General features: G+C 61.7%; 46 protein-coding genes, 2 tRNA genes and 1 other RNA gene (2 of these 49 running past the window's edge). 21 read left to right on the top strand and 28 right to left on the bottom strand.

Annotation, left to right across the window (positions count from 1 at the left end):
- From V6093_RS21530 to V6093_RS21485, 10 genes are all read left to right on the top strand, one after another.
- Positions 1-2,790 carry the 3' portion of a sensor histidine kinase gene (locus V6093_RS21530; RefSeq protein ID WP_012053738.1) on the top strand. Its footprint begins 186 nt before the window's first position, so only the last 2,790 of its 2,976 coding nucleotides appear in the window; its start codon lies off the left edge, out of view; it ends in the stop codon at positions 2,788-2,790.
- Positions 2,791-2,794: 4 nt separating this feature from the next.
- Positions 2,795-4,237: a sigma-54 dependent transcriptional regulator gene (locus V6093_RS21525; protein WP_014754467.1), complete on the top strand. Its 1,443-nt coding sequence runs from the start codon at positions 2,795-2,797 to the stop codon at positions 4,235-4,237.
- Between the two features lie 968 nt (positions 4,238-5,205).
- Complete coding sequence (locus tag V6093_RS21520; protein WP_003249997.1) at positions 5,206-6,588, top strand: polynucleotide adenylyltransferase PcnB; 1,383 nt, start codon at positions 5,206-5,208, stop codon at positions 6,586-6,588.
- Positions 6,585-7,064: a 2-amino-4-hydroxy-6-hydroxymethyldihydropteridine diphosphokinase gene (gene folK, locus V6093_RS21515; protein WP_003249995.1), complete on the top strand. Its 480-nt coding sequence runs from the start codon at positions 6,585-6,587 to the stop codon at positions 7,062-7,064. Before V6093_RS21520 ends, folK begins: the two co-directional genes overlap by 4 nt.
- A gap of 262 nt (positions 7,065-7,326) precedes the next feature.
- Positions 7,327-8,127 carry a 3-methyl-2-oxobutanoate hydroxymethyltransferase gene (gene panB, locus V6093_RS21510; RefSeq protein WP_003249992.1) on the top strand — a complete coding sequence of 267 codons (801 nt, stop codon included), beginning with the start codon at positions 7,327-7,329 and terminating at the stop codon, positions 8,125-8,127.
- Positions 8,124-8,987, top strand: coding sequence for a pantoate--beta-alanine ligase (gene panC, locus V6093_RS21505; RefSeq protein ID WP_047603399.1), 864 nt, complete (start codon positions 8,124-8,126; stop codon positions 8,985-8,987). Before panB ends, panC begins: the two co-directional genes overlap by 4 nt.
- Before the next feature lie 208 nt (positions 8,988-9,195).
- Positions 9,196-10,860 carry a glucose-6-phosphate isomerase gene (pgi, locus tag V6093_RS21500; RefSeq protein ID WP_003249988.1) on the top strand — a complete coding sequence of 555 codons (1,665 nt, stop codon included), beginning with the start codon at positions 9,196-9,198 and terminating at the stop codon, positions 10,858-10,860.
- A 180-nt stretch (positions 10,861-11,040) separates the two neighbouring features.
- Positions 11,041-12,975 carry an acetate--CoA ligase gene (acs, locus tag V6093_RS21495; RefSeq protein WP_319902183.1) on the top strand — a complete coding sequence of 645 codons (1,935 nt, stop codon included), beginning with the start codon at positions 11,041-11,043 and terminating at the stop codon, positions 12,973-12,975.
- Positions 12,976-13,016: 41 nt separating this feature from the next.
- Positions 13,017-13,886: an oxygenase MpaB family protein gene (locus V6093_RS21490; protein ID WP_003249984.1), complete on the top strand. Its 870-nt coding sequence runs from the start codon at positions 13,017-13,019 to the stop codon at positions 13,884-13,886.
- A 78-nt stretch (positions 13,887-13,964) separates the two neighbouring features.
- Positions 13,965-16,901, top strand: a complete 2,937-nt coding sequence (locus tag V6093_RS21485; RefSeq protein ID WP_406669612.1) for a DUF748 domain-containing protein — start codon at positions 13,965-13,967, stop codon at positions 16,899-16,901.
- A 102-nt stretch (positions 16,902-17,003) separates the two neighbouring features.
- Here the strand turns inward: V6093_RS21485 and V6093_RS21480 are convergent, their stop codons facing one another.
- Positions 17,004-17,417 carry a VOC family protein gene (locus tag V6093_RS21480; protein ID WP_003249980.1) on the bottom strand — a complete coding sequence of 138 codons (414 nt, stop codon included), beginning with the start codon at positions 17,415-17,417 and terminating at the stop codon, positions 17,004-17,006.
- A gap of 60 nt (positions 17,418-17,477) precedes the next feature.
- Between V6093_RS21480 and V6093_RS21475 the strand changes: the two genes are divergently transcribed.
- On the top strand, positions 17,478-17,780 hold the full coding sequence (locus V6093_RS21475; protein ID WP_003249978.1) for a putative quinol monooxygenase: 303 nt from the start codon (positions 17,478-17,480) through the stop codon (positions 17,778-17,780).
- A 76-nt stretch (positions 17,781-17,856) separates the two neighbouring features.
- On the opposite strand, the gene V6093_RS21470 is transcribed toward V6093_RS21475, so the two are convergent.
- The 16 genes from V6093_RS21470 to rlmE form a co-directional block, all read right to left on the bottom strand.
- A complete protein-coding gene (locus V6093_RS21470; RefSeq protein ID WP_003249976.1) occupies positions 17,857-18,207 on the bottom strand; it encodes a BON domain-containing protein in 351 nt (116 codons plus the stop codon).
- Positions 18,208-18,468: 261 nt separating this feature from the next.
- A complete protein-coding gene (gene pnp, locus V6093_RS21465) occupies positions 18,469-20,574 on the bottom strand; it encodes a polyribonucleotide nucleotidyltransferase (protein ID WP_014859357.1) in 2,106 nt (701 codons plus the stop codon).
- A 250-nt stretch (positions 20,575-20,824) separates the two neighbouring features.
- Complete coding sequence (gene rpsO / locus V6093_RS21460; protein ID WP_003249971.1) at positions 20,825-21,094, bottom strand: 30S ribosomal protein S15; 270 nt, start codon at positions 21,092-21,094, stop codon at positions 20,825-20,827.
- Positions 21,095-21,241: 147 nt separating this feature from the next.
- Positions 21,242-22,159: a tRNA pseudouridine(55) synthase TruB gene (truB, locus tag V6093_RS21455; protein ID WP_003249968.1), complete on the bottom strand. Its 918-nt coding sequence runs from the start codon at positions 22,157-22,159 to the stop codon at positions 21,242-21,244.
- Between the two features lie 3 nt (positions 22,160-22,162).
- Entirely contained in the window at positions 22,163-22,561 is a 399-nt protein-coding gene (gene rbfA / locus V6093_RS21450) for a 30S ribosome-binding factor RbfA (protein WP_003249967.1), read from the bottom strand.
- Between the two features lie 116 nt (positions 22,562-22,677).
- A complete protein-coding gene (infB, locus tag V6093_RS21445) occupies positions 22,678-25,218 on the bottom strand; it encodes a translation initiation factor IF-2 (RefSeq protein WP_004575779.1) in 2,541 nt (846 codons plus the stop codon).
- Between the two features lie 27 nt (positions 25,219-25,245).
- On the bottom strand, positions 25,246-26,727 hold the full coding sequence (gene nusA / locus V6093_RS21440) for a transcription termination factor NusA (RefSeq protein ID WP_003249963.1): 1,482 nt from the start codon (positions 26,725-26,727) through the stop codon (positions 25,246-25,248).
- 59 nt (positions 26,728-26,786) lie between these two features.
- A complete protein-coding gene (rimP, locus tag V6093_RS21435; RefSeq protein ID WP_003249960.1) occupies positions 26,787-27,245 on the bottom strand; it encodes a ribosome maturation factor RimP in 459 nt (152 codons plus the stop codon).
- A 129-nt stretch (positions 27,246-27,374) separates the two neighbouring features.
- Positions 27,375-27,451: transfer RNA gene (locus V6093_RS21430), tRNA-Met, on the bottom strand.
- A gap of 100 nt (positions 27,452-27,551) precedes the next feature.
- Positions 27,552-27,637, bottom strand: a tRNA-Leu gene (locus V6093_RS21425).
- Between the two features lie 21 nt (positions 27,638-27,658).
- Positions 27,659-28,057, bottom strand: coding sequence for a preprotein translocase subunit SecG (gene secG, locus V6093_RS21420; RefSeq protein WP_003249958.1), 399 nt, complete (start codon positions 28,055-28,057; stop codon positions 27,659-27,661).
- A 4-nt stretch (positions 28,058-28,061) separates the two neighbouring features.
- On the bottom strand, positions 28,062-28,817 hold the full coding sequence (gene tpiA / locus V6093_RS21415) for a triose-phosphate isomerase (protein WP_003249956.1): 756 nt from the start codon (positions 28,815-28,817) through the stop codon (positions 28,062-28,064).
- A 65-nt stretch (positions 28,818-28,882) separates the two neighbouring features.
- Positions 28,883-30,223 carry a phosphoglucosamine mutase gene (gene glmM / locus V6093_RS21410; protein WP_274083730.1) on the bottom strand — a complete coding sequence of 447 codons (1,341 nt, stop codon included), beginning with the start codon at positions 30,221-30,223 and terminating at the stop codon, positions 28,883-28,885.
- Positions 30,224-30,239: 16 nt separating this feature from the next.
- Positions 30,240-31,091, bottom strand: coding sequence for a dihydropteroate synthase (gene folP / locus V6093_RS21405; protein WP_108078779.1), 852 nt, complete (start codon positions 31,089-31,091; stop codon positions 30,240-30,242).
- 8 nt (positions 31,092-31,099) lie between these two features.
- Positions 31,100-33,004 (bottom strand): ATP-dependent zinc metalloprotease FtsH, encoded by a 1,905-nt coding sequence (gene ftsH / locus V6093_RS21400; RefSeq protein WP_012053749.1) that lies wholly within the window; start codon positions 33,002-33,004, stop codon positions 31,100-31,102.
- A gap of 206 nt (positions 33,005-33,210) precedes the next feature.
- A complete protein-coding gene (rlmE, locus tag V6093_RS21395) occupies positions 33,211-33,834 on the bottom strand; it encodes a 23S rRNA (uridine(2552)-2'-O)-methyltransferase RlmE (RefSeq protein ID WP_003249947.1) in 624 nt (207 codons plus the stop codon).
- 102 nt (positions 33,835-33,936) lie between these two features.
- Here rlmE and yhbY point away from each other — a divergent pair, with 102 nt between their 5' ends.
- Positions 33,937-34,245 carry a ribosome assembly RNA-binding protein YhbY gene (gene yhbY / locus V6093_RS21390; RefSeq protein WP_003249945.1) on the top strand — a complete coding sequence of 103 codons (309 nt, stop codon included), beginning with the start codon at positions 33,937-33,939 and terminating at the stop codon, positions 34,243-34,245.
- A 12-nt stretch (positions 34,246-34,257) separates the two neighbouring features.
- On the opposite strand, the gene V6093_RS21385 is transcribed toward yhbY, so the two are convergent.
- From V6093_RS21385 to grpE, 8 genes are all read right to left on the bottom strand, one after another.
- On the bottom strand, positions 34,258-34,707 hold the full coding sequence (locus V6093_RS21385; protein ID WP_012053750.1) for a hypothetical protein: 450 nt from the start codon (positions 34,705-34,707) through the stop codon (positions 34,258-34,260).
- Positions 34,685-35,161, bottom strand: a complete 477-nt coding sequence (greA, locus tag V6093_RS21380; RefSeq protein WP_024717413.1) for a transcription elongation factor GreA — start codon at positions 35,159-35,161, stop codon at positions 34,685-34,687. The genes V6093_RS21385 and greA overlap by 23 nt, the downstream gene beginning before the upstream one ends.
- A gap of 2 nt (positions 35,162-35,163) precedes the next feature.
- Positions 35,164-38,385: a carbamoyl-phosphate synthase large subunit gene (carB, locus tag V6093_RS21375; protein WP_003249937.1), complete on the bottom strand. Its 3,222-nt coding sequence runs from the start codon at positions 38,383-38,385 to the stop codon at positions 35,164-35,166.
- 105 nt (positions 38,386-38,490) lie between these two features.
- Entirely contained in the window at positions 38,491-39,627 is a 1,137-nt protein-coding gene (gene carA / locus V6093_RS21370) for a glutamine-hydrolyzing carbamoyl-phosphate synthase small subunit (protein ID WP_003249935.1), read from the bottom strand.
- Between the two features lie 326 nt (positions 39,628-39,953).
- On the bottom strand, positions 39,954-40,757 hold the full coding sequence (gene dapB, locus V6093_RS21365; protein ID WP_003249933.1) for a 4-hydroxy-tetrahydrodipicolinate reductase: 804 nt from the start codon (positions 40,755-40,757) through the stop codon (positions 39,954-39,956).
- Between the two features lie 13 nt (positions 40,758-40,770).
- Positions 40,771-41,895 (bottom strand): molecular chaperone DnaJ, encoded by a 1,125-nt coding sequence (dnaJ, locus tag V6093_RS21360; protein WP_003249931.1) that lies wholly within the window; start codon positions 41,893-41,895, stop codon positions 40,771-40,773.
- A 197-nt stretch (positions 41,896-42,092) separates the two neighbouring features.
- Entirely contained in the window at positions 42,093-44,018 is a 1,926-nt protein-coding gene (gene dnaK, locus V6093_RS21355; protein ID WP_003249929.1) for a molecular chaperone DnaK, read from the bottom strand.
- A gap of 101 nt (positions 44,019-44,119) precedes the next feature.
- On the bottom strand, positions 44,120-44,677 hold the full coding sequence (gene grpE / locus V6093_RS21350) for a nucleotide exchange factor GrpE (protein WP_003249927.1): 558 nt from the start codon (positions 44,675-44,677) through the stop codon (positions 44,120-44,122).
- Between the two features lie 192 nt (positions 44,678-44,869).
- Between grpE and recN the strand changes: the two genes are divergently transcribed.
- Positions 44,870-46,543 carry a DNA repair protein RecN gene (gene recN / locus V6093_RS21345; RefSeq protein WP_003249924.1) on the top strand — a complete coding sequence of 558 codons (1,674 nt, stop codon included), beginning with the start codon at positions 44,870-44,872 and terminating at the stop codon, positions 46,541-46,543.
- Between the two features lie 271 nt (positions 46,544-46,814).
- On the opposite strand, the gene fur is transcribed toward recN, so the two are convergent.
- Positions 46,815-47,219 (bottom strand): ferric iron uptake transcriptional regulator, encoded by a 405-nt coding sequence (gene fur / locus V6093_RS21340; protein ID WP_003249922.1) that lies wholly within the window; start codon positions 47,217-47,219, stop codon positions 46,815-46,817.
- Positions 47,220-47,316: 97 nt separating this feature from the next.
- On the opposite strand from fur, the gene V6093_RS21335 reads away from it, so the two are divergent.
- Entirely contained in the window at positions 47,317-47,853 is a 537-nt protein-coding gene (locus tag V6093_RS21335) for an outer membrane protein assembly factor BamE (RefSeq protein ID WP_003249918.1), read from the top strand.
- 63 nt (positions 47,854-47,916) lie between these two features.
- On the opposite strand, the gene V6093_RS21330 is transcribed toward V6093_RS21335, so the two are convergent.
- Entirely contained in the window at positions 47,917-48,351 is a 435-nt protein-coding gene (locus V6093_RS21330; protein WP_003249916.1) for a type II toxin-antitoxin system RatA family toxin, read from the bottom strand.
- Between the two features lie 163 nt (positions 48,352-48,514).
- Between V6093_RS21330 and smpB the strand changes: the two genes are divergently transcribed.
- Positions 48,515-48,997, top strand: a complete 483-nt coding sequence (smpB, locus tag V6093_RS21325; RefSeq protein WP_003249914.1) for an SsrA-binding protein SmpB — start codon at positions 48,515-48,517, stop codon at positions 48,995-48,997.
- Between the two features lie 163 nt (positions 48,998-49,160).
- On the opposite strand, the gene V6093_RS21320 is transcribed toward smpB, so the two are convergent.
- On the bottom strand, positions 49,161-49,928 hold the full coding sequence (locus V6093_RS21320; RefSeq protein WP_003249911.1) for an FCD domain-containing protein: 768 nt from the start codon (positions 49,926-49,928) through the stop codon (positions 49,161-49,163).
- A 256-nt stretch (positions 49,929-50,184) separates the two neighbouring features.
- On the opposite strand from V6093_RS21320, the gene V6093_RS21315 reads away from it, so the two are divergent.
- The 6 genes from V6093_RS21315 to V6093_RS21290 form a co-directional block, all read left to right on the top strand.
- A complete protein-coding gene (locus tag V6093_RS21315; RefSeq protein ID WP_003249910.1) occupies positions 50,185-51,855 on the top strand; it encodes a lactate permease LctP family transporter in 1,671 nt (556 codons plus the stop codon).
- A gap of 62 nt (positions 51,856-51,917) precedes the next feature.
- The gene (lldD, locus tag V6093_RS21310; protein WP_014754483.1) at positions 51,918-53,063 is read left to right on the top strand and encodes an FMN-dependent L-lactate dehydrogenase LldD; all 1,146 of its coding nucleotides are present in this window, start codon (positions 51,918-51,920) and stop codon (positions 53,061-53,063) included.
- Positions 53,064-53,138: 75 nt separating this feature from the next.
- Complete coding sequence (locus V6093_RS21305; RefSeq protein WP_003249904.1) at positions 53,139-55,949, top strand: FAD-binding and (Fe-S)-binding domain-containing protein; 2,811 nt, start codon at positions 53,139-53,141, stop codon at positions 55,947-55,949.
- A 473-nt stretch (positions 55,950-56,422) separates the two neighbouring features.
- The gene (locus V6093_RS21300) at positions 56,423-56,713 is read left to right on the top strand and encodes a hypothetical protein (RefSeq protein WP_004576166.1); all 291 of its coding nucleotides are present in this window, start codon (positions 56,423-56,425) and stop codon (positions 56,711-56,713) included.
- A gap of 99 nt (positions 56,714-56,812) precedes the next feature.
- Positions 56,813-57,211: a transfer-messenger RNA gene (gene ssrA / locus V6093_RS21295) on the top strand.
- A gap of 360 nt (positions 57,212-57,571) precedes the next feature.
- A protein-coding gene (locus tag V6093_RS21290; protein ID WP_003249899.1) for a hypothetical protein crosses the window boundary here: on the top strand, positions 57,572-57,671 show its start. The gene runs 143 nt beyond the window's last position; 100 of the gene's 243 nt are visible here — the first part of the coding sequence; the start codon lies at positions 57,572-57,574; the stop codon falls past the right edge of the window.

The following is a 57,671-nucleotide window of genomic DNA, read 5'->3' as shown; positions in this document are numbered from 1 at the left end:
CTGGCCTACCAGTACGGCTACGGTTTCCTTGCCTGTTACCTGGGGGTGTCTGGCGCATTCCTGCTGGCGCCGGTGCTGCTCTACCCGATCCTCAAGATCACCCGCACCTATCAGCTGTCATCGCTGGCCGACCTGCTGGCCTTCCGCTTCCGCAGTACCTGGGCCGGGGCCTTGACCACCATCATCATGCTGATTGGCGTGCTGCCATTGCTGGCCTTGCAGATCCAGGCGGTGGCCGATTCGATCAGCATCCTTACCGGTGAACCGGTCAAGGCCCGGGTGGCCTTTGCCTTTTGCACGCTGATCATTCTGTTCACCATCTTCTTCGGCTCGCGGCACATCGCCACGCGCGAGAAACATGAGGGGTTGGTATTCGCCATCGCCTTCGAGTCGGTGATCAAGCTGCTGGCCCTGGGCGGTATCGGCCTGTATGCCTTGTATGGCGTATTCGGCGGCCCGCACGAGCTGGAAGTCTGGCTGCTGCAGAACCAGACCGCCCTCGCCGCCCTGCACACACCCCTGCAGGAAGGCCCATGGCGCACCCTGCTGCTGGTGTTCTTCGCCTCGGCCATCGTCATGCCGCACATGTACCACATGGCCTTTACCGAAAACCTCAACCCGCGCTCGCTGGTCAGCGCCAGCTGGGGCCTGCCGCTGTTCCTGCTGCTGATGAGCCTTGCCGTGCCGCTGGTGCTGTGGGCCGGCCTGCGCCTGGGCGCCAGCACCAACCCCGAGTACTTCACCCTGGGCCTGGGCATCGCCGCCAACAACCAGGCATTGGCACTGCTGGCCTACATTGGCGGCCTGTCGGCAGCCAGCGGCCTGATCATCGTCACCACCCTGGCGCTGTCGGGCATGGCCCTGAACCACCTGGTGCTGCCGCTTTACCAGCCGCCGGCCGAGGGCAACATCTACCGTTGGCTGAAGTGGACCCGCCGTGCACTGATCGTCGCCATCATCACCGCCGGCTTCATGTTCTACCTGAGCCAGAACTACCACCAGAGCCTGGCCAACCTGGGTATCGTCGCGTTCGTCGCCACCTTGCAGTTCCTGCCTGGGGTGCTGTCGGTGCTCTACTGGCCAACCGCCAACCGCCGCGGTTTCATCGCCGGGCTGCTGGCCGGCACCCTGGTGTGGATGGTGACCATGCTGCTGCCGCTTCTCGGCAACTTGCAGGGCTTCTACATCCCGCTGCTGGACATGATCTATGTGCTGGACGACACCAGCTGGCACATGGCAGCCATCGCCTCGTTGGCGGCCAACGTGCTGCTGTTCACCCTGATCTCACTGTTCACCAACGCCAGCACCGAAGAGGTCAGCGCGGCCGAAGCCTGTGCCGTGGATAACGTGCGCCGCCCGCAGCGCCGCGAGCTGCACGCCGCCTCGCCGCAGGAATTCGCCACCCAGCTGGCCAAGCCGCTGGGCGCCAAGGCCGCGCAAAAGGAAGTCGAGCAAGCACTGCGCGACCTCTACCTGCCGTTCGACGAACGCCGCCCCTATGCCCTGCGCCGCCTGCGCGACCGCATCGAAGCCAACTTGTCCGGCCTGATGGGGCCGAGCGTCGCCCAGGACATGGTCGAGACTTTCCTGCCGTACAAGTCCGGTAACGAAAACTACGTGACCGAAGACATCCACTTCATCGAAAGCCGCCTGGAAGACTACCACTCGCGCCTGACCGGGCTGGCCGCCGAACTCGATGCCTTGCGCCGCTACCATCGCCAGACCCTGCAGGAATTGCCCATGGGCGTCTGCTCACTGGCCAAGGACCAGGAAATCCTGATGTGGAACAAGGCCATGGAAGAGCTCACCGGCATCGCCGCCAAGCATGTGGTCGGCTCGCGCCTGGTCACCATCGACGAGCCTTGGCGCGGCCTGCTGCAAGGCTTCATCAACGTGCCCGACGAGCACCTGCACAAGCAGCGCCTGGCGCTGGACGGCCAGCCGCGCTGGCTGAACCTGCACAAGGCAGCCATCGACGAGCCACTGGCCCCCGGTAACAGCGGGCTGGTATTGCTGGTGGAGGACCTTACCGAAACCCAGGCACTGGAAGACAAACTGGTGCACTCCGAGCGCCTGGCCAGCATCGGCCGCCTGGCCGCCGGCGTGGCCCACGAGATCGGCAACCCGATCACCGGCATCGCCTGCCTGGCGCAAAACCTGCGCGAGGAACGCGAAGGCGATGGCGAAATCATCGAGTTGTCCAGCCAGATCCTTGACCAGACCAAGCGCGTATCGCGCATCGTCCAGTCGCTGATGAGCTTCGCCCATGCTGGCGGCAGCCACCAGAACAGCGAGGAACCGGTGTGCCTGGCCGAAGTGGCACAAGACGCCATCGGTCTGCTGGCGTTGAACCGGCGCAATTTCGAAGTACAGTTCTTCAACCTTTGCGACCCGGACCATTGGGCCGAAGGTGACCCGCAGCGCCTGGCCCAGGTGCTGATCAACCTGCTCTCCAACGCCCGCGATGCCTCGCCGCCCGGCAGCGCCGTGCGCGTGCGCAGCGAGGTTAACGAGCACACCGTCGACCTGATCGTCGAAGACGAAGGCAGCGGGATTCCGAAGAACATCATGGACCGCCTGTTCGAACCCTTCTTCACCACCAAGGACCCGGGCGAAGGAACCGGACTGGGGCTCGCTCTGGTCTATTCCATCGTGGAAGAGCATTATGGGCAAATCACCATCGACAGCCCGGCCGATATCGAACGGCAACGTGGCACCCGGATCCGCGTGACCCTGCCCCGGCATGTCGTAGCGACGTCCCCTGAAATTCGAGACCGTCGAGAGAATTGAATCAATGCCGCACATTCTGATCGTCGAAGACGAAACCATCATCCGCTCGGCCCTGCGTCGCCTGCTTGAGCGGAACCAGTACCAGGTCAGCGAGGCCGGCTCGGTGCAGGAAGCCCAGGAACGCTTCAGCATTGCCACTTTCGACCTCATCGTCAGCGACCTGCGCCTGCCAGGCGCGCCCGGCACCGAGCTGATCAAGCTCGGCCAGGGCACCCCGGTGCTGATCATGACCAGTTACGCCAGCCTGCGCTCAGCGGTGGACTCGATGAAAATGGGCGCGGTGGACTACATCGCCAAGCCCTTCGACCATGACGAGATGCTGCAGGCCGTAGCGCGTATTCTGCGTGACCGGCAGAACGCCCCCGCTGCTGCACCGCCTGCCGAGCCACGCGCCAGCAATGGCAAGGCTACAGCGCCCGACAAAGGCAGCGCGGCAACGGCCAATGGCGAAATCGGCATCATCGGCTCGTGCCAGCCCATGCAGGACATGTACAGCAAGATCCGCAAAGTCGCGCCTACCGACTCCAATGTGCTGATCCAGGGCGAGTCCGGCACCGGTAAAGAGCTGGTGGCCCGCGCCCTGCACAACCTGTCTCGCCGGGCCAAGGCACCGATGATCTCGGTGAACTGCGCGGCCATCCCCGAAACGCTGATCGAATCCGAGCTGTTCGGCCACGAAAAAGGCGCGTTCACCGGCGCCAGCGCCGGGCGCGCCGGCTTGGTGGAGGCCGCCGATGGCGGTACGCTGTTCCTCGATGAAATTGGCGAACTGCCGCTCGAAGCCCAGGCTCGCCTGCTGCGTGTGCTGCAGGAAGGCGAGATACGCCGGGTAGGTTCGGTGCAGTCGCAAAAGGTCGATGTGCGCCTGATCGCCGCGACCCACCGTGACCTGAAGAACCTGGCCAAGGCCGGCCAGTTCCGTGAAGACTTGTATTACCGACTGCACGTCATCGCCCTGAAGCTGCCGGCTCTGCGCGAGCGTGGTAGCGACGTCAACGAGATCGCCAACGTCTTCCTCGCCCGCCAAAGCGCTCGCATCGGCCGCGACGACCTGCACTTCTCGGCCGAGGCCGAGCAAGCCATTCGTCACTACAGCTGGCCCGGTAACGTGCGTGAACTGGAAAACGCCGTGGAGCGCGCGGTGATTCTCAGCGAGAGCGCAGAAATTTCCGCCGAGCTGCTGGGCATCGACATCGAGCTGAGCGACCTGGAAGAGGATGACCTCCTCGACAATGCCCTGGTGGTGGCCAACGCGGGCAATGCCAGCCACGAGCCGACCGAAGACCTGTCGCTGGAAGACTATTTCCAGCACTTCGTGCTTGAACACCAGGACCACATGACCGAGACCGAACTGGCACGCAAGCTCGGCGTCAGCCGCAAGTGCCTGTGGGAACGCCGCCAGCGCCTGGGCATCCCACGGCGCAAGAGCAACGCTACCAGCGAATAACCGACCTGCGCACCGTACGCCGCAGCCTATGCGGCGTCGGTGAGATCGAGCGCCGCCCGCGCGGCGCTTCGCGGCTAAAGCCGCTCCTACATTTGTTTCGGGCCAGTCCCTCCTGTGCCACGCGCGCGCGACCGCCTTGTTGTACGACGCAATCTCGAGCCATGCGCCAAGGCGTTCGCGCGCAAATCCCACAGAAAAAATTGGCCCGAACACATGTAGGAGCAGCTTTAGCCGCGAAGCGCCGCGCGGGCGGCGCTCGGTCTCACAGGCGCTGAACGTGTCACGGCGAACACCCCAGGTAACACCTCACCTCCCGTAAAAATCTGTTACCCAAGCTTTCCGCCGTAACAGTCCCCGAGGCGTACGGTAACGAAATTGCGACATTTTCGACCTGCCAAAAATTGCAGAACCCGCTCAACCCCTTGATTTTACTGAGTTTTGAAAAGTTGGCACGGCACCTGCTATATGTTTGGTACAAGAACAATAACAAGCACTGCAACTCAGAATAAGAACAAGACGAAACGGCTCACGCACAATAAAAACAAGATGGCGGAGGCGCAGCTAACTGATTCTTTTGGAGAGGATGCGTGTTTGGGGCTTGCCCCACAACCAGGCAGAGAACAACAAAAACTGCACTAAAAGCAGCGCCTGAACTGGTTGGATCGACAGATCAACGTGTCATCAGCGGCCAAAGCAATCCGTTTGCTCTTTACCCCCGGTTTGGGGGTCGTCCACAAGCTTCGAGATTTGTGGACAGGGCACTCAACAAAAACAAGAAGCCCAGCAAAAAAACAATAAGAGCACGCAACGACTTCTTGGGGAGCTTAGGCTCCCCTTGTCGTTTCTACCCTTCTGGCAGGCATCCTGCTACCCGCCTACACCATTCCCCGAGTAAATGCTAGAATCCCCGCCCATCATGCGGCCATTCTCCTATTCTTGGCCGAACATTCCTTCACACAGTGCATCCCATGCTGAAGAAGCTGTTCCAGTCTTTCCGCCCGCCCGTACCGGGCCCGCACCACAGGCGCACCACGCCCGAGGTGATCAACAAGAGCCAGCACTCGCTGCAGCGCCACCAGTTCAGCCGTCATGCGGTGAACATCGTGGAGCGCCTGCAAAGCGCCGGCTACCAGGCTTACCTGGTCGGTGGCTGTGTCCGCGACCTGATGCTGGGCATCACGCCGAAGGACTTCGACGTCGCCACCAGCGCCACCCCCGAACAGGTCCGTGCCGAGTTCCGCAACGCCCGCATCATTGGTCGTCGCTTCAAATTGGTCCATGTGCATTTCGGCCGTGAGATCATTGAAGTCGCCACCTTCCGCGCCCACCACTCCGAGGACGACCAGGGCGATGCCCACCGTTCGTCGCATAACGCCAGTGGCCGCATTCTGCGAGACAACGTGTACGGCACCCTGGAAGAGGACGCGCAACGCCGCGACTTCACCATCAACGCCCTGTACTACGATCCGGTCAGCGAGCGCATTCTCGATTACGCCAACGGTGTGCACGACGTGCGCAATCGCCTGCTGCGGCTGATCGGGGACCCGACCCACCGCTACCAGGAAGACCCGGTGCGCATGCTGCGCGCGGTGCGCTTTGCCGCCAAGCTCGACTTTGGCATCGAAAAGCACACCTACCTGCCAATTCGCGGCCTGGCCCCGATGCTGCGCGAAATTCCACCCGCGCGCCTGTTCGAGGAATGCCTCAAGCTGTTCCTCAGCGGCCAAGGTGCCATCGCCTTCGAAATGCTGGTTGACCTGGAGTTGTTCGAACCGCTGTTCCCGGCCAGTGCCCACGCGCTGGATGAGCGGCCGACCTACACCCACACGCTGATCAGCCAGGCACTGAACAACACCGACCTGCGCGTGAAGCAGGGCAAGCCGGTGACGCCAGCCTTCCTGTTTGCTGCTCTGCTCTGGCCAGCTCTGCCGGCCCGTGTGCTGCACCTGCAGAATCAGGGCGTGCCGCCGATCCCGGCCATGAACGGTGCAGCCCACGACCTCATCGCCGAGCAGTGCGCGCGCATTGCCATCCCCAAGCGTTTCACCCTGCCGATCCGCGAGATCTGGGACATGCAGGAGCGCCTGCCGCGCCGCAGCGGCAAGCGCGCCGACATGCTGCTGGACAACCCGCGTTTCCGCGCCGGTTACGACTTCCTGCTGCTGCGTGAAAGCGCCGGGGAAGAAACCGACGACCTGGGCCAGTGGTGGACCGATTACCAGGAGGCAAACGACAGCGAGCGCCGCGAGATGATCCGCGAGCTTGGTAGCCGTGACGACAGTGCCGGCCCGCGCAAGCGCAAGCGCAGCGGCAGCAAACGCAAGCGCAGTGGCGACGAGGCGTTCGAGTGACCATTCGCGCCTACGTAGGTCTGGGCAGCAACCTGGACGCACCTGCCGAGCAGTTGCGTAGCGCCTTGCAGGCGCTGGACCAGGTCGAAGCCACGCGCCTGGTAGCCGCCTCGGCCCTGTACACCAGTGATTCGCTGCTGCCCGGCCAACCGCGCTACACCAACGCTGTCGCCGCCCTGGACACCACCCTGGCGCCACTGGCATTGCTCGATGCGTTGCAGGCCATCGAAAACGACCAGGGCCGCGTGCGCAAGGAACGCTGGGGCCCACGTACGCTGGACCTGGACATCTTACTGTTCGGTGACCAGGTGCTCGACCAGCCACGCCTGAAAGTGCCGCATTACCACATGCATGCCCGCCCCTTCGTGCTGTATCCGTTGGCCGAGCTGGTACCGGGCGATTTCCGCCTGGCCGATGGTCGTGCCCTCGCGCAACTGCTCGACGAATGCCCATTCGTCGGCCTGGAACGCCTGTAGACCGGGCGTTCCAGCCTGCATTACCACCTCGGTAACGCCAGTAACACCCTGATCGTAACAATGCGGTAACAGGGTGATTGACTTCCCCCACCTCGCTCACGACTATAGGCGTCCCGTGTGGCACCAAAGTGCCGCATACCCGTATTTAGGCCCGGACGGACCTGTGCCCGAACATCACGCGCGATGATGTGCCGCTCCGGAAGATGACTACACGCGTTGAATGCAGTCGTTTTTTACAGCGCCTGAACGAGGAATTTCCTACATGCCTGAAGTAACCCTTACCACCCTTAACGGCCTCAAGGCCAAGGGTGAAAAAATCACCATGCTGACCTGCTACGACGCGACCTTCGCCAAGGCCGCCAGCCAGGCCGGCGTTGAAGTGTTGCTGGTGGGCGACTCGCTGGGGATGGTCCTGCAGGGCCACGACAGCACCTTGCCGGTCACCACGGCGGAGATGGCCTACCACACCGCCAGCGTCAAACGCGGCAACGACGGCGCGCTGATCCTCACCGACCTGCCGTTCATGGCCCACGCCACGCCGGAGCAGGCCTTTGCCAACAGCGCCACACTGATGCAGGCCGGCGCCCACATGGTAAAAATCGAAGGCGCAGCCTGGCTGGCCGAAACCATCCGCTTGCTGGCCGAGCGTGGTGTGCCGGTGTGCGCGCACATGGGCCTGACCCCGCAAACCGTCAACGTGCTGGGCGGCTACAAAGTGCAGGGCCGCCAGGAGGCCCAGGCCCGGCAGATGCGCGCCGACGCCATTGCCCTGGAACAGGCCGGTGCGGCCATGCTGCTGCTCGAGTGCGTACCCAGCGAGCTGGCAGCGGAAATCACCAATGCCGTTGGCATCCCGGTAATCGGCATTGGCGCCGGCAGCGCCACCGATGGCCAGGTACTGGTACTGCACGACATGCTCGGCCTGTCGCTGAGCGGCCGGGTACCGAAGTTCGTGAAGAACTTCATGCAGGGCCAACCGGATATCCATAGCGCCCTCGTCGCTTACGTTGAGGCGGTCAAGCAAGTCAGTTTCCCAGGCAGCGAACACGGGTTCAGTGCATGAATACAGTCAAGACCGTCCGCGAACTGCGCGCGGCAGTGGCCCGCGCGCGCGGTGAGGGCAAACGCATCGGTTTCGTGCCGACCATGGGCAACCTGCACAGCGGCCATGCAGCCTTGGTGACCAAGGCTGCCCAGCGCGCCGACTTCGTGGTCGCCAGTATCTTCGTCAACCCGCTGCAGTTCGGCGCCAACGAAGACCTCGACAAATACCCACGCACCCTGGCAGCCGACCAGGAGCGCCTGGTGCAGGCCGGCTGCAACCTGCTGTTCGCGCCCACCGTGGAAGAGATGTACCCCGACGGCATGAGCGTGCAGACACGCGTCAGCGTGCCGCAGCTTTCCGAAGGCCTGTGCGGCGCCAGCCGGCCTGGGCATTTCGAGGGCGTGGCCACCGTGGTCAACAAGCTGTTCAACATGGTCCAGCCAGACCTTGCCGTGTTCGGCGAGAAGGACTATCAGCAGTTGGCGGTGATCCGCGCCATGGTGCGCGACCTGAACATGCCGATCCAGATCATCGGCGAACCCACCGTGCGTGCCGAAGACGGCTTGGCGCTGTCGTCGCGCAATGGCTACCTCACGCCAGAGCAGCTTACTGTTGCGCCAGCGCTGTACCGCACACTGCAGCACATTGCAGCGGGCATCGGTCATGGCCAGCGAGATTTTGCCGCGCTGGTCGCTGAAGGCCAGGCGCAACTGAGCGCAGCGGGTTTCCGCCCGGATTACCTGGAAGTACGCCATGCCGTAAGCTTGCGCCCGGCAGTGATCGATGATCGAGACCTGGTGGTGATTGCGGCGGCTTACCTGGGTAACACACGCTTGATCGACAACCTCTACCTGCATGTGGAAGAGAAGACCGCATAACGGTCTTGGGCTGCCTTGCAGCCCATTCGCGGGCAAGCCCGCTCCTGCACGTTTACCTGTAGGGGCGGGCTTGCTTGCAATGCCCCACCAAAATCCCCCTGCCATACCCATTCCCAGCACGTGGCCTTTGCCTATAATGGTGCCAGCCTGAACCCGGCAACGACTGCCGTGTCCAAGCCCTCACCACGCACCAAGGGAACCCCGCGCAATGGCGTATTACCGTACACCCCACGATGTGACGGCCCTGCCCGCCTGGCAGGCGCTTCAGAAACACCGCGACGCCATGCAAAGCTTCAGCATGCGCGAAGCCTTCGCCGCCGATGCCAAACGCTTCGACCAGTTTTCCCTTAGCGCTTGCGGCCTGTTCCTCGACTACTCAAAAAACCTGATCACCGAGCAAAGCCGCGAGCTGCTGGTCAGCCTGGCCAATGAAGTGGGCCTGCAAGACGCCATCAAGTCGATGTTCAGCGGTGAGATCATCAACGCCTCCGAAGGCCGCCCGGTGCTTCACACCGCCTTGCGCCGGCCCGTAGGTGACAAACTCAGCGTCAACGGCGTGAACGTCATGCCGGAAGTGCACAAGGTGCTCAACCAGATTACCGAACTGGTCGGCCGCATTCACGATGGCCTGTGGCGCGGCTACAGCGAAAAACCGATCACCGACGTGGTCAACATTGGCATTGGCGGTTCGTTCCTCGGCCCCGAGCTGGTGTCCGAAGCGCTGCTACCCTACGCCCAGCGCGGCGTGCGCTGCCACTACCTGGCCAATATCGACGGCAGCGAGTTCCACGAGCTGTCGGCCAACCTGCGCGCCGAAACCACCCTGTTCATCGTCTCGTCGAAGTCGTTCAACACCCTCGAGACGCTGAAAAACGCCATGGCCGCGCGTACCTGGTACCTGGCCCAAGGCGGCTCGGAAGCCGAGCTGTACCGCCACTTCATTGCAGTGTCCAGCAACAAGGCCGCTGCTGTAGCGTTCGGTATCCGCGAAGAAAACATCTTCCCGATGTGGGACTGGGTGGGCGGGCGCTACTCGCTGTGGTCGGCCATCGGCCTGCCGATCGCCCTGGCCATCGGCACTGCCAACTTCAAGGAACTGCTGTCCGGCGCCTACACCATGGACCAGCACTTCCAGACCGCACCGTTCGACAAGAACATGCCGGTGCTACTGGCCCTGCTGGGCGTGTGGTATGGCAACTTCTGGGACGCAAACAGCCACGCGATCCTGCCGTACGACCACTACCTGCGCAACATCACCAAGCACTTGCAGCAGCTGGACATGGAATCCAACGGCAAGAGCGTGCTGCAAGACGGTACCCCGGTGAAGACCGACACCGGGCCGGTGATCTGGGGCGGCGTGGGCTGCAACGGCCAGCATGCCTACCACCAGTTGCTGCACCAGGGCACCCAGTTGATTCCGGCCGATTTCATCGTGCCGGTGGTGAGCTTCAACCCGGTGGCCGACCACCACCAGTGGCTGTACGCCAACTGCCTGTCGCAGAGCCAGGCGCTGATGCTGGGCAAAACCCGCGAGGAAGCCGAAGCCGAATTGCGCGCTAAAGGCCTCAACGAAGCAGACATCGAAAAGCTGGCCCCGCACAAGGTAATCCCGGGTAACCGCCCGAGCAACACGTTGGTGGTCGAGCGCATCAGCCCGCGCCGCCTGGGCGCGTTGGTGGCGATGTACGAGCACAAGGTGTTTGTACAGAGCGTTATCTGGGGTATCAACGCCTTCGACCAGTGGGGCGTCGAGCTGGGCAAGGAACTGGGCAAGGGCGTTTACCAGCGCTTGGTCGGCAGCCTGGAAGACAGCGCCGAAGACGGTTCCACCCAAGGCCTGATCAACTACTTCCGCGGCCGTCACCGCGGTTGATCCGAAGCCTGTACCGGCCTCTTCGCGGGTAAACCCGCTCCTACCAGGCAACGCGTTACCTCGTAGGAGCGGGTTTACCCGCGAAGAGGCCGGCCCAGGTTGAACACCGCTCCCAGCTACACTGTCCTATCGAATAGCCGTTGCAGTCCATCGCCCCTTACAAGAGCAGGACCACCCGCCATGTTCGATATCCGCAAATACCCCCAGGCCCTGGCCGTCAGCCAGTCCGCCGCCCTCACCCCCGAAGACTACCGCCGCCTCTACCGCCAGTCGGTCGAAGACCCAGACACCTTCTGGGCCGAACAGGCCAAACGCCTGGACTGGATCAAACCGTGGTCAAGCGTGCAGCAATGCGACCTGCATACCGGCAAGGCCCGCTGGTTCGACGGCGCTCAACTCAACGTCAGCTTCAACTGCATCGACCGCCACCTGGCCCAGCGCGGCGAGCAAACGGCCCTGCTGTGGGAAGGCGACGATCCCAAGGACTCCAAGGCCATCACCTACCGCGAACTGCACCGTCAGGTCTGCCGCCTGGCCAATGCAATGAAAGCGCGCGGTGTGAAGAAAGGCGACCGGGTGTGCATCTACATGCCAATGATTCCCGAGGCCGCGTTCGCCATGCTCGCCTGCACCCGCATCGGCGCCATCCACTCGGTGGTGTTTGGCGGTTTCTCCCCCGATGCCTTGCGAGACCGTATTCTCGATGCCGACTGCCGCACCGTGATCACCGCCGATGAAGGCGTGCGTGGCGGTAAACGCATCCCACTGAAACAGAACGTCGACAAAGCCTTGGCCAGTTGCCCAGCGGTCAGTAGCGTATTGGTGGTGCGCCGCACTGGCGGCGATGTTGCCTGGGCCGAGGGCCGCGACCTCTGGTATCACGAAGCGACGAAAGAGGCCGGCGACGACTGCCCCCCTGAACCGATGGAGGCCGAAGACCCGCTGTTCATCCTCTACACCTCCGGCAGCACTGGCAAACCCAAAGGGGTGCTGCATACCACCGGCGGCTACCTGCTGCAGGCAACGATGACCTTCAAGGTGGTGTTCGATTATCGTGACGGCGAGGTGTTCTGGTGCACCGCCGATGTCGGCTGGGTGACTGGCCACAGCTACATCGTCTACGGCCCGCTGGCCAATGGCGCAATCTCGCTGATGTTCGAAGGCGTGCCCAACTACCCAGACACCTCGCGCTTCTGGCAGGTGGTGGACAAACACCAGGTGAACATCTTCTACACCGCCCCGACCGCCCTGCGCGCACTGATGCGCGAGGGCTCTGCGCCACTGAAGAGCACCTCACGCAAAAGCCTGCGTCTGCTGGGCAGCGTCGGCGAGCCGATCAACCCGGAAGCCTGGGAATGGTATTTCGAAGAGGTCGGGCAGAAGCGCTGCCCGATTGTGGATACCTGGTGGCAGACCGAAACCGGCGGCATCATGCTCACCCCACTGCCCGGCACACAGTCACTCAAACCCGGCTGCGCCACCCAGCCAATGTTCGGCGTGCAACCGGTGCTCCTGGACGAAAAAGGCAAACTGATCGAAGGCCCAGGCGCCGGCGTGCTGGCGATCAAAGCCAGCTGGCCCGGGCAGATCCGCAGCGTCTACGGCGACCACCAGCGGATGGTCGACACCTACTTCAAGCCCTTGCCCGGCTACTACTTCACTGGCGACGGTGCCCGCCGCGATGCCGATGGCGACTACTGGATCACCGGGCGCATCGACGATGTGATCAACGTGTCCGGGCACCGCATCGGCACCGCTGAAGTGGAAAGCGCACTGGTGCTGCATGACAGCGTGGCCGAAGCCGCGGTGGTCGGGTACCCCCACGACCTCAAGGGCCAAGGCGTCTACGCCTTCGTCACGACCATGAATGGCGTGACACCAGATGACACGCTGAAGGCCGAGCTGCTGGCCCTGGTCAGCAAGGAAATCGGCAGCTTCGCCAAGCCTGAGCTGATTCAGTGGGCGCCAGCGCTACCCAAGACGCGCTCAGGCAAGATCATGCGGCGTATACTGCGCAAAATCGCCTGCAATGAGCTGGAAAACCTGGGCGATACCTCGACCCTGGCCGACCCAAGCGTGGTACAGGGCCTGATCGACAAACGCCTCAACCAGTAACCGGCGGCCGCAAATCTGGCCGCCCTGTACAGCAGGTCGCCATGGAAGCCCTTCGTCGCCGTATCGAAACCCAGGTCATGAGCCTCACTGGGCTGGCCCTCGGCCAGCTCGACCTGGAATCGCCCAAGGGCGACCCCGGCCTGTTCGGCCCGCACAGTATTAGCTGGCGGGTACATGGCGACTTCCCGAGCATGCTGGTCGGTGGCATCAGCGCGCTGATGCTGCAGTTGTTGCATCCCCTGGCCTTGGCCGGTGTGTGGGACCACTCCAATTTTCGTGAAGACCTGCTCGGCCGCTTGCGCCGCACCAGCCAGTTCATTTCCGGCACCACCTTCGGCGCCACTGGCGATGCCGAGTGGCTGATCGACAAAGTGCGCACCATTCACCTGCAGGTCACCGGCACTGCACCCGATGGCCGCCCTTATGCGGCCAGCGACCCGGATCTGTTGACCTGGGTGCATGTAGCGGAGGTCAGCCGTTTCCTCGCCGCCCACCTGCGTTACCGCAACCCACACCTGCCACGCGCCGAGCAGGATGCCTATTACAACGAAATCGCCCTGATCGCCGAGCGCCTCGGTGCCCGTGACGTGCCGCGCTCGTGCCAGCAAGTTGAAGACTATCTGCAACACATACGCCCACAGCTGCACTGTGATACGCGCAGCCATGAGGTCATGCGAATCCTGCTCGACGCCCCTGCACCCAGCCGCCTGGCACAGCCGGTTGGCAAACTGATGCTGCACGCGGGTATCGACTTGCTGCCCGGCTGGGCCCAGGCACTGCTCGGCCTGCAGCACGGGCCCCTGCAGCAGCGCCTGATCCGCCTGGGCCTGCGCCGCACCGCGCCGGTATTGCGCTGGGCAATGCGCGACGGCTCGGCACACCGGGCCAAACGGCGCATGGGCATTGATTGAGCGAAAAGGTTGGCCCCTGCGGAACTGATTTAACGTGCCATACTCCAAGCACTCCTGCTTAGACAGACGAAGCGACACATGTACAAAGGATTGACTCGCGCCGCTGGCGCAATCGTGGCCTTGGTAGCCCTGTATAGCCTGCTCGGCTTTCTCATTCTTCCCGGTGTCGCACTGCGCATCGCCAACCAGCAGTTGGCCCAATACGCCACCGTGCCGGCCCACCTCGAACGGATCGAACTCAACCCCTTCAGCCTCGAGCTGACGCTGTGGGGCCTGCAGATCGGCGAGCCGGGCAAGGAACAGGTCGGTTTCGAGCGTCTTTACGCTAACGCCTCGCTCGACAGCCTGTGGACAAAAGCCCTGCATCTGGAAGCGGTGGAGCTCGACAAACCGCGCAACGAAGTGCTGTTCGCCAAGGACGGTACCCTCAACCTGACCGGGTTGTTCAAACTACCGGCCAGCGAAGCCAAACCCGAAGAGCCGCCCAGCGACCCGTTCCCGCTGCGTATTGGCAGCATCAAGCTCATCGACGGTTACCTGCACTTCGAGGACCTGCGGCCCAGCGAGCCGATCGAGTTCCTCTACGACAACATGAATCTGGAGCTGAAAAACCTCAGCACCCTGCCCAACGACAACGCCGACATGACCTTGGTGGCCAGCGGCCCCAATGGCGGACGCATCGACTGGAAGGGCACGCTGAGCCTGTCGCCGATCGCCTCTGAAGGCACACTGAAGGTCACTGACGGCAAGATGAAGCTGTTCTGGCCCTACGTGCGCGATGCCGTGCCACTGGTGCTGGAAGACGGCGTGGTAAGCCTCGATACGCACTACAAGCTCAACCTCGCCAAACAGACCGAGCTGCTGCTGGATAACGTCTCCGTGCGCATCGCGCCATTCGCCATCAAGGCGCCGGATGGCCGACCGTTGGCACGCCTGGCCAGCCTGGAGGTTAGCGAAACCTCCATTGACCTGGTCAAGCAGCAGGTCACGGTGGGCAAGGTTCGCAGCGAAAAGCTCGAAACCTGGGCGGCGCTGGAAAAAGATGGCCAGCTCGACTGGCAGAAGCTGTTCGCCAGCCAACCCGCCAAGGCCACGCCGAAGGAAAAGGCCGAGCCGGCGGCCGCAGCACCTACGCCTGAAGAGAAAGCGGTCAACGAGCCAAGCAAACCCTGGCAAGTGCTGCTCAAGGACGTGCAGTTGCGCAACTACCTGGTACACCTGGAAGATCGCAGCCAAAAGGCACCGGTAGCCTTGGACATTGGCCCTCTCAATGCCGACCTGCAAGGTTTCGACAGCCTCAACCAGTCGCCCTTCACCCTCAAACTCGATACCGGTGTGGGTAAGCAAGGCAAGCTGCAGGCTGCAGGCCAGGTCAACCTGGCACCGATATGGGCAAAGCTGGATGTGAGCACCCGCGACATCGACCTGCGTGTAGCCCAGGCCTACATCAGCCCGTTCATCCTGCTGGAGCTGCGCAGCGGCATGCTCTCGAGCGACCTCAAGGTCGACCTGAAGAACACCGCGCCGCTGGCCTTCAATGTGACCGGAAAGGCGCAGGTCAGCCAGTTGCATACCCTCGACACCATCAAGAGCCGCGACTTCGTCAAATGGCAGCAGGTGAACGTCGACGGCTTGTCCTACGTGCACGGCGATGCTCTGTCGATCGACAAGGTGACCCTGCTGCAGCCCTATGCACGCTTCATCATCAACGAAGACCGCACCACTAACGTGAATGATCTGCTGATCCCGCAACCGGCCGACGCCCCGGCGAGCAGCCAGCCCAAGCCGACCACGGCCAGCAGCAACAAGCCGCTTGGCATCCATATCGGGCAGATCGACATCAACGACGGCTCGGCCAACTTTGCCGACCTGTCGCTAACCCCCAACTTCGCCACAGCCATCCAGCAACTCAACGGGCAGATCGGCACCATCGACAACCGCAAGCCACAGCCGGCCAAGGTCGACGTCAAGGGCAAGGTAGACCGCTACGCACCGGTTACCATCAAGGGCGCACTCAACCCGTTCAACCCACTGGCCAGCCTGGACATTGCCACCAGCTTCAAGCGCGTCGAACTGACCACGCTGACGCCCTACTCCGGCAAGTTCGCCGGCTTCCGCATCCGCAAGGGGCGGCTGAACCTGGACCTGCACTACTTGATCACCAACGGCCAGCTCAAGGCCGAGAACAAGGTAGTAGTGGAGCAACTGCAGTTGGGCGAGAAAGTCGACAGCCCGGATGCGGTCGACCTTCCGATCCGCCTGGCGGTGGCATTGCTGAAGGATACCGAGGGCAAGATCTCGATCGAGCTGCCGGTGTCTGGCGACCTCAACAACCCGCAATTCAGCGTGATGCCGATTGTTTGGCAAACCCTGCGCAACCTGGTGCTGCGCGCGGCGCAGGCGCCATTCAAATTCATTGGCGGGCTGATCAGCGGCGGTAGCTCGGAAGACCTTGGCAACGTGGCGTTCGCCCCCGGCTCCAGCGAACTCAGCGGCGAGGCCCAGTCGTCCTTGGACAAGCTGGCATCCGCGCTGAAAGAGCGCCCGGAACTGCGCCTGGAAATCGAAGGCACCAGCGCCCAGGCCAGTGATGGCCCGCTCATCGCGCAACAACGCCTGGAGCGTGAGTACCAGGCCACCTGGTACAAGATCCTGCAGCGACGGGGTGACAAGGTGCCGGCCAATGCCTCGATGCTGGTGGTTGACGACAGTGACAAACCGGCGATGCTCGAAGGCATCTACCGCACCCGCCTGAAGCAGCAGCCGCCTGCCGAATGGGAGCAGTTGGGCCGTGACGAGCGCGCCGCCAAGCTGCGCGAGGCCGTGATCAAGTCGTGGGCCGAGAGTACCGCCTTGCTGCGTACCTTGGGGCAGGAGCGGGCCAGCAGCATCAAGGACTACCTGGTCGACAAGGGCAAGCTGGAAGACGACCGGGTGTACTTCATCGATACCAGCCTGGGGCAGCCTCAAAGCGATGGCCGGGTGGTGACACCGATGCACCTGGATGCCGAGTAATCCCCTCTGGCAGGCCTGGCCTGTTCGCAGGCACGCCTGCCCCCACAGGCCTGCGCACTACCTGTGGGAGCGGGCGTGCCCGCGAAGAGGCCAGCACGGGCTTTAAACCAAGCGCTGCCCCGACACCGCCGGGTGATACAACGGTTGAACCTTGTTCCCGGCCGGGTCCAGCAGGTGGAAGCTGCGTGCGCCGTCACCATGGTTGAACGGCCGGTCGAGCAAGGTCACGCCACGGGCCTTGAAGTAGGCATACCAGGCCTCCAGCTCCTCCACACTGTCGACAACGAACCCGTAGTGATCCAGGGTCTGCAACCCGTTGGCCGCCCCTGCCCCACGCCCCAATGACAGGTTGTCGTTACCGCAAGTGAGGTACACCAGGTCCTCATTGGCGCGATTCAGCACTTCCATGCCCAGCACATCGACGTAGAAGCGTTCACACTCTTCCAGGTTAGGCACCAGCAGGGCGATGTGGCGCAAGCCATTCAGGCGGCCAGGGCGTGCAGGCAATTCGGACATTGGCGAAGCTCCATTTTTGTATACAATTCATTATTGAATTTAAAACAAAAGGAGAGATTTGTGTATAGCCTGTTCATCAAGACCCGAGTGAAGCCTGGATGCGCCGACGCTTTCCTGAGTGCAATCAAGGTCAATGCTGCAGCTTCCGTGGCGAGTGAGCCTGGCTGTCTGGTGTTCGATGTGTCGCAGGACCGGGTTGATCCGGAGGTGATCTACCTGTACGAAATCTACCGCGATGATGCTGCGTATGAAGCGCATACCCAGACCGCGCATTTTCGCGACAGCCGCCCATTGGTGGAGCCTCTGATCCTTGAGCAGGAATGCTTCGAAAGCGATGTGATCGCGCGCAACCCAGTGTATTGAACTCAAGAAAAAGCCCTGGCACGGGCCAGGGCTTTGCTGAAAGTGGCCAAATCCATTTGGCCGACGGGACATTCCTTTACTCGGCTTTCAGGCCGTCAGACATTACGCTCTTGACGCCTTTGATGTTCTTGGTGATGCGCACCGCTTCTGCTTTCTGCGATTCGGTAACCTTCACATCAGAAGACAGCGAAACAACACCTTGGCTGGTCTCGACTTTGATGTCGCTGCCTGGGATGCCTTTTTCAGTCAGCAGATCAGCTTTGACCTTGGTAGTGATCCAAGTGTCGGAGCCTTCTTGCTTGGCGTTGTCGACGGTGTTGGCCGCCAACATGACTGGAGCCTGGGTTGGCTCAGCGGCGAATGCACCGTTAGCCATGGTCAGGGTCAGAGCGGTAGCAGTAGCGGCAGCAATGGCGAACTTCTTCATGTGGGTCACTCCTGTTTTTCGAAGGGTCTGCGCCGTATGTCCTGGCGTCAGGTATGAAGGTAGTTGCATGGGCTGTGCCAGCTTGGCTTCTCCGTTTATTTCCTTTTAAATCAAACAGTTAGCAAAACACCATCGCTGCTGCGGTCGTGCATTTTGCAATCTGCGCGGTAAACCTGCATGCAAGATGCAAGTCCGCAAAAGGTTCCCGTCCCCATGAAAAAAGGGCCCCGAAGGGCCCTTTCTCTATTGCGTGACGGTCGCTTAGACGCCCGAGGCCTTGGCCGCAGCGACGTCTTTGATCGACAGCTTGATACGGCCGCGGTTGTCCACGTCCAGTACCAGCACTTCGACTTCCTGGCCTTCTTTGAGGATGTCGGTGACTTTCTCGACGCGAGCATCGCTCAGCATGGAGATGTGCACCAGGCCATCCTTGCCAGGCAGGATGTTGACGAAGGCGCCGAAATCGACAATGCGCTCGACCTTGCCGACGTAGATCTTGCCGATCTCGGCCTCGGCGGTGATGCCCAGGATGCGCTGCTTGGCAGCATCTGCCGCTTCCTTGGTTTCGCCGAAGATCTTGATCGAGCCGTCGTCTTCGATGTCGATCGAAGCCTTGGTCTCTTCGCAGATGGCGCGAATGGTGGCGCCGCCTTTACCGATGACGTCACGGATCTTGTCGGTGTCGATCTTCATCGCGATCATGGTCGGGGCGTTGGCCGACAGTTCGGTACGCGACTGGCCAATGATCTGGTTCATCTGGCCGAGGATGTTCAGGCGCGCTTCCAGGGCTTGGCCCAGGGCGATTTCCATGATCTCTTCGGTGATGCCGTTGATCTTGATGTCCATCTGCAGCGCGGTGACGCCTTTGGCGGTACCGGCTACCTTGAAGTCCATGTCGCCCAGGTGGTCTTCGTCACCCAGGATGTCAGTCAGGACTGCGAACTTGTCGCCTTCCTTGACCAGGCCCATGGCGATACCGGCAACTGGCGCCTTCATCGGCACACCGGCGTCCATCAGGGCCAGGGAAGCACCGCAGACCGAAGCCATGGAGCTGGAACCGTTGGATTCGGTGATTTCCGAAACCACACGGATGGTGTACGGGAACACGTCAGCAGCAGGCAGCATGGCCTGAACCGAACGGCGGGCCAGACGGCCGTGGCCGATTTCGCGACGGCCAGCACCGCCCATGCGGCCACACTCACCTACCGAGAACGGTGGGAAGTTGTAGTGCAGCATGAAGGGGTCTTTCTTCTCGCCTTCGAGGGTGTCCAGCAGCTGGGCATCACGGGCAGTACCCAGGGTCGCAACGACCAGGGCCTGGGTTTCGCCACGGGTGAACAGTGCCGAACCGTGAGTTTTCGGCAGCACACCCACTTCGATGTTCAGCGGGCGTACAGTCTTGGTGTCGCGGCCGTCGATACGTGGCTTGCCGTTGACGATGTTTTCGCGAACGGTGCGGTATTCGATTTCGCCGAAGATGTCTTTTACTTCGGAAGCCGAAGGCTGGCCTTCTTCACCGGAGAACTTGGCAACCGCCTGGTCACGCAGCTCACCCAGACGCGCATAGCGGTCGGCTTTGACGGTGATGGTGTAACCCTGCGAAACCGCTTCGCCGAACTCGGCGCGGATAGCATTGAACAGCTCGGTGTTGGCAACGGCAGGTTTCCAGTCCCAAGTCGGCTTGCCAGCTTCGGCAGCCAGCTCTTTGACAGCCTGGATAACAGCCTGGAATTCGTCGTGGGCGAACAGTACGGCACCCAGCATCTGGTCTTCGGTCAGCTCTTGAGCTTCCGATTCAACCATCAGTACGGCGTCGGAGGTACCGGCAACGACCATGTCCAGGCTCGAGGCAGCCAGTTGCTCGTAGGTCGGGTTCAGCAGGTAGCCAGTGCTTTCGTGGAAGGCAACGCGGGCAGCGCCGATCGGGCCTTCGAACGGAATGCCGGAAATGGCCAGGGCAGCCGAGGTACCGATCATCGCGGCGATGTCCGGGTCGGTCTTCTTGCTGGTGGAAACCACGGTGCAGACGACCTGCACTTCGTTCATGAAGCCTTCCGGGAACAGCGGACGGATCGGACGGTCGATCAGGCGCGAGGTCAGCGTCTCTTTCTCGGAAGGACGGCCTTCACGCTTGAAGAAGCCACCTGGGATCTTGCCAGCGGCGTAGGTCTTTTCCTGGTAGTGAACCGACAGCGGGAAGAAACCCTTGCCTGGATCAGCCTGTTTGGCGCCTACCACAGTCACCAGCACGGTGACGTCGTTGTCGACGGTAACCAGCACGGCGCCGGTTGCCTGACGGGCAATACGGCCCGTTTCGAGAGTGACGGTCGATTGACCGAACTGGAAAGTCTTGATTACCGGGTTCACGGTTTCCTACCTTTTTCAGTGGCTCTTGGGGGAACTGGTTTCTTGCGAATTCTTGGGCAGAACGGGGAATCGGCCCCATTGACCGTCCAGATACAACACGAGGCTGGGAGCCTGGCACCAAGCGGAAAAACCGCTCAGCATTGCCAGGCTGCCAACCTCGGAGATACGCGTGAAGTGCCCAACGGCAGCGCTGCAAAACAGCCCTGCCGAAGCCTGCGACACCCCACGCACACCACTGACCAGGCCGCTATTAGCGACGCAGGCCCAGGCGACCGATCAGGGCGCTGTAACGAGTGGTGTCTTTGCCCTTCAGGTAATCCAGCAGCTTACGACGCTGGTTGACCATACGGATCAGACCACGACGGGAGTGGTGGTCTTTATCGTTGGCCTTGAAGTGGCCTTGCAGCTTGTTGATGTTGGCGGTCAGCAGAGCAACCTGCACTTCCGGGCTACCGGTATCGCCGGCGGCTTGCTGGTATTCGGCAACGATCTGAGCTTTTTCTTCAACGCTGAGGGCCATTTGGCTTCTCCTGATAACGGATCCCGCATGCGGGGTCCAATAGGCCAGGGACAAATCCCTGTATTAATAAAAAAGGTGTGACCGTGCCTACTGACAGCCACCCTTGATGCCGTGGGGCTCGGCAACTGCCTGACCCCGCGGTTTCGGTCATTCCGACCGAATCAGCCGACGCGGCGCAATGCGCCCGTCTTCGCTCACTTCACCGATACCGATGAAGCGTGCGTTGTGATCCTGTACCCGCACCATGCCAAATTGTGGCGCGTCCGGCGCGCGTACCGCCTGGCCATGCAGCCAGTAGAACGCACTGTGTTCCGACAGGCTGACCAACGGCCAGTCCTGCAGCCCGCTGTCCGATGGCATCAGGAAGCGGTCGAGCGCTTCGTTGCCACCTTCGGCATGGGCCTGTTCGAGTTCCTCGAGGGTGACCGTCTGTGCCAGCGCAAAGGGCCCTGCCTGGGTCCTGCGCAGCTCGGCGACATAGGCGCCGCAACCAAGGGCTTCACCGATATCCTCCACCAGCGTGCGGATATAGGTGCCTTTGCTGCATCCTACACTCAACCGTGCACGGGTGCCTTCGCACTCGAGCAACTCCAAGCGGTTAATAGTAACAGAACGCGCCTCGCGCTCCACTACCTCTCCTGCACGTGCCAGTTTGTACAACGGCTGGCCGTCACGCTTGAGCGCCGAGTACATAGGCGGTATCTGGCTGATCGGGCCGCGAAAACGGGGCAGCAGTGCTTCGATGTCGGCGCGACCAACGGTCACGTCGCGGGTCTGCAGCACCTCACCCTCGGCATCGCCGGTGTTGGTAGTCTGCCCCATCTGCATGACGGTTTCGTAGCCCTTGTCGGAATCCAGCAAGTACTGCGAAAACTTGGTCGCTTCACCGAAGCACAGCGGCAACACGCCGGTCGCCAGCGGGTCGAGGCTACCGGTATGGCCGGCCTTTTCCGCGTTCAGCAGCCAACGCACTTTCTGCAAGGCGGCATTGGACGTGAAGCCCAGCGGCTTGTCGAGCAGGATGATGCCGCTGACATTGCGGCGGATACGTTTGACCTGGGCCACCGCTTACTCCTTGGTGTCCGACTCGTCGGCATCCTTGTGCAGGCGGTCTTCGGCCACTGCACGCTCGATCAGCGCCGACAGGTGCACACCACGGCTGACACTTTCATCGAAATGGAAGTGCAGCTGCGGCACGCTGCGCAGTTGCATCGAACGCCCCAGGTGCAGACGCAGGAAGCTGGCGGCGCTATTCAATGCCTTGAGCGACTGCTGCACGGCATCCGGGGTTTCCTCGCCCATGACGGTGATGAACACCTTGGCATGGCCCAGGTCACGGCTCACGTCCACGGCGGTGATAGTCACCAGACCGACACGCGGGTCCTTGACTTCGCGACGGATCAGCTCGGCCAGCTCGCGCTGCATCTGATCGCCAATACGTTGGGTACGGCTATATTCTTTGGCCATTCTTGCTACCTGTAACTTAAAGCGGCAAACGCCCGGACAGACGAATGCCTGACCGGGCGCTACCTGAAGAGGTACCGCAAGCCGCCCTGTAGCAGGCGCTTGCGGCTCGCTCGCCCTTAAAGGGTACGAGCCACCTGGACTTTCTCGAAGACTTCGATCTTGTCGCCGACCTTGACGTCGTTGTAGCTCTTGACGCCAATACCGCACTCCATGCCCGAACGGACTTCGGAAGCATCGTCCTTGAAGCGACGCAGCGATTCCAGCTCGCCTTCGAAGATCACAACGTCATCACGCAGTACGCGAATCGGACGGTTGCGGTACACGGTACCCTCGATGACCATACAGCCAGCGATGGCGCCGAACTTCGGCGAACGGAACACGTCACGTACTTCGGCGACACCCAGGATGTTCTCGCGAACATCGCTGCCGAGCATGCCGGTCAGGGCCTTCTTGACGTCTTCGATGATGTCGTAGATCACGTTGTAATAACGCATATCCAGACCTTCCTGCTCGACGATCTTGCGCGCACCGGCATCGGCACGCACGTTGAAGCCGAACAGTACTGCATTCGAAGCCAGCGCCAGGTTGGCATCGCTCTCGGTGATACCACCGACGCCACCACCAATCACGCGCACTTGCACTTCGTCGTTGCCCAGGCCGCCGAGCGAACCCTGCAGCGCTTCCAGAGAACCACGCACATCGGTCTTGAGAACGATGTTGAGGGTTTTCTTCTCTTCCTGACCCATGGTCTCGAAGATGTTTTCCAGCTTGCCGGCGTGAGCACGGGCCAGCTTGACCTCGCGATACTTGCCTTGACGGAACAGGGCAACTTCACGGGCTTTCTTCTCGTCGGCAACCACGGACAGCTCGTCACCGGCTTCCGGAGTACCGTCCAGGCCGAGGATTTCGACCGGGATCGACGGGCCAGCTTCCTTCACAGGCTTGCCGTTCTCGTCGAGCATGGCGCGTACGCGGCCATAGTTGGAACCGCACAGGACCATGTCGCCCTGACGCAGGGTACCGTCCTGAACCAGGATGGTCGCCACCGGGCCACGACCCTTGTCCAGGCGCGATTCGACAACCACACCACGACCTGGCGCGGTTGGGGTAGCGGTCAGTTCGAGGATCTCGGCCTGCAGCAGAACGGCTTCGAGCAGCTCGTCGACACCGGTACCCATCTTCGCCGAAACCTTGACGAACGGCGTGTCACCACCCCAGTCCTCGGAGGTAACGCCTTCGACGGACAGCTCGTTACGGATGCGATCGAGGTCAGCACCTGGCTTATCGATCTTGTTCACTGCAACGACCAGTGGAACACCGGCTGCCTTGGCATGCTGAACGGCTTCGCGGGTTTGCGGCATCACACCGTCGTCCGCCGCCACCACCAGGATGACAATGTCGGTCGCCTTGGCACCACGGGCACGCATCTGGGTGAACGCAGCGTGACCTGGGGTATCGAGGAAGGTGACCATGCCGCGGTCGGTTTCCACGTGGTAGGCACCGATGTGCTGGGTGATACCACCGGCTTCGCCAGCGGCAACCTTGGCACGACGGATGTAGTCGAGCAGCGAGGTCTTACCATGGTCAACGTGACCCATGACGGTAACCACCGGCGCACGCGACTCGGTCTGGCCTTCGAACTTCAGCGATTCGGCCAGGGAGTCTTCCAGGGCAGTGTCGCTGACCAGCGTGACCTTGTGGCCCAGCTCTTCTGCGATCAGCTGAGCGGTTTCCTGGTCGAGCACCTGGTTGATGGTGACCGGGGTCCCCATCTTGAACATGAACTTGACCACTTCAGCGCCCTTGACGGACATCTGGTTGGCCAGCTCGGAGACGGTGATGGTCTCGCCGATGGTCACGTCACGGATGACGGGGCCGGTCGGGTTCTGGAAGCCGTGCTGATTACGCTTTTTCAGCTTGCTCTTGCCACCACGGCCACGACGAGCGCCATCGCTCTCTTCGTCGGTAGTGCGCGGAGCAGCACGCGGAGTCGGCGCCTTTTCCTTCTCCTTGACCTTGACCTTGATCGACACACGAGGCGCTTCGCCACGACGACGGTCGTCATCACGGGTACGGCTTTCGTTGCGACGGGTCTCGTCTTTCTTGCGCTCGGCAGCACGGGCTGCGGCGTCTTCAGAGGCCGGGGCGTCTGCGACTACCGGGGCCGGAGCAGCGACCGGAGCAGCGGCAGGAGCCGGCTCTGGCTTGGCAGCAGGCGCAGGGGCGGCGGCGGTGGAGCCGGCCGCCTGACGGCGAGCCTGCTCTTCGTTGCGCTGGCGAACTTCGGCCTCGACCTTGTCGCGAGCGGCATTTTCAGCCGCGCGGCGCTCTTCCAGCTCACGCTTCTGCTCAGCCTGGATTTCTTCAGGGCTGCGCTGAACGAAAACTTTCTTCTTGCGTACTTCTACGCTGATGCTCTTGCTACCGGCGACACGCAGGGTGCTGGTGGTTTTGCGCTGCAAGGTAATCTTGCGCGGCTCTTCCGCCTTGCTCTTGTGGCTGCTTTTCAAATGAGTCAGCAGGGTCTGCTTCTCATTGTCGGTCACTACCTGACCGGCGTCGGTGTGCGGCAGACCTGCCTCACGCATCTGCTGCAGCAGGCGCTCTACCGGTGCCTCGACCTCTTGGGCCAGTTCTTTCACCGTGACTTGCGTCATGCACTTCTCTCCTCAGGCCGCGCCTAATTACTCGAACCAGTGGGCTCGGGCGGCCATGATCAACTTGCCGGCACGCTCTTCGTCGATGCCGTCGATGTCGAGCAGATCGTCGATCGACTGCTCGGCCAGGTCTTCGCGGTTAACCACGCCGCGCACCGCCAGTTCAGCCGCCAGGTCTTTGTCCATGCCCTCAAGGGAGAGCAGGTCTTCGGCCGGGTGGGCGTCTGCCAGTTTTTCTTCGGTAGCGATGGCCTTGGTCAACAAACGGTCCTTGGCTCGAGCGCGGAGCTCATTGACGATATCTTCGTCAAAGCCATCGATGTTGAGCATTTCTTCCAACGGTACGTAGGCAATTTCTTCAAGGCTGGTGAAGCCTTCGTCGACCAGCACTTGGGCCAGCTCCTCGTCGACTTCCAGTTCCTCGATGAAATTGCGCAGGATGTCACCGGTTTCGGCCTGTTGCTTGGCCTGGATGTCCTTCTCGGTCATCACGTTCAGGGTCCAGCCGGTCAACTGACTGGCCAGGCGAACGTTCTGACCGCCACGGCCAATGGCCTGGGCCAGGTTGTCCTCGGCGACGGCGATGTCCATGGCATGGGCATCTTCATCAACGATGATCGCCGCGACTTCAGCCGGCGACATGGCGTTGATGACGAACTGCGCCGGGTTATCGTCCCACAGGACGATATCCACACGCTCACCACCCAGCTCCCCGGATACGGCCTGGACGCGCGAACCACGCATGCCGATACAGGCACCTTGCGGATCGATACGCTTGTCCTTGGAGCGGACGGCAATCTTGGCTCGCGAACCCGGATCACGGGAAGCAGCCATGACTTCGATGAGGCCCTCGGCAATTTCCGGCACTTCAATGCGGAAAAGCTCGATCAGCATCTGCGGCGCGGTGCGCGACAGAATCAGCTGTGGGCCACGGTTTTCGGTGCGAATTTCCTTGAGCAGCGCACGCAGGCGCACACCAACACGGAAGGTTTCGCGCGGAATGATGTCTTCGCGAGCCAGCAAGGCCTCGGCGTTGTTGCCCAGGTCAACGATGACGTTGTCGCGGGTAACCTTTTTTACGGTACCGGAGATGATCTCGCCAACGCGCTCACGGTAGGCATCGACCACCTGGGCACGCTCGGCCTCACGGACCTTTTGCACGATGACCTGCTTGGCGGTCTGGGCGGCAATACGACCGAACTCGATGGACTCGATCTTCTCTTCGATCACGTCACCAACCTTGGCTTCAGGGTGGGTGTCCTTGATCTTGTCCAGCCAGGTCTCGATCGCCGGATCATCAAGATCGGCTTCGTCGACCACGGTCCAGCGACGGAAAGTCTCGTAGCTACCGGTGTGGCGGTTGATTTCCACACGTAGGTCGACTTCGTCTTCAAAACGTTTTTTGGTTGCAGTGGCCAGGGCCACTTCCAGCGCTTCGAAAATGACGCCGGGCGGTACACCTTTTTCGTTGGATACCGATTCAACAACCAGCAGTACTTCTTTGCTCATCGTACGCCTCGCCTTGCGCAAGCCATTGGGCCCGGATAGTCCGCCGGGCCCGGCACGTCTCAGTCAAAACTGGGAATAATATTGGCCTTGTCGATCGAGTCGATCGGTAACAGGAACTCCTGGTTGTCCACCTGGACCACCACATCCTGCTCCTCCACACCGCGGAGAAGGCCCTGGAAGTTACGACGACCCTCGAAGGGTGAGCGCAGCTTGATCTTCACTTGTTCGCCGGCATGCGAGGCAAACTGTTCCAGCGTGAACAGTGGGCGATCCATGCCTGGAGAAGACACCTCGAGGGTGTACTCACTGCTGATTGGATCTTCCACATCGAGGATTGCGCTGGCCTGACGGCTGACTGCTTCGCAGTCGTCCACCAGAATACCGCCTTCCTTGTCGATGTAGATGCGCAGTACCGAATGCTTACCCTGGGAAACGTATTCGATCCCCCAGCACTGATAGCCCAGACCCTCGACAACCGGGGCCAACAAGGCCTGCAACTGTTCTAGCTTGCTCGACACCTGAACCCCCTCGTGCATGCTGTGCAAATAAAAAATGGGCGAAGCGCCCATCCCTGAAAGCGCCGTAGGACAACGACGCCGAAACTGTTCGGTTAGCAAAAAGCCCCTGAAAAGGGGCTCCGCTGAAGCTGGTTGCGGGGGCTGGATTTGAACCAACGACCTTCGGGTTATGAGCCCGACGAGCTACCAAGCTGCTCCACCCCGCGACAAAGCTGGGGCAAAAGTATAAGACCGAACCCTGTTGAGGGTCAAATCCAAACATTCACCTACAAGAAAGCCCGCTAAAGCGGGCTCTCAAGCTTTAATTGGTACCGAGAAGGGGACTCGAACCCCTACACCCTATGGGCACAACCACCTCAAGGTTGCGTGTCTACCAATTCCACCACCTCGGCAATACTACTACTTGAAACCCGTTACTTCTGCTCTTGAGCCGGAGGAGGTACATCACCCGTATTACTGGTGGTTTCGCTCTTCTGCTGCTGGAGCACCGGTACATCATCATTAACTGCCGGCTTTTGCGGCTCTTTCACTTCTAGCACTGCTGGATCTGGAAGACCTGCTTGGCTAAGCTGGTGAGCTTGTTGCTTCGCGAAGTATCCTAACCCAAGTGCTGTCAAAAAGAAAGTGGCAGCGAGTATAGCAGTTAATTTACTTAGGAACGTTGCAGAGCCTTGGCTCCCGAACACGGTATTTGAAGCCCCCGCGCCGAAAGATGCACCTGCTTCAGCACCTTTACCCTGTTGCAACAGAACCAGCACTACAAGCGACAGCGCTGCCAACAGATGAAAAACAACGATGACTGTTTCCAGCATTTGTTCAGTTTCCTGCGGCGCGACAAATTGCACCGAATTCGTCTGCGTTCAGGGAAGCCCCACCAATGAGCCCCCCATCGATATCCGGCATGCCGAACAGTTCGGCCGCATTGGCCGCCTTCACGCTGCCGCCGTATAGCAACTGCACCTTCGCAGCCACTTCAGCATCTTCTGCCGCCAACTGGCCGCGGATGGCGGCGTGCACATCCTGGGCCTGCTGTGGCGTGGCCGTAAGGCCCGTACCGATGGCCCATACAGGCTCATAGGCAATTACTGCATCGGCAAAAGCCTTAACACCGAATGCTTCGATGATACTGCTTAGTTGACGCCCGACAACTTCGAGCGTTTTGCCAGCCTCGCGCTCCTCAAGGGTTTCCCCTATGCAAAGCACTGGCTTCAAGCCTTTGGCCTGGGCCGCTGCAAACTTGCGATTGAGCACTTCGTCGGTTTCACCAATAATCTGGCGACGCTCCGAGTGACCAATCAACACCAACTTGCAACCTGCTTCAACCAGCTGCTCCGGAGCAACTTCCCCGGTCAGCGCACCCTGTTCGGGTTGTACAGCAGAATTCTGTGCGCCGACAGTAATTTCTTTACCTGCCAGGCCATCAATCACCTGATTGATGAACAAGGCCGGTGGAAACACGGCGACTTCCACTCCGCTCGGCAAGGCGAGATTGCTCAAGCCTTTGGTCAGCTCAGCGACGCTAGCGCGGGTACCGTGCATTTTCCAGTTACCAGCTACCATAGGGCGACGCATGCTTTACCTCGTCGGTCAAAGTGGGCGCAGATCTTACCCAACCAGATCTGCGCTGGCAAGCGCCTTCAGACACAAACTTCGCCGACCAGTTTGGCCAGTGCTTCAGCATGGGCCCGCACCTGGCTTTCGTCTTCGCCCTCAACCATGACCCGCACCAGCGGCTCGGTACCGGACTTGCGCAACAGCACGCGACCACGCCCCGCCAGCGCATCGGTAACCTTTGCACTGGCTTCCTTGACGGCGGGGTGCTCCAGCGGGTCGACCTTGCTGGCGCCAAAGCGCACATTGATCAGCACCTGCGGGCACTTGCGCAGGGCCTGACGGGCCTGGGCCAGGGTTTCACCCCGGCGCTTGAGCGCCATCAGCACCTGCAGCGCGGCAATGATCGCATCGCCGGTTGTGGTGTGGTTGCAGCACACGACGTGACCGGAGTTTTCACCGCCGACCAGCCATTCACGCTCCAACAGCTCGGCCATGACGTAACGGTCGCCGACCTTGGCTCGCACAAACGGGATGTCCAGGTCCTTGAGCGCCAGCTCCAGGCCCAGGTTACTCATCAGCGTGCCGACCACCCCGCCTTGCAGCTTGCCATGTTCCTGCAGGTCGCGAGCAATGATGAACAGCAGCTCGTCACCGTCGACGATGGCGCCCGTGTGGTCGACCATCAGCACGCGATCGCCGTCACCGTCAAAGGCAATGCCGAGATCGGCATGCCCGACCAGTACAGCGGCCTGCAGCGATTCGATGTGTGTCGAGCCGCAACCTTCGTTGATGTTCAGGCCGTCCGGTTGCGCATGCAGCACGGTCACGTCGGCACCCAGCTCACGGAATACGCTGGGCGCAACCTTGTAGGTCGCACCATGGGCGCAGTCGACCACCAGCTTGAGGCCTTCGAAGCTGGTGCTGCTCGGCACGCTGCTCTTGCAGAATTCGATGTAGCGGCCGGCGGCATCGTTGATACGCGAAACCTTGCCCAGCTTGCCCGACTCGACAACGGTCATCGGTTGGTCGAGCAGCTCTTCGATCATCAGCTCGACCTCGTCCGGCAGCTTGGTGCCCTGGCCCGAGAAGAACTTGATGCCGTTGTCATCGTGCGGATTGTGCGAGGCACTGATGACGATGCCGGCTTCGGCGTGGAAGGTACGCGTGAGGTAAGCGATGGCCGGTGTCGGCATCGGCCCGAGCAGCATCACATCGGCACCTGCCGCGGACAGGCCGGCTTCGAGTGCGGACTCGAACATGTAGCCGGAAATACGCGTGTCCTTGCCCACCAGCACGCGGCAGTGCCCTTGCTTGCGGAAGGCCATGCCGGCCGCCCAGCCAAGCTTCAGCATGAAGTCAGGCGTGATCGGGTATTCGCCGACGCGGCCACGAATGCCGTCGGTACCAAAGTATTTTCTGCTCATAGGGACTCCAATGTTCTTATTCGGCGTTTTGCACCGCAGCGATCATGCGTACCACATCAACGGTTTCGGCCACGTCATGTACCCGAAGGATGCTCGCCCCTTTGGTCATGGCCAACGCCGCCAGCGCAAGGCTGCCGTACAAGCGCTCGCCGACCGGACGTTCCAGCGTCAGGCCGATCATGCTCTTTCGTGAAACGCCCACCAGCAGTGGACGCCCAAGGCGATAGAGCGCTTCCATGTGCTTGAACAGGCTCAGATTGTGCGCCAGTGTCTTGGCGAAACCGAAGCCCGGGTCAAGGATGATTCTGTCAGCGTCGATGCCCGCTGCGGCGCAGGCGGCCATCCGCTGTTCTAGATAACGGGTGACGTCGGCGGTCACGTCCTGGTAATGCGGATCGTCCTGCATGTTACCTGGCTCGCCACGCATGTGCATGAGGCACACCGGCAGACCGGTGTCCGCCGCAGCGTCCAGGGCACCATCGCGCTCCAGGGCCCGCACGTCGTTGATCAGCCCGGCACCCAGGCGGGCTGCTTCACGCATGACAGCAGGCGTGGAGGTATCGACCGAAATGACCACGTCGAGGCGACTGTTGATGGCCTCGACCATTGGCGCCACACGCTCCAGCTCCTCGGTCACCGACACTGCACGCGCACCCGGGCGCGTGGATTCGCCACCGATGTCGATCAGCGTTGCGCCAGCGGCCACCATCGCTTCGGCATGGCGCAGGGCCTCGTCGCGCTGACTGAAGCGACCGCCATCGGAGAAGGAATCGGGGGTGATATTGAGAATACCCATGACATGGGTATGTGACAAATCAAGAACCCGGCTGCCGCAAGGCAACCGGGCGGGGTACTGCACTGAGCTCATAGATGCCCTTAGTGTTCAGCCGCTGGGCCGCCGATTGGCGATTCCGGACGCTCATCCTGGGCCGCAGGCGTGCCCGAGTGCTTGTCATCGTCCCAATCACGCGGCTCACGTGGTGTGCGCCCAGCCATGATGTCGTCAATCTGATCGGCATCGATGGTCTCGTACTTCATCAGCGCTTCGGTCATCGCCTCGAGCTTGTCGCGGTTGTCGATCAGCAACTGCTTGGCAGTGGCGTAGCACTGATCGATGATGCTGCGCACCTCGGAGTCGATCAGTTTGGCCGTCTCACCGGACACGCTGGCATGCTGGCTACCGGCACTGCGGCCAAGGAACACCTCGCCCTCTTCCTCTGCATACATCAGCGGGCCAAGCTTCTCGGACAGGCCCCATTTGGTCACCATGTTACGAGCAAGCTGGCTGGCGCGCATGATGTCGTTGGACGCGCCGGTGGTCACGCCATCGAAGCCCAAGGTCATCTCCTCGGCGATACGGCCGCCATACAGCGAGCAGATCTGGCTGATCAGCGCACGCTTGGAGAGGCTGTAGCGGTCTTCTTCCGGCAGGAACATGGTCACACCCAAGGCACGACCACGCGGGATGATCGAAACCTTGTAGACCGGGTCGTGCTCAGGCACCAGGCGACCGACAATGGCGTGGCCAGCCTCGTGATAGGCCGTGTTTCTCTTTTCCTTCTCGGACATGACCATGGTCTTGCGCTCAGCGCCCATCATGATCTTGTCCTTGGCCAGCTCGAACTCTTTCATTTCGACCAGGCGCTTGTTGGAACGCGCGGCAAACAGCGAAGCCTCGTTGACCAGGTTGGCCAGGTCGGCGCCGGAGAAGCCTGGGGTACCCCGCGCGATGACCGCCGGGTTGACGTTCTCGCCGATCGGCACCTTGCGCATGTGCACCTTGAGGATCTGCTCGCGACCACGAATGTCCGGCAGGCCAACCACCACCTGGCGGTCGAAGCGGCCGGGGCGCAGCAGCGCAGGGTCGAGCACATCCGGACGGTTGGTGGCGGCGATGACGATGATGCCATCGTTCATCTCGAAGCCGTCCATCTCCACCAGCAACTGGTTGAGGGTTTGCTCACGCTCGTCGTGACCGCCGCCCATGCCGGCGCCACGATGGCGACCAACGGCGTCGATTTCGTCGATGAAGATGATGCACGGGGCGTGCTTCTTGGCCTGTTCGAACATGTCGCGCACACGGCTGGCACCGACACCCACGAACATTTCCACGAAGTCCGAACCGGAAATGGTGAAGAACGGTACTTTCGCCTCGCCCGCAATGGCCTTGGCCAGCAGGGTCTTACCGGTACCGGGTGGGCCAACCATCAGCACACCGCGCGGGATACGGCCGCCCAGGCGCTGGAACTTGCCCGGATCGCGCAGGAACTCGACCAGCTCGCCAACCTCTTCCTTGGCCTCGTCACAGCCCGCAACGTCAGCCAGCGTGGTCTTGACCTGGTCTTCGGACAGCAGGCGTGCCTTGCTCTTGCCGAAGCTCATCGGCCCGCCCTTGCCGCCCGCGCCCCCTTGCATCTGACGCATGAAGAACATGAACACGGCAATGATCACCAGGATCGGGAAGCTCGCCACCAGCAACTGCGTCCAGATGCTCTGTTGCTCAGGCTGCTTGCCTTCGACGACCACGTGGTTGTCGACCAGATCGCCGATCAGGCCATTGTCGGTGATGGCCGGGCGCACAGTCTTGAAGTTGTCGCCATCGGTGCGCTTGCCAGTAATGATGTAGCCATCGACGGTCACACGCTCGACCTTGCCATCCTTGACCTGCTGGATGAAGTCGGAGTAGTTGAGGGTCTGCGGCTCGTTAGGGCTGGAGAAGTTGTTCATCACTGTCACCAGGACAGCTGCGATGATCAACCACAGGATCAGATTCTTTGCCATGTCGTTCAATTAGCTACCCTCTGAGGCCGGCGCACGACGCAGCCGTGCCTCGCATGATATTCATCGCCCTAACTTACTACATTACCTACGCAGCCGCAGGCACCGTCTGTAACCCTTTGTGAAAGCTAGACTACACGAAGTTCGGACGATCCTGACGCAGTGGCCGATTGGAATTAACTATCGACCACCCCGCTTCACACCTTTCATTACCCTTTGAAGCCCCTGCCCAACAGGTATTGCTCGCGGGAACGGTCCCGTGACGACGATGGCTTGCGCATTTGCACCTTGTCGAACTTGCTGCGCACATCCTTCAGGTACACGTCAAAACCTTCGCCCTGGAAAATCTTGATCAGGAAGTCGCCCCCGGGCTTGAGCACGCGGGTCGCCAGATCGAGGGCCAGCTCGCAGAGGAACATGGCACGCGGAATGTCCACCGCGGGCGTACCACTCATATTGGGGGCCATGTCGGAAATCACAAGGTCTACATGCGAATCGCCCACCGCTTCGAGAATGCGCTGCAGCACTTCGTCGTGGGTGAAGTCACCTTGAATGAAGGTCACGTCGGCGATCGAGTCCATTTCCAGAATGTCGGAAGCGATCAGGCGACCCTGGCCACCAATCAGACGACTGGTCACCTGGGACCAGCCACCAGGGGCCGCGCCGAGGTCGATCACGCTCATGCCTGGGCGGATAAGGCGGTCCTTCTCCTGGATCTCCAGCAGTTTGTAGCTCGCACGCGAGCGATACCCATCCTTCTGCGCCTGCTTAACAAAAGGGTCGTTGAAATGCTCTCGCAGCCAGTTTGCGCTGCTTTTGGAACGTTGTACCACGGGGCACCTCGATGATATGCGTCGTGATTGACTGGGCGGAGCCGGTGGCCCTCGGGTAAAATGCCGGTCAATTTTACAGAATCAGACGGAAAGGGTCAGATTATGCCGCTCAATAACGAGCAGAAGAAGCAATACAAGTCCATTGGTCATGACCTGAAGCCGGTCCTGATCGTTGCTGGCAACGGTTTGAATGAAGGCGTGATCGCCGAACTGGAGCGCGCACTGGTCGACCATGAGCTGATCAAGGTCGAAATTCGCTCGGAAGACCGCGAGGAACGCGCCGAGACCATCGCCGAGCTGTGCAAGGCCGGCCGTGCCGAGCTGGTGCAGACCATCGGCAAGAAAGCCCTGATCTACCGCAAGAACCCACAGCCGAACAAACAGCTGTCCAACATCCACCGTTACAAGTAACGGTGGCTCCGATCAGTGGCGCGGTGAACGCGCCCTGACCGGTACCGGCTGGGCCACCAGCACGATGCCGGAAAAGCCCAGCACCAGGAAGCAGAACATCTGCCAGCGCTCGCCCACGGAAATACCGTAGCGCAAGGTGTAATACCCCACGCAGGCACCAAAGCCGAGCAACAGCATCTGGCCGCGGAACTGCCGCCACCAGGCCGCCAGGCCGTCCACCCTCGCCAGCACTGCCAGCTGAGTCAACAAGCCAAGCAACGCCACGCCGATCAACCAGCGGTCGATCTGCCCGGCGATATCCTGCACCAGCAGCGGGGCCAGGCCACTGACCTTGAGCGCAGGCACCAGCCCTACATGGAACACCCACAGGCCACCGACCCAGAAAACCTGGGCCAGTTGCCAGAGGATCCCCTCAAGGGACGGCGCCCGCAGGCGTCGGTCAGATGTGCTTGACTTCGACAATCTCGTACTCGACCGTGCCACTAGGCGTCTTGACGACGACAGTATCACCTTCTTCCTTGCCGATGATGGCACGGGCAATGGGTGCACCGCTCGACAGCTTGCCCTGCTTCACGTCAGCTTCATCCTCACCAACGATCTGGTAGGTCACCTCTTCATCGGTTTCGGTGTTGGCCAGTACCACGGTGGTACCGAAAATCACCTTGCCGGTGTGAGGGATGGTGGTCACATCGATGACCACCGAATTCTGCAGACGGCCTTCGATATCACGGATACGCGCTTCGACCATGCCCTGCTCCTCACGGGCGGCATGGTATTCGGCGTTTTCCTTGAGGTCACCCAGCTCACGCGCTTCACCAATGGCCTGACTCAGGCGCGGACGCTCAGTCTTGCTCAGGAACAGGTGCTCTTCTTCCAGGGCGCGAGCGCCCTGGACGGTCATCGGGTATTTGGTAATGCTCATGCTTTCAGTCCTGCATGCAGATCCTGCAAGCGACGAACGGTCTTTTCCGGACCGAATTTCAGCGCTTCGCAGATGGCTTCACCAGCCGCAATGGTAGTGGTGCAGTAAATCTTGTGCTGCAGCGCATTGCGACGAATCGAGTAGGAGTCGGCGATCGACTGGCGACCTTCGGTGGTATTGATGATCAGCGACACTTCGTCGTTCTTGATCATGTCGACCACATGAGGGCGACCTTCGGTCACTTTGTTCACACGGCGCACTTTCAGGCCAGCCGCCTCGATAACCTTGGCGGTGCCGGCAGTGGCAACCACTTCGAAGCCCAGGGCGATCAGGTCGCGGGCAACGCCAGCCACTTGCGGCTTGTCGTCGTCGCGCACGCTGATGAACGCAGTACCGCCCGTCGGCAGCACTTCGCTGGCACCCATCTGGGCTTTGGCGAAGGCTTCACCGAAACTGTCACCGACACCCATGACTTCACCGGTCGATTTCATCTCAGGGCCGAGGATCGGGTCAACCCCTGGGAACTTGGCGAACGGGAAGACGGCTTCCTTCACGCTGTAGAAGTTCGGGATGATTTCCTGGGTGAAGCCCAGCTCTTTCAGGGTTTTACCCGCCATGACGCGGGCCGCGATCATCGCCAGGGACGTGCCGATGCACTTGGACACGAACGGTACGGTACGCGAGGCACGCGGGTTGACTTCGATCACGTAGATCTTGTCGCCCTGCAGGGCCAGCTGCACGTTCATCAGGCCGACCACGCCCAGCTCCAGCGCCATTTTCTTGACCTGAACGCGGACTTCGTCCTGCACTTCCTTGCTCAGCGAGTAAGGTGGCAGCGAGCACGCCGAGTCGCCGGAGTGTACGCCGGCCTGCTCGATGTGCTGCATGATCGCGCCGATGACCACGTCGGTGCCGTCGCACACCGCATCCACGTCCATCTCGATGGCGCAGTTGAGGAAGTGGTCGAGCAGTACCGGGCTGTCGTTCGACACTTGTACCGCTTCACGCAGGTAGCGCTTGAGCTCGTCCAGCTCGTAGACGATCTCCATGGCACGGCCGCCCAGTACGTAGGACGGACGCACGACCAGCGGGTAGCCGATGCTGCCGGCAGCACGGATAGCCTCTTCTTCGCTGCGCACGGTGGCGTTTGGCGGCTGCAGCAGGTTCAGGCGCTGAACCATCTGCTGGAAGCGCTCACGGTCTTCGGCGCGGTCGATGGCGTCAGGGCTGGTACCGATGATCGGAACGCCAGCTTCTTCCAGAGCGCGGGCCAGCTTCAGCGGGGTCTGGCCGCCGTAGTGAACGATCACGCCCTTCGGCTTCTCGACGCGGCAGACTTCCAGCACGTCTTCCAGGGTCAGCGGCTCGAAGTACAGGCGGTCGGAAGTGTCGTAGTCGGTGGAGACGGTTTCCGGGTTGCAGTTGACCATGATGGTCTCGTAACCGTCGTCACGCAGCGCCAGGGCGGCGTGTACGCAGCAGTAGTCGAACTCGATACCTTGGCCGATACGGTTCGGGCCGCCACCCAGGATCATGATCTTGTCGCGGGTCGACGGGTTGGCCTCGCACTCTTCCTCGTAGGTGGAGTACAGGTAGGCGGTGTCGGTGGCGAACTCGGCGGCGCAGGTGTCGACGCGCTTGTACACCGGGAACACTTCCAGCTTGTGGCGGTGGCGACGCAGGTTCTTGTCGGTGATGCCCAGCAGTACTGCCAGACGCTGGTCCGAGAAGCCCTTGCGCTTGAGGCGCAGCATGTAGTCCTTGTCGATTGCCGACAGGGCCAGGGTCTTGACCTTCTCTTCTTCCTTGATCAGGTCTTCCATCTGCACCAGGAACCACATGTCGATGCCGGTCAGATTGAAGATTTCTTCGCAGGTCATGCCCGAACGCATGGCGTCAGCCACGTACCAGATACGCTCGGCACCCGGCACGGTCAGTTCGCGCTTGAGGATGCTGGCGGCTTCCGGGCTGGCCAGGTCGACTTTCGGGTCGAGGCCGCAGGCGCCGACTTCCAGGCCGCGCAGGGCTTTCTGCAGGGATTCCTGGAAAGTACGGCCGATGGCCATGACTTCACCCACGGATTTCATCTGGGTGGTCAGGCGGGCGTCGGCTTTCGGGAATTTCTCGAAGGCGAAGCGTGGCAGCTTGGTGACGACGTAGTCGATCGACGGCTCGAAGGACGCAGGGGTGCGACCGCCAGTGATGTCGTTCTGCAGCTCGTCGAGGGTGTAACCAATGGCCAGCTTGGCGGCGATCTTGGCGATCGGGAAGCCGGTGGCCTTGGAGGCCAGGGCGGACGAACGCGATACGCGCGGGTTCATCTCGATGACGACCATGCGGCCGGTGTTCGGGCAAATGCCGAACTGGACGTTGGAACCGCCGGTTTCCACACCGATTTCACGCAGCACCGCCAGCGAGGCGTTGCGCATGATCTGGTATTCCTTGTCGGTCAGGGTCTGTGCCGGGGCAACCGTGATCGAGTCACCGGTGTGCACACCCATCGGGTCGAAGTTCTCGATCGAGCAGACGATGATGCAGTTGTCCTTCTTGTCGCGGACCACCTCCATCTCGTATTCCTTCCAGCCGATCAGCGATTCGTCGATCAGCAGCTCTTTGGTCGGCGACAGGTCCAGACCACGGGTGCAGATTTCTTCGAACTCTTCACGGTTGTAAGCGATACCGCCGCCGGTGCCGCCCATGGTGAACGACGGGCGAATGATGCATGGGAAGCCGAGCTTCTCGAGGACCGCATTGGCCTCTTCCATGCTGTGGGCGATACCGGAGCGCGGGCACTCCAGGCCGATGTCCTTCATGGCCTTGTCGAAGCGCGAGCGGTCTTCGGCCTTGTCGATGGTGTCAGCGTTGGCACCGATCATCTCTACGCCGAACTTCTCCAGAACGCCGTGGCGCTCCAGGTCCAGGGCGCAGTTCAGGGCGGTCTGGCCACCCATGGTCGGCAGGACGGCGTCCGGGCGCTCTTTCTCGATGATCTTGGCCACCGATTGCCACTTGATCGGCTCGATGTAGGTGGCGTCGGCCATGGCCGGGTCGGTCATGATGGTGGCTGGGTTGGAGTTCACCAGGATGACGCGGAAACCTTCCTCGCGCAGGGCTTTACAGGCCTGGGCGCCGGAGTAGTCGAATTCGCAGGCCTGGCCGATCACGATCGGGCCAGCGCCGAGAATCAGGATGCTTTTGATGTCTGTACGTTTTGGCATGGTGGTCACTCAAATCCGGGGTCAGTCGGCAAGCCGCTTTGAACAATCTGGGTCAGGCGCTGCCGGGCGCGGCAGGTGCCGGCCCGGGGCCTTGAAGCAGGATGCTCAGCGGCGCTTGGCCATGGCATCGGTGAAACGATCGAACAGAGGCGCGACGTCGGTCGGGCCAGGGCTCGCTTCAGGGTGGCCCTGGAAGCTGAACGCGCTCTTGTCGGTACGCTCGATACCCTGCAGGGTGCCGTCGAACAGCGACTTGTGAATGGCGCGAACGTTACCCGGCAGGGTCGCCTCGTCAACGGCGAAGCCGTGGTTCTGGCTGGTGATCATGACCACACCGGTATCCAGGTCCTGGACCGGGTGGTTGGCACCGTGGTGGCCGTGGCCCATTTTCACGGTCTTGGCGCCGGAAGCCAGGGCCAGCAGCTGGTGGCCGAGGCAGATGCCGAATACCGGGATCTCGGTTTCGAGGATTTCCTTGATCGCCTGGATCGCGTAGTCGCACGGCTCAGGGTCACCCGGGCCGTTGGACAGGAACACGCCGTCCGGGTTGAGTGCCAGCACTTCGCTGGCCGGGGTCTGGGCTGGCACCACGGTCACGCGGCAGCCGCGGGCCACCAGCATGCGCAGGATGTTCAGCTTGACGCCATAGTCGAAGGCAACCACGTGGTACGGCAGGTCGGCAGCGTCGATGGTCGGGTGGCTGTCGGTTTTCAGCTCCCACACACTGGAGCGCCACTCGTAACGCTCCTTGGTGGAGACGACCTTGGCCAGGTCCATGCCCTTCAGGCCCGGGAAGCCGCGGGCAGCGGCGATGGCCGCTTCTTCGCTGATGTTGTCACCCGCCAGAATGCAGCCGTTCTGGGCGCCCTTTTCACGCAGGATACGGGTCAGGCGACGGGTGTCGATGCCGGCGATGGCGACGACGTTGTTGGCCTTGAGGTACTCAGGCAGCGACTGGGTGTTACGCCAGTTGCTGGCCAGCAGCGGCAGGTCACGGATGACCAGGCCAGCGGACCAGACGCGGTTCGACTCGGCGTCTTCCGGGGTAGTACCGGTGTTGCCGATGTGCGGGTAGGTCAGGGTAACGATTTGCTGCGCGTAGGAAGGGTCTGTAAGGATTTCCTGGTAGCCGGTCATAGCGGTGTTGAATACCACCTCACCAACGGTCTGACCGTCGGCACCGATGGCTTCACCGCGGAAAATACTGCCGTCGGCAAGGGCGAGTATGGCTGGCTTTGTCAAGAAGACCTCCCGTAAATCAAGCATGAAAGGGCGATCGCAGGTTGCAAAAAAGCGGAGTGACGTATGGACACGTCACCCCGCTTTCATGTGCTGAATTCAATTCGCTGCGCGCTTTTAGTGGACACACTAAAGCTGTAGCTTACAGAAAAGTGTGTTTTCGGTCTACTGGATATGTGTCTCTAAAACACATCGATGCGACAGGCTGACATCCACGCCAGCCTCTTCGCGGGCTCGCCCGCTCCCACAGGGATCGCACCAACCCAAGAGCAACGCTGTACCTGTGGGAGCGGGCAAGCCCGCGAAGCAGCCAACACCCCACTCACGGCTTAGCGCAGCTCAAGCACATCCTGCATGTCGTACAGACCAGGCTCGCGCCCATCCAGCCACAGCGCCGCACGTACAGCACCCTTGGCGAAGGTCATGCGGCTGGAGGCCTTGTGGGTGATTTCCAGGCGCTCGCCTTCAGCAGCGAACAACACGGTGTGATCGCCCACCACATCGCCGGCACGCACGGTAGCGAAACCGATGGTCTTGCGATCGCGCGCACCGGTCTGCCCTTCACGACCATACACGGCCACTTCCTGCAGATCACGGCCCAGCGCATTGGCAACCACTTCACCCATGCGCAGTGCAGTACCCGACGGCGCATCGACCTTGTGCCGATGGTGCGCCTCGATGATTTCGATATCGACATCATCGCCCAGCACCCGCGCAGCCATATCCAGCAGCTTGAGGCTAAGGTTGACCCCCACGCTGAAGTTGGCGGCGAACACGATTGGAATGTCCTTGCCAGCCTCAGCCAACAACTGCTTCTCTTCGACTGTAAAACCGGTCGTGCCGATGATCATCGCCTTGCCGTGCTTGCGGCAGAACGCGAGGTTTTTCAGGGTCACCGAGGGGTGAGTGAAATCGATCAGCACATCGAACTCGTCGGCAACCTTGGCCAGGTCGTCGGACAACAGCACGCCAATTCGGCCAAGTGCCGCCAGCTCTCCGGCATCAGCCCCGACCAACGAGCTGTCAGGGCGATCGATCGCCGCAGTCAGCCCCGCGCCCGGGGTTTGTTGCACGGCTTCGATGAGGGTTTTGCCCATCCGCCCCGCCGCGCCCATCACTGCAATACGTCGCATAACCTGTTCCTTGTCAGAGATCGCCGAAGAAGCGCTTCACACCATCGAACCAGCCGCTGGCCTTGGGCGAGTGGGAACTGTCACCTTCCAGCGAATCACGCAGCTCTTCGAGCAGCTCACGCTGACGGCGACTGAGATTGACCGGGGTTTCTACGGCCACACGGCACAGCAGGTCACCCGCACCACCACCACGCACCGGGGCAACACCCTTGCCACGCAGACGGAACTGCTTACCAGTCTGGGTGCCTTCCGGAATCTTCAGCTTCACGCGACCATCCAGGGTCGGCACTTCCAGCTCGCCGCCCAGGGCAGCATCGGTGTAGCTGATCGGCACTTCACAGTACAGGTGCTTGCCATCGCGCTGGAAGATTTCGTGCTCACGCACGCTGATCACCACGTACAGGTCGCCAGTCGGGCCACCATGAGTACCGGCCTCGCCCTCACCCGACAGACGGATGCGGTCGCCGGTATCGACACCTGCCGGCACCTTGACCGACAGCGTCTTGTATTCCTCGACACGCCCTTCACCATGGCACGAAGTGCACGGGTCGGTAATGATCTTGCCTTGGCCATGGCAGCGCGGGCAGGTTTGCTGCACCGAGAAGAAGCCTTGCTGCATGCGCACCTGGCCGATACCACCACAGGTCGGGCAGGTCGACGGGGTCGAGCCCTTCTTGGCACCGGAACCGTCGCAAGGCTGGCAGTTGACCAGGGTAGGCACGCGGATGCTGACCGTGGTGCCACGCACCGCTTCTTCCAGGTTCAGCTCCAGGGTGTAGCGCAGGTCGCTGCCGCGCTGGGCACCGCCTCGACCACCACCGCGACCGCCGCCGAAGAAGTCGCTGAACACATCGCCGAAGATGTCGGAGAAATTGGCACCACCAAAGCCGGCACCACCGCCACCCATGCTTGGGTCGACACCCGCATGGCCATACTGGTCGAAGGCCGCACGCTTGCTCGCGTCTGACAGTACTTCGTAGGCCTCGTTGGCCTCCTTGAACTTGTCTTCCGATTCTTTATCGCCCGGGTTGCGGTCCGGGTGGTACTTCATCGCCAAACGGCGGTAAGCCTTCTTGAGGTCCGCTTCAGTGGCGCCGCGCTCGACACCCAGGACCTCATAATAATCACGCTTGGACATAGGTCATTTGCACCTTGTTGGGCGTGTGGCATCTGCGCCACGCCATCAGCACCCGCGTGCGACCCTCAAGAGCCGCTGACAGATGCTGTAAAAATTCTCGAATTCCAGATACGCCAACGCGGGAGCAAGCCCCCGCGCGGCGACATCCTACCAGCTCACCGGCAAACGACGGTGAACCGGCCGACAACATGCAGGGATTACTGCTTGTTGTTGTCTTTCACTTCTTCGAACTCGGCGTCAACCACGTCATCGTGCTTGGCTTCCGGCTCGGCCTGCTGCGCGCCACCCTGAGGCTGTTCAGCCGACTGCTCGGCGTACATCTTCTGGGCAACCGGGGCAGAGACCTTGGACAGCTCTTCAACCTTGGCGTCGATGGCAGCCTTGTCGTCGCCTTTGACAGCGGCTTCCAGGGCAACAACGGCGGCCTCGATGGCGGTTTTCTCTTCAGCGGTAACCTTGTCACCTGCGTCAGCGACCATCTTGCGGGTCGAGTGCACCAGCGCGTCACCCTGGTTACGGGCAGCCGCCAGCTCTTCGAACTTGCGGTCTTCCTCGGCGTTGGCCTCGGCGTCACGCACCATGCGCTCGATCTCTTCGTCCGACAGGCCGGAGTTGGCCTTGATCACGATCGACTGAGTCTTGCCGGTGGCCTTGTCTTTCGCACCTACGTGCAGGATGCCGTTGGCGTCGATGTCGAAGGTCACTTCGATTTGCGGAACGCCACGCGGTGCTGGCGGAATGTCAGCCAGGTCGAACTTGCCCAGCGACTTGTTCTGCGCAGCCTGCTTACGCTCACCTTGCAGCACGTGAATGGTCACGGCGCCCTGGTTGTCGTCGGCAGTCGAGAACACCTGCGACTTCTTGGTCGGGATGGTGGTGTTCTTCTCGATCAGCGCGGTCATCACGCCGCCCATGGTTTCGATACCCAGGGTCAGCGGGCTGACGTCCAGCAGCAGGACGTCCTTCACGTCACCGGCCAGTACCGCACCCTGGATGGCAGCACCCATGGCAACCGCTTCGTCCGGGTTCACGTCCTTGCGCGCTTCTTTACCGAAGAAGTCGGCCACTTCTTTCTGTACCAGCGGCATGCGGGTCTGACCGCCGACCAGGATCACGTCGTCGATCTTGCTGGCGTCGATGCCGGCGTCTTTCAGGGCGATGCGGCAAGGCTCGATGGTACGCTTGACCAGGTCTTCGACCAGCGACTCCAGCTTGGCGCGGGAGATCTTCACGTTCAGGTGCTTAGGACCGGTGGCATCTGCAGTGATGTACGGCAGGTTGACGTCGGTCGACTGAGCGGACGACAGCTCGATCTTGGCTTTTTCTGCGGCTTCTTTCAGGCGCTGCAGGGCCAGAGGATCGTTCTTCAGGTCCATGCCCGACTCTTTCTTGAACTCGTCGACAAGGTAGTCGATCAGGCGCATGTCGAAGTCTTCGCCACCCAGGAAGGTGTCGCCGTTGGTAGCCAGTACTTCGAACTGGTGCTCACCGTCGACTTCGGCGATTTCGATGACCGAAACGTCGAAGGTACCACCACCCAGGTCATAAACGATGACGGTGTGGTCGCCCTTGGCCTTGTCCATGCCATACGCCAGTGCAGCGGCAGTCGGCTCGTTGATGATGCGTTTTACGTCCAGGCCAGCGATGCGGCCGGCATCTTTGGTAGCCTGACGCTGGCTGTCGTTGAAGTAGGCCGGAACGGTGATGACCGCTTCGGTGACTGGCTCGCCGAGGTAGTCTTCGGCGGTCTTCTTCATTTTCTTCAGGACTTCGGCGCTGATCTGCGGCGGAGCCATTTCCTTGCCAGCAGCCTCGACCCAGGCGTCACCGTTGTTCGCCTTGACGATTTTGTACGGCACCAGCTTGATGTCTTTCTGCACGACATCTTCTTCGAAGCGGCGGCCAATCAGGCGCTTCACTGCGAACAGGGTGTTGTGCGGGTTGGTGACAGCCTGGCGCTTGGCCGACTGGCCAACCAGGATTTCGCCATCGTTGGCGTAGGCCACGATCGAAGGGGTAGTACGCGCACCTTCGGCGTTTTCGATGACTTTGACGTTACCGTTTTCCAGAATGGAGACGCACGAGTTGGTGGTCCCCAGGTCGATACCGATGATTTTGCCCATGTTAACTCTCCCGAAACTTGAATTTGGTAGCAGCGACTACTTTGGCCAACTGCGGTAATACTTGAAGGCTTGACACCTAGATGGGGATGCCCCGAAGGATTTCAAGCCTTTTCATTGATCGAGGGTTGCGCCGCACTCGGCGCCTTGCTGACCACCACCATGGCGGGGCGCAGCAGGCGGCCGTTCAGCAGGTAACCCTTCTGGAACACGTTCAGCACGCTGTTTGGCTCGACCTCGGCGTTTTCCTGCATGGCCATGGCCTGGTGATGCTCAGGGTTGAACGGCTGGCCGTGCGGGTCGACAGCTTCAAGGTTGTAGCGCTTGAGGGTGTCCTGGAACATCTTCAGGGTCAGTTCGACACCTTCGCGGATCTGCTTGACGTGCTCATCGTCGGCACTGGAGTGAGCCAGGGCCAGTTCCAGGCTGTCGATCACCGGCAGCAAGTCGCCGGAGAACTTCTCCAGGGCGAACTTGTGGGCTTTCTCCACATCCTGCTCGGCACGACGGCGTACGTTCTGCAGGTCGGCAACGGCGCGCAGCGCCTGATCCTTGGCTGCGGCCAGCTGTTCCTCGAGCTCCAGAACACGGGTATCAGCTGCATTGCCTGCACCGGTTTCTTCCACGTTAAGGTCTTTCTCGTTCAGCTGCTCATCAGCCATGGGGTCTCTCCTGCGCAATTTTGTGGACTGCGAGCCAGGCTCGCCTTGGATGTCGGCTATATGGGGCCGGAAAAACCAGGTTCAAGGGGCAAGGTGGTTTTCAAGGCTGCAACAGAATCTGCGAAGGGGCATTGGCAGGCCTGAAAAAAGTACTGTATAAATAACCAGACCTGATTTCCGGGAGCCGCCCCCATGCTGGTGCACCTGTCCATTCACAACTACGCCATCGTCGAGCACCTCGACCTCGAAATCGCCCGTGGCATGTCCGTCATCACCGGCGAGACCGGTGCCGGCAAATCGATCATGCTCGACGCCCTCGGCCTTGCCCTGGGCGACCGTGCCGACAGCGGGGTGGTGCGCCCCGGCACCGACAAGGCGGACATCCTGGCCACCTTCGACCTGGTGGACATTCCCGAAGCCCACACCTGGCTGGCCGAGCGCGACCTGGACAACGAAGGCCTGTGCATCTTGCGCCGGGTGATTACCGCCGAAGGCCGCAGCCGCGGCTACATCAACGGCACGCCCTGCCCCCTCGGCGACCTCAAGGCGCTGGGCGAACTGCTGATCGATATCCACAGCCAGCACGAGCACCAGTCCCTGCTCAAGACCGACACCCACCGCCGCCTGCTTGACGAGTATGCCGGCGCCGTCGACCTGGCCCGCCAGGTACAGCTTGCAGCCAAGCGCTGGAACCAGACCCGCCTGGAGCTGGAGCGCCTGTCCAACTCGGGCGACGAGCAGCGCGCCCGCCACCAGCTGCTCAGCTACCAGCTGGAAGAACTGGACAACCTCGGCCTGGGCGAGCACGAACTGGAGCAGCTGGAGCAGGAACACAAGAACCTGACCAGCGCCGAAGCCCTGTTCGGCATCTGCCGCCAGGTCATCGACCAGTGCAGCGAGAGCGATTCGGGCAATGTGCTGAGCGCCCTCACCTCCAGCCTCAACCGCCTGGGTGCCGCCACCAACTCGCCCAAGGCACTGAACGAAGCAGCCAACCTGATCGCCAGCGCGCAGATTCAGGTCGAGGAAGCCGTGGGCGAACTCAACCGCTTCCTCGACAACTTCGACGCCGACCCGATGCGCCTGCAAGCCCTGGAAGAGCGCCTGGACACCATCTACACCCTGGCGCGCAAACACCGGGTGCACCCCACCGAGCTGCCCCACCTGCAACAGCAACTGATGGAGGAGCTGGAAGGCCTTAACGCCAGTGACGAGTCGATCGAGCGGCTGGGCGAAGAGCTTGCCGCCTACGCCCAGCACTATAAAGAGAAGGCGCGCGAACTCAGCGGCCTGCGCCAGCAAGCAGCGCAGCAGCTGGCAGGCGCGGTGGAGCAGGAAATCCAGCGCCTGGGCATGCCTGGCGGGCGCTTCTGCATCGAACTGACAGCGAACGAAGGCGCCGAACTGTCACCCCATGGCCTGGAGCAGATCGAACTGCTGGTCAGCGCCAACCCTGGCCAGCCGCTCAAGGCCCTGGCGAAGGTGGCGTCGGGTGGCGAACTGTCGCGTATCAGCCTGGCGATCCAGGTCATTACCGCGCAGACCTCGCGCATTCCTACCCTGGTGTTCGACGAAGTCGACGTGGGTATTGGCGGGCCAACGGCAGAAATCGTCGGCCAACTGCTGAGGCGCCTGGGCGAGCGCGGCCAGGTACTGACCGTGACCCACCTGCCGCAGGTGGCGGCGCAGGGGCATCACCATTTGTTCGTGCACAAGGTGCGCAACAGCGACACCACCCACACCGCCGTGGCTAGCCTTGGCAAGCGTGAGCGCGTGGAAGAAGTGGCGCGGATGCTCGGCGGGATTGACCTGACCAAGGAGTCCCTGGCCCATGCACGCAAGATGGTGGTGAGCGGCAAGGCCTGAGCCCCTACCAGGCTGACGCGGTCATTGTGGGAGCAACTGTCTTGCTCAATTTCTAAAAGCTGGCGCGATCCCTGTGGGAGCGGCCTTGCGTCGCGAAGGGGTCGCAAAGCGGCCCCAGGATTTCAGCTTCAACCCACCTATCGCTGGGGCTGCCCGGCAGCCCTTTCGCGACGCAAGGCCGCTCCCACAGGAATCTCACACTCTTTCTAGCCCGGCTATAAAGCACAAAGGCGACCCGAAGGTCGCCTTTGCTATCCATAACGAAAAATCGTTACTTCTTCTTACGCACGTACAGGACCAGATTGTGGTCCACCAGCTCGAAGCCATGCTCGGCTACGATTTCGCGCTGGCGCTTCTCGATTTCGGCATCCATGAATTCGATGACTTCACTGGTATCAACGTTCACCATGTGGTCGTGGTGACCGCCATCGGCCAGCTCGAACACTGCATGACCGCCGTCGAAGTTGTGGCGAACCACCAGACCCGCCGCCTCGAACTGGGTCAGCACGCGATAGACGGTGGCCAGGCCTACATCCTCGCCAGCCTCCATCAGCGCCTTGTAGACATCCTCTGCACTCATGTGACGCTGCTCGGTAGAGTCGAGCATCTGAAGGATCTTGACTCGAGGCAGGGTCACCTTGAGACCGGCTTTGCGCAATTCGCTATTTTCAACCATGGTCAGCTTTCTCGCCGATGCTGCTTCGCAGCTTCTCTTAATACGGGTATGATCGGGGTTTACGTTGTCCAGCCAAGATAGTGGAAGTCGCCCACCGATGCAAAACACCAAGCTCTTGCTAACCAGCCTCACCCTAGTGGGACTGCTCGCACTCGCCGGTTGCTCGTTTCCCGGGGTTTACAAAATCGACATCCAGCAGGGCAATGTCGTCACGCAAGACATGATAGACCAATTACGCCCGGGAATGACCCGCCGGCAAGTAAGGTTTATCATGGGCAACCCGCTGATTCAGGACACCTTCAACACCAATCGTTGGGATTACCTGTACAGCCTGCAGCCTGGTGGCGGTAAGCGCCAGCAAGAACGCATGAGTGTATTTTTCAACGAAAGCGATCAACTGGTCAGCCTGTCTGGCGACTTCATGCCAGGCGTCAGCCGCGATCAGGAAATCCTCGGTGGCAGCAGCGACACCACCGTCAGCCCGGCCACCGAGCCAGGCCAGGCCGAACAGCCGGCAGCGCAACCTGTAGAAAAACCGGCCAAGCCTGGTTCGACCGAAGAGTCCATCCAGCGCGAGATCGACACCATCGAGACCACCCCGGTCCCGACCCCGGCACCGCTGGAAACCCGCTAAGCGGGAACAGCAGATGCAAAAAAGCCCGGACTTGGTCCGGGCTTTTTGTTTGCGCCTTATACGTCAGGCATTCAATTGCTTGGCACGCTGGCAGAACGCATCGACCAGCGTATTCGCCGCCTGATTGAATAGCGGGCCCAACGTGGCGCGCACAATCGGCCCGGCGTAATCGAAGGACAGGTCCAGGCTGATCTTGCAGGCTTTTTCACCCAGCGGCTTGAACACCCAAACACCATGCAGCTGGGTGAATGGCCCTTCTTCGAGGTTCATCTCGATGGACTGCCCCGGCACCAGCACGTTACGCGTCACGAAGTGCTGGCTCATGCCCCCCTTGGCCACTTCGAGCTTGGCACGCATGTGTGTATCGCTGGTTTCAATCACCGTCGAGGCCGAGCACCACGGCAAAAACTCAGGGTAGCTGGCCACATCGTTGACCAGATCGTAAAGCGCCTGGGCGGGGTATGGCAGCAGGGCGGAGCGTTGAATATGGGTAGTCATCCAGGCGTCACTTCCAAGGCTGGGTGGCGGCGCTTCGCAGCGTGCCGAAAACAGGTTCTGTGCGTATGACAGGGTTTGTATTGTCCGGTATTCATTCCAGTGGCTCAAGCACACCGAAATCCCATAGCGGACGACGCGCGGACTTGCCTATAATGCCGCCCCTATGGCTAAGCAAAAAAAACATCCGACCGGGACCATCGCGCAAAACAAGAAAGCGCGACACGATTACTTCATCGAACACAAGTTCGAGGCCGGGCTGGTCCTGTCCGGCTGGGAAGTAAAAAGCCTGCGAGCCGGCAAGGCGCACCTGACTGACAGCTACGTGCTGCTCAAGGACGGTGAGGCCTGGCTGTTCGGCAGCCACATCACCCCGCTGACCACGGCCAGCACCCACGTCATCGCCGACCCTACACGCACCCGCAAGCTGCTGCTGAACAAGCGCGAGCTCGAGCGCGTGGAAGCGGCTGTGGCGCAAAAAGGCTACACCTGTGTGGCTTTGGCGCTGTACTGGAGCAAGCACCTGATCAAGTGCGAAATCGCACTGGGCAAGGGCAAGAAGGAATTCGACAAGCGCGACACCATGCGCGAACGCGATTCCAACCGCGAGCTGCAGCGGGCTGTGCGGAACAAGGGCAAGGAAGAGTAACCAGCCTGCCTGGCCGCTGTGGGAGCGGCCTTGTGTCGCGAAAGGGCTGCGAAGCAGCCCCAGCAATCTGCGCATCGACGCCGATCCTGGGGCCGCTCTGCGACCCTTTCGCGACGCAAGGCCGCTCCCACAGGGCCCGCGTTACAGCTCAAAGAGCGTGCCCTCAGCGCCCGCTGCGCCGCTCCGCCCGTGCCACCCGCTGCGCTTCTTCGTGCGCCTCATGCAGCACCTCCTGCACATACAAAATGTGCCGGCTGGACACCTCTCGCGCATCCTCCGCCCTGCCCTCGACAATCGCCAGGTACAGTTCCCGGTGCTGGCTGATCAGCATGTCCCGGGTTTCGGTGCGCTGCTGGTACATGCCGCCGATGTTGGTCACCACGTTACGCTTGAGCAGATCGAACAAACCCCGGATGGTGTGCAGCAACACCGCGTTATGGCTGGCCTCGGCGATCGCCAGGTGGAAGCGCGCATCAGCCGCGCCCTCCTCCGCACGGGTCACCTCATCGACCCTGGCATAGCAGTCCTGCAGCGTATCGAAGGCCGCCTTCAACCGCGCCCGGTCCGGCTCGGTGGCACGCTGGGCAGCGTAATAGGCGCAGGACGCCTCCAGGGTATGGCGGAACTCGAGCAGGTCACGCTGCGCTTCAGCACTGTGCTCGAGCAACTGCAGCAACGGGTCGCTGAAGGTGGACCCCAACGACTCCGCCACAAAATTGCCCCCGCCCTGACGGCTAACCAGCAGCCCCTTGGCCACCAGCTTCTGGATCGCCTCACGCAGTGACGGGCGGGACACACCAAACTGCTCGGCCAGGACGCGCTCGGCCGGCAGCCGCTGCCCCGAGGTCAGCGTGCCTTCCAGAATCATCCCTTCCAGCCGATCGACAATGTCGTCGGACAGGCGCCGTTGGCGTACCTGATCAAAAACCATCACATGCTCTCCACAAACCCCCGGCAAATTTCAGGGGGTGCCTATTCTCGCCGATCCAGGCCACGCAAACACCCATCAAGCCGCGATTTTCCGAGCACATCAGACGCCCGCTCATCGGCACGCGACCAAAGTTTTGCACGGGACAAATTGACACACCCACGGCAGCGCTTTTAACCTAGCGTCCAGCCATTGTAAATTGGTCTTACCAATTATCCAATGCCAGTGCCTGACCAACAACAATTAGGGGCCACCCCATATGCAAACCTGGCAACAACTCTATAGCCCGCTTGGTAGTCTTGGCCTGTCCGCACTGGCGGCGGTCATCCCTATCGTGTTCTTCTTCCTGGCCCTCGCCGTGTTCCGCCTCAAGGGCCACGTAGCGGGCAGCATCACCCTCGCGCTGTCGATCCTGGTGGCGATCTTCGCCTTCCAGATGCCTGTCGACATGGCCCTCGCCGCCGCAGGTTACGGCTTCCTCTATGGCCTCTGGCCAATTGCCTGGATCATCGTTGCCGCGGTGTTCCTGTACAAACTCACGGTCAAGAGCGGCCAGTTCGAAGTGATCCGCAGCTCGGTGCTGTCGATTACCGACGACCAGCGCCTGCAAGTGCTGTTGATCGGCTTCTGCTTCGGCGCCTTCCTCGAAGGTGCGGCAGGCTTTGGCGCACCGGTGGCCATCACGGCCGCCCTGCTGGTGGGCCTGGGCTTCAACCCGCTGTACGCTGCCGGCCTGTGCCTGATCGCCAACACCGCGCCAGTGGCCTTCGGCGCCCTGGGCATCCCGATCATCGTGGCCGGCCAGGTCACCGGTATCGACGCCTTCCACATCGGCGCCATGACCGGCCGCCAGCTGCCGCTGCTGTCGCTGTTCGTGCCGTTCTGGCTGGTGTTCATGATGGACGGCCTGCGTGGCGTGAAGGAAACCTGGCCTGCCGCCCTGGTCGCCGGCCTGAGCTTTGCCGTCACCCAGTACTTCACCTCGAACTTCATCGGCCCGGAACTGCCAGACATCACCTCGGCACTGGCCAGCCTGATCTGCCTCACCCTGTTCCTGAAAGTCTGGCAGCCCAAGCGTGCGTTCAGCGAGGCCAAAGGCAGTGTCGGCGCAGCCGTTGTGCAGCCAAGCGGCAGCCAGCCTAGCCCGTACAGCTTTGGCGAGATCTTCAAGGCCTGGTCGCCGTTCCTGATCCTCACCGTGCTGGTCACCATCTGGACCCTGAAGCCGTTCAAGGCGGCTTTCGCTCCGGGCGGCGCTATGTACAACTTCGTGTTCAACTTCGCCATCCCGCACCTCGACCAGCTGGTGATCAAGACCGCACCGATCGTTGCCGCGCCGACCGCCATGCCGGCGGTGTTCAAGCTCGACCCGATCTCCGCCACCGGCACCGCGATCTTCCTCTCGGCGCTGATCTCGATGGCGGTGCTGAAGATCAACTTCAAAACTGGTCTTACCACTTTCAAAGAAACCTTCTGGGAACTGCGCTGGCCAATTCTGTCGATCGGCATGGTGTTGGCTTTTGCCTTCGTCACCAACTACTCGGGCATGTCCTCGACCATGGCCCTGGTGCTGGCCGGTACCGGCGCCGCGTTCCCGTTCTTCTCGCCGTTCCTCGGCTGGCTGGGCGTGTTCCTGACCGGCTCGGACACCTCGTCCAACGCCCTGTTCAGCTCGCTGCAGGCCACCACCGCGCACCAGATCGGGGTCAACGACACCCTGCTGGTGGCAGCCAACACCAGCGGCGGCGTAACCGGCAAGATGATCTCGCCGCAATCGATCGCCGTGGCCTGCGCCGCTACCGGCCTGGTCGGCAAGGAATCCGACCTGTTCCGCTTCACCGTCAAGCACAGCCTGTTCTTCGCCACCATCGTCGGCCTGATCACCCTGATCCAGGCTTACTGGCTGACCGGCATGCTGGTTCATCACTAAAGTGAAAGGGGCCGGGCGCCGTCGCGCGCCCGGCACTCCCACAAGCAACGCTGCGAGAATCCATGATCATTTCTGCCTCTACCGACTATCGCGCCGCGGCCCAACGCAAGCTGCCCCCCTTCCTGTTCCACTACGCTGACGGCGGCGCCTACGCCGAGCACACCCTGCGCCACAACGTCTCGGACCTGGCCAGTATCGCCCTGCGCCAGCGCGTGCTGAACAACATGTCCGAGCTCAGCCTGGAAACCAAGCTGTTCGACGAAACCCTGAGCATGCCGGTGGCCCTGGCCCCGGTCGGCCTCACCGGCATGTACGCCCGCCGTGGCGAAGTGCAGGCCGCACGCGCGGCCGCCGCCCATGGCATCCCGTTCACCATGTCGACTGTGTCGGTGTGCCCGATCGAAGAAGTGGCGCCCGCCATCAACCGGCCAATGTGGTTCCAGCTGTATGTGCTCAAGGACCGCGGCTTCATGCGTAATGCCCTGGAGCGGGCCAAGGCCGCCGGCGTCAAGACCCTGGTGTTCACCGTGGACATGCCCGTACCCGGTGCCCGCTACCGCGACGCCCACTCTGGCATGAGCGGCAAGAACGGCCCGCTGCGCCGCGTGCTGCAAGCCATGACCCACCCCGAGTGGGCATGGGACGTGGGTGTGATGGGCCGCCCGCATGACTTGGGAAACATCTCCAAATACCGTGGCAACCCCACCGGCCTTGCCGACTACATTGGCTGGCTGGGCAACAACTTCGACCCGTCCATTTCCTGGAAAGACCTGGAGTGGATCCGCGAGTTCTGGGACGGCCCGATGATCATCAAGGGCATTCTCGATGCCGATGACGCCCGCGATGCGGTCAAGTTCGGTGCCGACGGTATCGTGGTGTCCAACCACGGCGGCCGCCAGCTCGACGGCGTGCTGTCCAGTGCCCGTGCCCTGCCGGCAATTGCCGACGCAGTCAAAGGCGACCTGAAGATTCTGGCCGACTCGGGCATTCGCAGTGGCCTGGACGTAGTGCGCATGATCGCTCTGGGTGCCGACACCGTTCTGATCGGCCGAGCCTTCCTCTACGCCCTTGCCGTGCATGGCCAGGCCGGCGTGAAAAACCTGCTTGAGCTGTTCGAAAAGGAAATGCGCGTGGCCATGGTGCTGACCGGTGCCAAGTCGATCAGCGAGATCACCCGCGACTCGCTGGTACGCGAACTGGGCGCCTGAACGCCTGCAAGAACCACCGCCTGAATGACCCGGGGCATGTAGCGCACAGACGCCACAGCCCCGCGAGGAGACTGCATGAGCCTGCCCGCCGCGTTCCTGCGTGATGCCGAGCGCCTGATCCCCGCCGAACGCCGCTTCGACGACCCCACCTCCACCCTGGCCTTCGGCACCGACGCCAGCTTCTACCGCTTGATCCCCAAGCTGGTGGTGCGCGTCGAGTCCGAGGACGAAGTGGTCGGCCTGATCAAACTGGCCCAGCGCGAGCGGGTGCCGGTCACCTTCCGCGCTGCCGGCACCAGCCTGTCTGGCCAGGCCATCAGCGACTCGGTGCTGATCGTGCTCGGCGATAACTGGAACGGCCGCGAAATCCGTCGCCAGGGCGAGCAGATTCGCCTGCAACCCGGCGTGATCGGCGCCCAGGCCAACGCCTGGCTGGCCCCCTTCGGGCGCAAGATCGGCCCCGACCCGGCCTCGATCAACGCCTGCAAGATCGGCGGCATCGTCGCCAACAACGCCAGCGGCATGTGCTGCGGCACCGCGCAGAACACCTACCACACCCTGGCGGGCCTGCGCCTGGTGCTGGCCGACGGCACCCGCCTGGACAGCGAAGACCCGGCCAGCGTCGCCGCCTTCGAAAGCAGCCACGCCGAGCTGCTGGAAGCATTGGCCCGCCTGGGCCGCGAAACCCGCGCCAACACCGCGCTAGCCGAACGCATCCGGCACAAATACCGGCTGAAGAACACCACAGGCCTGTCACTGAACGCACTGGTGGACTACGACCAGCCGCTGGACATTCTGCAGCACCTGCTGGTCGGCTCGGAAGGCACCCTGGGCTTCATCAGCGCCGTCACGTACGACACCGTGCCCGACCACCCGCACAAGGCCAGCGCCCTGCTGGTGTTTCCCAGCGTCGAAAGCTGCTGCCGCGCGGTACCCGTGCTCAAGCAGCAGCCGGTTTCGGCTGTGGAACTGCTCGACCGCCGCAGCCTGCGCTCGGTGCAGAACATGCCCGGCATGCCGCTGTGGGTAAAAGGCCTGTCGGACAATGCCTGCGCCCTGCTGATCGAATCCCGCGCCGCCAGCCAGAGCCTGCTGCACGAGCAACTGCAGCAGATCATGGCCTCGATCGCCGACTTCCCGCTGGAACAGCAAGTGGACTTCAGCGAAGACCCGGCCGTGTACAACCAGCTGTGGAAAATCCGCAAGGACACCTTCCCCGCCGTCGGCGCCGTGCGCCAGACCGGCACCACGGTCATCATCGAAGACGTGACCTTCCCCGTCGAGCAACTGGCCGAAGGCGTCAACCGCCTGATCCAGCTGTTCGACAAGCATCACTATGACGAAGCGATCATTTTCGGCCACGCGCTGGAAGGCAACCTGCACTTCGTCTTTACCCAGGGGTTCAACAGCGCCGAAGAAGTCGCCCGTTACCAGGCGTTCATGGACGACGTGGCGCAACTGGTGGCGGTGGAGTTTGGCGGCTCGCTCAAGGCCGAGCACGGCACCGGGCGCAACATGGCGCCCTTCGTGGAGCTGGAGTGGGGCCACGATGCCTACCAGCTGATGTGGAAGCTCAAGCGCCTGCTCGACCCCAACGGCATCCTCAACCCCGACGTGGTATTGAGCGACGACCCGGATATCCACCTGAAAAATCTCAAGCCGCTGCCTGCCGCCGACGAAATCGTCGACAAGTGCATCGAGTGCGGCTTCTGCGAACCGGTGTGCCCGTCCAAGGGCCTGACCCTCAGCCCGCGCCAGCGCATCGTCATGTGGCGTGACATCCAGGCCAAGCAGCGCGCCGGCATCGATACCCGTGAACTGATGCAAAGCTACCAGTACCAGGGCATCGACACCTGCGCCGCTACCGGCCTGTGCGCCCAGCGCTGCCCGGTCGGCATCAACACCGGCGAGCTGGTGAAGAAACTGCGCAGCCAGGCCGCCGACCACGCTAAAACCGCCGACTGGCTGGCCGAGCATTTCCACACTGCCCTAAGCGGTGCGCGCCTGACCCTGACCGCCGCCAACACCGCACGCAAGCTGCTAGGCGCCCCGCGCCTGGGCCGCCTGAGCGCCTCGCTGAGCAAAGCCAGCAAAGGCCGCCTGCCCCAATGGACCCCGGCCATGCCGCAACCGTTGCGCCCCTTGGCCTTCGGCGCCACCAGCAACGACGCACGCCCCCGCGTGGTGTACCTGGCCGCCTGCGTCTCCCGGGTCATGGGCCCGGCCTATGCCGACCGCGAGCAAAGCTCGCTGCTGGACAAAACCCGCGCCCTGCTGGAAAAGGCCGGTTACCAGGTGGTGTTCCCCGACAACGCCGACAGCCTGTGCTGCGGCCAACCGTTCGCCTCCAAGGGCTACCCCGAGCAGGCCGAACACAAACGCCAGGAACTGATCACCGCCCTGCTGCACGCCAGCCGCGGCGGCCTCGACCCGATCTATTGCGACACCAGCCCCTGCACCCTGCGCCTGGTACAGGACCTGAGCGACACCCGGCTGGACCTTTACGACCCGGTGCGCTTCATCCGCACCCACCTGCTTGACCGACTGGAGTTCACCCCCCAGGACGAACCGGTAGCCGTGCACGTAACCTGCAGCACCCAGCACCTGGGCGAAAGCCAGGCCTTGATCGACCTGGCGCGGCGTTGCAGCAAACAGGTGGTGATACCGGAAGGCATTCACTGCTGCGGGTTTGCCGGTGACAAAGGCTTTACCACCCCCGAGTTGAACGCCCACTCGCTGCGCAGCCTGAAGGACGCCGTGCAGTATTGCAGCGAAGGTATTTCCACCAGCCGCACCTGCGAGATAGGCCTGTCGAGCCACAGCGGCATCGACTACCACGGCCTGGTCTACCTGGTGGACCGCGTCACCCGGCCACGCAGCCTCTAACGCGTTGATATAGGTGGGGAGCGCTGTGTAGGAGCGGGTTTACCCGCGAAAGGGCCGGCCCTGCTGGCCAATCTCCACCCGCTGTCCACCGTCGCAGCCACCACCGTATTCGCGGGTAAACCCGCTCCTACGCAGATTGGAGGTGGACACACATCGGTGGTTGTCCACAGCCCCCCCGTAGGAGCGGGTTTACCCGCGAAGAGGCCGCCCCTGCTGGCCAATCCCTACCCGTCGTCCACCGTCGCAGCCACCACCGCATTCGCGGGTAAACCCGCCCCTACACCGATTGGTGGTGCCCACACATCGGTGGTTATACACAGCCCGCCGTATCCGCGGGTAAACCCGCGAACACCGGCAACGCCGGTGCCATCCCCACCTCAATATCGCCCCGCCACCATCCCGATTGAACCCCCGCCAATCCCCCGCAGTCCACCTTACAGGCCCACCTTCCAGAGGCCCCAGAGGAGACACCCATGAAAGGTACCGCACTTTCGGCCCTGTTCGCGGCCGCCACCCTGCTGGCTTCGCCGGTGTTCGCCGCCGATGACCTCTGCGCCGCCAACCTGCAAAAGATCGACGACAGCATGGCCACCGCCGGCGCCACTTCCGAAGGCCTGGACAAAGCCATCACCGAACACGTCGACAAAGCCAAGGCCGCCCAGGCCTCGGGCGACACCAAGGAATGCATTGCCATTACCAGCAAAGTGCTGGAGCGCCTGGAAAAAACCGAGAAAGGCAGCGGCAGTAGCAGCGGCGGCGCGTGAGCCCAAAAGCGGGCGACTGGACCGGCTGTCGACGTCGCCCGCGCAATGGCGTATACTCCGTCCCACGTACCGTAAGGTGCGGTAGCGTAACGCTAGCGTGGGGCCGATTAGGATTCGACGCCGGTAGCGAAACTCTAGGTGCATGCCGAGTTGGTAACAGAACTCGTAAATCCACTGTTGCAACTTTTATAGTTGCCAATGACGAAAACTACGGCGCGGAGTACAAGCTGGCTGCGTAAGCAGTCCTCTTGACCCGTTGCTTCTGGTAGCTTCGGCTCCAGCAATCACTAGGGGATGCCTGTAAACCCGAACTGATTGTCATACAGAACAGGATCGTCGCGTAGCACGTTGTGGGCGAAGTGACTAAAACTTACACAACTCATCCAAAGCACCCTGCCCGTCGGGCGGCTGCGGATTAAATCAGTAGACACGGCTAAGCATGTAGTACCGACAGCGGAGTACTGGCGGACGGGGGTTCAAATCCCCCCGGCTCCACCAAATCCAAAGAAGAAGGCGCCCTCGGGCGTCTTTTTTTGTGCCTGGCATTCGGGCGCTGCGGGTCGAAAAAATCGGATTTAATCCCTTTCTTGTAGGGCGTTTCCCAAAGATACTGCCTGTGCCTGTTTTCCGTTGCGGTCATTTTTTCAGGGTTTTAGTCTCGGTGGGTCGTTGCTCATCAACGACCGGCTTTGACAGGCCGCAACGATACACAGCGCGCATAACCGTTCATGGCGGTTGTGCATGGGGCACGCTTGCGTGCGCCGGTTTCTGTGTTCGCCGGTCTGTCAACCCATGCACAGCTGCCACCATTCCGTTTGACAGCGGGTTGGCGGTGGCCCCTATCGAGAACACAGTAAAATGCTAAAGATCGTTCCTGACCCGCCTCACCACCTCCACTCCCTGGAAGACACGATCATGATGGCCTCGGACTACGCGCTCTGTGCAGAAGCCGTAGCCC

This window comes from Pseudomonas putida group bacterium ESBL64, assembly GCF_045277175.1.
In the GTDB taxonomy this organism is placed as follows: Bacteria; Pseudomonadota; Gammaproteobacteria; order Pseudomonadales; family Pseudomonadaceae; genus Aquipseudomonas; species Aquipseudomonas alloputida.
The sequence above is the reverse complement of the archived record's forward strand: the minus strand, read 5'-3'. Positions and strand labels throughout refer to the sequence as shown.

Bases quoted from the DNA above. Each gene is read 5' to 3' on its own strand.
- smpB (WP_003249914.1), top strand. From the start codon at position 48,515: ATGGCTAAGCAAAAAAAACATCCGACCGGGACCATCGCGCAAAACAAG.
- V6093_RS21315 (WP_003249910.1), top strand. From the start codon at position 50,185: ATGCAAACCTGGCAACAACTCTATAGCCCGCTTGGTAGTCTTGGCCTG.
- grpE (WP_003249927.1), bottom strand. From the start codon at position 44,677: ATGGCTGATGAGCAGCTGAACGAGAAAGACCTTAACGTGGAAGAAACC.
- V6093_RS21320 (WP_003249911.1), bottom strand. From the start codon at position 49,928: ATGGTTTTTGATCAGGTACGCCAACGGCGCCTGTCCGACGACATTGTC.
- V6093_RS21490 (WP_003249984.1), top strand. From the start codon at position 13,017: ATGGAAGCCCTTCGTCGCCGTATCGAAACCCAGGTCATGAGCCTCACT.
- nusA (WP_003249963.1), bottom strand. From the start codon at position 26,727: ATGAGCAAAGAAGTACTGCTGGTTGTTGAATCGGTATCCAACGAAAAA.
- V6093_RS21525 (WP_014754467.1), top strand. From the start codon at position 2,795: ATGCCGCACATTCTGATCGTCGAAGACGAAACCATCATCCGCTCGGCC.
- V6093_RS21300 (WP_004576166.1), top strand. From the start codon at position 56,423: ATGAAAGGTACCGCACTTTCGGCCCTGTTCGCGGCCGCCACCCTGCTG.
- carB (WP_003249937.1), bottom strand. From the start codon at position 38,385: ATGCCAAAACGTACAGACATCAAAAGCATCCTGATTCTCGGCGCTGGC.
- rbfA (WP_003249967.1), bottom strand. From the start codon at position 22,561: ATGGCCAAAGAATATAGCCGTACCCAACGTATTGGCGATCAGATGCAG.
- tpiA (WP_003249956.1), bottom strand. From the start codon at position 28,817: ATGCGTCGCCCTATGGTAGCTGGTAACTGGAAAATGCACGGTACCCGC.
- V6093_RS21335 (WP_003249918.1), top strand. From the start codon at position 47,317: ATGCAAAACACCAAGCTCTTGCTAACCAGCCTCACCCTAGTGGGACTG.
- secG (WP_003249958.1), bottom strand. From the start codon at position 28,057: ATGCTGGAAACAGTCATCGTTGTTTTTCATCTGTTGGCAGCGCTGTCG.
- glmM (WP_274083730.1), bottom strand. From the start codon at position 30,223: ATGAGCAGAAAATACTTTGGTACCGACGGCATTCGTGGCCGCGTCGGC.
- dnaJ (WP_003249931.1), bottom strand. From the start codon at position 41,895: ATGTCCAAGCGTGATTATTATGAGGTCCTGGGTGTCGAGCGCGGCGCC.
- panB (WP_003249992.1), top strand. From the start codon at position 7,327: ATGCCTGAAGTAACCCTTACCACCCTTAACGGCCTCAAGGCCAAGGGT.
- V6093_RS21330 (WP_003249916.1), bottom strand. From the start codon at position 48,351: ATGACTACCCATATTCAACGCTCCGCCCTGCTGCCATACCCCGCCCAG.
- acs (WP_319902183.1), top strand. From the start codon at position 11,041: ATGTTCGATATCCGCAAATACCCCCAGGCCCTGGCCGTCAGCCAGTCC.
- V6093_RS21480 (WP_003249980.1), bottom strand. From the start codon at position 17,417: ATGTCCGAATTGCCTGCACGCCCTGGCCGCCTGAATGGCTTGCGCCAC.
- ftsH (WP_012053749.1), bottom strand. From the start codon at position 33,004: ATGGCAAAGAATCTGATCCTGTGGTTGATCATCGCAGCTGTCCTGGTG.
- dnaK (WP_003249929.1), bottom strand. From the start codon at position 44,018: ATGGGCAAAATCATCGGTATCGACCTGGGGACCACCAACTCGTGCGTC.
- fur (WP_003249922.1), bottom strand. From the start codon at position 47,219: ATGGTTGAAAATAGCGAATTGCGCAAAGCCGGTCTCAAGGTGACCCTG.
- recN (WP_003249924.1), top strand. From the start codon at position 44,870: ATGCTGGTGCACCTGTCCATTCACAACTACGCCATCGTCGAGCACCTC.
- panC (WP_047603399.1), top strand. From the start codon at position 8,124: ATGAATACAGTCAAGACCGTCCGCGAACTGCGCGCGGCAGTGGCCCGC.
- V6093_RS21520 (WP_003249997.1), top strand. From the start codon at position 5,206: ATGCTGAAGAAGCTGTTCCAGTCTTTCCGCCCGCCCGTACCGGGCCCG.
- infB (WP_004575779.1), bottom strand. From the start codon at position 25,218: ATGACGCAAGTCACGGTGAAAGAACTGGCCCAAGAGGTCGAGGCACCG.
- V6093_RS21305 (WP_003249904.1), top strand. From the start codon at position 53,139: ATGAGCCTGCCCGCCGCGTTCCTGCGTGATGCCGAGCGCCTGATCCCC.
- lldD (WP_014754483.1), top strand. From the start codon at position 51,918: ATGATCATTTCTGCCTCTACCGACTATCGCGCCGCGGCCCAACGCAAG.
- V6093_RS21485 (WP_406669612.1), top strand. From the start codon at position 13,965: ATGTACAAAGGATTGACTCGCGCCGCTGGCGCAATCGTGGCCTTGGTA.
- folP (WP_108078779.1), bottom strand. From the start codon at position 31,091: ATGAGCTCAGTGCAGTACCCCGCCCGGTTGCCTTGCGGCAGCCGGGTT.
- rpsO (WP_003249971.1), bottom strand. From the start codon at position 21,094: ATGGCCCTCAGCGTTGAAGAAAAAGCTCAGATCGTTGCCGAATACCAG.
- yhbY (WP_003249945.1), top strand. From the start codon at position 33,937: ATGCCGCTCAATAACGAGCAGAAGAAGCAATACAAGTCCATTGGTCAT.
- V6093_RS21470 (WP_003249976.1), bottom strand. From the start codon at position 18,207: ATGAAGAAGTTCGCCATTGCTGCCGCTACTGCTACCGCTCTGACCCTG.
- dapB (WP_003249933.1), bottom strand. From the start codon at position 40,757: ATGCGACGTATTGCAGTGATGGGCGCGGCGGGGCGGATGGGCAAAACC.
- pgi (WP_003249988.1), top strand. From the start codon at position 9,196: ATGGCGTATTACCGTACACCCCACGATGTGACGGCCCTGCCCGCCTGG.